The sequence below is a fragment of the Flagellimonas pacifica genome (assembly GCF_900215465.1).
Classification (GTDB): Bacteria; Bacteroidota; Bacteroidia; order Flavobacteriales; family Flavobacteriaceae; genus Flagellimonas; species Flagellimonas pacifica.
The window spans coordinates 115,344-171,792 of the sequence record NZ_OBEH01000006.1; the positions used below are offsets into that span (position 1 = coordinate 115,344).

General features: G+C 38.5%; 66 protein-coding genes (2 of these 66 only partly in view). 51 read left to right on the forward strand and 15 right to left on the reverse strand.

Going from position 1 to position 56,449, the window contains the following annotated elements; translation table 11 throughout:
- Positions 1–273, reverse strand: the start of a protein-coding gene (locus tag CRO15_RS16740; protein ID WP_207763935.1) for a gliding motility-associated C-terminal domain-containing protein. It extends 2,544 nt beyond the left edge of the window; the window shows 273 of its 2,817 coding nt (coding positions 1–273); the start codon lies at positions 271–273; its stop codon lies beyond the left edge, outside the window.
- A gap of 375 nt (positions 274–648) precedes the next feature.
- Between CRO15_RS16740 and CRO15_RS16745 the strand changes: the two genes are divergently transcribed.
- The gene (locus CRO15_RS16745) at positions 649–2,004 is read left to right on the forward strand and encodes a UDP-N-acetylmuramate--L-alanine ligase (RefSeq protein WP_097047008.1); all 1,356 of its coding nucleotides are present in this window, start codon (positions 649–651) and stop codon (positions 2,002–2,004) included.
- Between the two features lie 135 nt (positions 2,005–2,139).
- Here CRO15_RS16745 and CRO15_RS16750 read toward each other — a convergent pair whose 3' ends face one another.
- A complete protein-coding gene (locus tag CRO15_RS16750; RefSeq protein WP_097047009.1) occupies positions 2,140–2,589 on the reverse strand; it encodes a DUF1569 domain-containing protein in 450 nt (149 codons plus the stop codon).
- A gap of 56 nt (positions 2,590–2,645) precedes the next feature.
- On the opposite strand from CRO15_RS16750, the gene radC reads away from it, so the two are divergent.
- From radC to CRO15_RS16780, 6 genes are all read left to right on the forward strand, one after another.
- Positions 2,646–3,344, forward strand: coding sequence for a RadC family protein (gene radC / locus CRO15_RS16755; protein ID WP_097047010.1), 699 nt, complete (start codon positions 2,646–2,648; stop codon positions 3,342–3,344).
- A gap of 13 nt (positions 3,345–3,357) precedes the next feature.
- On the forward strand, positions 3,358–4,653 hold the full coding sequence (locus CRO15_RS16760) for a polysaccharide deacetylase family protein (protein ID WP_097047011.1): 1,296 nt from the start codon (positions 3,358–3,360) through the stop codon (positions 4,651–4,653).
- Positions 4,646–5,335 carry a YjjG family noncanonical pyrimidine nucleotidase gene (locus CRO15_RS16765; RefSeq protein WP_097047012.1) on the forward strand — a complete coding sequence of 230 codons (690 nt, stop codon included), beginning with the start codon at positions 4,646–4,648 and terminating at the stop codon, positions 5,333–5,335. The genes CRO15_RS16760 and CRO15_RS16765 overlap by 8 nt, the downstream gene beginning before the upstream one ends.
- Positions 5,336–5,393: 58 nt before the next feature.
- Entirely contained in the window at positions 5,394–5,945 is a 552-nt protein-coding gene (locus CRO15_RS16770; protein ID WP_097047013.1) for a hypothetical protein, read from the forward strand.
- Complete coding sequence (locus CRO15_RS16775) at positions 5,942–7,396, forward strand: DUF5723 family protein (protein ID WP_097047014.1); 1,455 nt, start codon at positions 5,942–5,944, stop codon at positions 7,394–7,396. The genes CRO15_RS16770 and CRO15_RS16775 overlap by 4 nt, the downstream gene beginning before the upstream one ends.
- A gap of 66 nt (positions 7,397–7,462) precedes the next feature.
- A complete protein-coding gene (locus CRO15_RS16780; protein ID WP_133067269.1) occupies positions 7,463–8,257 on the forward strand; it encodes a hypothetical protein in 795 nt (264 codons plus the stop codon).
- On the opposite strand, the gene CRO15_RS16785 is transcribed toward CRO15_RS16780, so the two are convergent.
- Entirely contained in the window at positions 8,254–9,531 is a 1,278-nt protein-coding gene (locus CRO15_RS16785) for a replication-associated recombination protein A (protein ID WP_097047016.1), read from the reverse strand. The two genes, CRO15_RS16780 and CRO15_RS16785, sit on opposite strands and share 4 nt — an antisense overlap.
- 135 nt (positions 9,532–9,666) lie before the next feature.
- Here CRO15_RS16785 and CRO15_RS16790 point away from each other — a divergent pair, with 135 nt between their 5' ends.
- Positions 9,667–10,398 (forward strand): rhomboid family intramembrane serine protease, encoded by a 732-nt coding sequence (locus CRO15_RS16790; RefSeq protein WP_097047017.1) that lies wholly within the window; start codon positions 9,667–9,669, stop codon positions 10,396–10,398.
- Between the two features lie 3 nt (positions 10,399–10,401).
- On the opposite strand, the gene rlmB is transcribed toward CRO15_RS16790, so the two are convergent.
- From rlmB to CRO15_RS16820, 6 genes are all read right to left on the reverse strand, one after another.
- Positions 10,402–11,139: a 23S rRNA (guanosine(2251)-2'-O)-methyltransferase RlmB gene (rlmB, locus tag CRO15_RS16795; protein ID WP_097047018.1), complete on the reverse strand. Its 738-nt coding sequence runs from the start codon at positions 11,137–11,139 to the stop codon at positions 10,402–10,404.
- 63 nt (positions 11,140–11,202) lie between these two features.
- On the reverse strand, positions 11,203–11,949 hold the full coding sequence (locus CRO15_RS16800) for a hypothetical protein (protein WP_097047019.1): 747 nt from the start codon (positions 11,947–11,949) through the stop codon (positions 11,203–11,205).
- Between the two features lie 59 nt (positions 11,950–12,008).
- Positions 12,009–13,295 carry an aryl-sulfate sulfotransferase gene (locus tag CRO15_RS16805; protein ID WP_097047020.1) on the reverse strand — a complete coding sequence of 429 codons (1,287 nt, stop codon included), beginning with the start codon at positions 13,293–13,295 and terminating at the stop codon, positions 12,009–12,011.
- 146 nt (positions 13,296–13,441) lie between these two features.
- Positions 13,442–14,311, reverse strand: a complete 870-nt coding sequence (locus CRO15_RS16810; protein ID WP_133067270.1) for a hypothetical protein — start codon at positions 14,309–14,311, stop codon at positions 13,442–13,444.
- Positions 14,312–14,321: 10 nt separating this feature from the next.
- Positions 14,322–15,998: a SusD/RagB family nutrient-binding outer membrane lipoprotein gene (locus tag CRO15_RS16815; protein ID WP_097047022.1), complete on the reverse strand. Its 1,677-nt coding sequence runs from the start codon at positions 15,996–15,998 to the stop codon at positions 14,322–14,324.
- Between the two features lie 11 nt (positions 15,999–16,009).
- The gene (locus CRO15_RS16820; protein WP_097047023.1) at positions 16,010–19,240 is read right to left on the reverse strand and encodes a SusC/RagA family TonB-linked outer membrane protein; all 3,231 of its coding nucleotides are present in this window, start codon (positions 19,238–19,240) and stop codon (positions 16,010–16,012) included.
- A gap of 775 nt (positions 19,241–20,015) precedes the next feature.
- Here CRO15_RS16820 and rpsL point away from each other — a divergent pair.
- The 36 genes from rpsL (at position 20,016) to CRO15_RS17000 (ending at position 42,819) form a co-directional block, all read left to right on the forward strand.
- Positions 20,016–20,390, forward strand: coding sequence for a 30S ribosomal protein S12 (gene rpsL, locus CRO15_RS16825; protein ID WP_031445118.1), 375 nt, complete (start codon positions 20,016–20,018; stop codon positions 20,388–20,390).
- Between the two features lie 6 nt (positions 20,391–20,396).
- Positions 20,397–20,873 carry a 30S ribosomal protein S7 gene (gene rpsG, locus CRO15_RS16830; RefSeq protein WP_097047024.1) on the forward strand — a complete coding sequence of 159 codons (477 nt, stop codon included), beginning with the start codon at positions 20,397–20,399 and terminating at the stop codon, positions 20,871–20,873.
- An 8-nt stretch (positions 20,874–20,881) separates the two neighbouring features.
- Entirely contained in the window at positions 20,882–23,008 is a 2,127-nt protein-coding gene (gene fusA / locus CRO15_RS16835) for an elongation factor G (protein WP_097047025.1), read from the forward strand.
- Between the two features lie 12 nt (positions 23,009–23,020).
- Positions 23,021–23,326, forward strand: a complete 306-nt coding sequence (gene rpsJ, locus CRO15_RS16840) for a 30S ribosomal protein S10 (RefSeq protein ID WP_007094989.1) — start codon at positions 23,021–23,023, stop codon at positions 23,324–23,326.
- 162 nt (positions 23,327–23,488) lie between these two features.
- The gene (gene rplC / locus CRO15_RS16845) at positions 23,489–24,106 is read left to right on the forward strand and encodes a 50S ribosomal protein L3 (protein ID WP_097047026.1); all 618 of its coding nucleotides are present in this window, start codon (positions 23,489–23,491) and stop codon (positions 24,104–24,106) included.
- Entirely contained in the window at positions 24,106–24,735 is a 630-nt protein-coding gene (gene rplD, locus CRO15_RS16850; protein ID WP_097047027.1) for a 50S ribosomal protein L4, read from the forward strand. Before rplC ends, rplD begins: the two co-directional genes overlap by 1 nt.
- 7 nt (positions 24,736–24,742) lie before the next feature.
- The gene (rplW, locus tag CRO15_RS16855) at positions 24,743–25,033 is read left to right on the forward strand and encodes a 50S ribosomal protein L23 (RefSeq protein ID WP_097047028.1); all 291 of its coding nucleotides are present in this window, start codon (positions 24,743–24,745) and stop codon (positions 25,031–25,033) included.
- A 9-nt stretch (positions 25,034–25,042) separates the two neighbouring features.
- A complete protein-coding gene (gene rplB / locus CRO15_RS16860; protein WP_097047029.1) occupies positions 25,043–25,867 on the forward strand; it encodes a 50S ribosomal protein L2 in 825 nt (274 codons plus the stop codon).
- Positions 25,868–25,879: 12 nt separating this feature from the next.
- A complete protein-coding gene (gene rpsS, locus CRO15_RS16865; protein ID WP_097047030.1) occupies positions 25,880–26,158 on the forward strand; it encodes a 30S ribosomal protein S19 in 279 nt (92 codons plus the stop codon).
- Positions 26,159–26,165: 7 nt separating this feature from the next.
- Positions 26,166–26,573 (forward strand): 50S ribosomal protein L22, encoded by a 408-nt coding sequence (rplV, locus tag CRO15_RS16870; protein WP_097047031.1) that lies wholly within the window; start codon positions 26,166–26,168, stop codon positions 26,571–26,573.
- Between the two features lie 8 nt (positions 26,574–26,581).
- A complete protein-coding gene (gene rpsC / locus CRO15_RS16875; RefSeq protein WP_073181012.1) occupies positions 26,582–27,298 on the forward strand; it encodes a 30S ribosomal protein S3 in 717 nt (238 codons plus the stop codon).
- A gap of 20 nt (positions 27,299–27,318) precedes the next feature.
- On the forward strand, positions 27,319–27,738 hold the full coding sequence (gene rplP / locus CRO15_RS16880; RefSeq protein ID WP_097047032.1) for a 50S ribosomal protein L16: 420 nt from the start codon (positions 27,319–27,321) through the stop codon (positions 27,736–27,738).
- 18 nt (positions 27,739–27,756) lie between these two features.
- Positions 27,757–27,948 (forward strand): 50S ribosomal protein L29, encoded by a 192-nt coding sequence (gene rpmC / locus CRO15_RS16885; protein WP_097047033.1) that lies wholly within the window; start codon positions 27,757–27,759, stop codon positions 27,946–27,948.
- A gap of 13 nt (positions 27,949–27,961) precedes the next feature.
- On the forward strand, positions 27,962–28,222 hold the full coding sequence (gene rpsQ, locus CRO15_RS16890; protein ID WP_073181006.1) for a 30S ribosomal protein S17: 261 nt from the start codon (positions 27,962–27,964) through the stop codon (positions 28,220–28,222).
- A 2-nt stretch (positions 28,223–28,224) separates the two neighbouring features.
- Complete coding sequence (gene rplN, locus CRO15_RS16895; RefSeq protein ID WP_055397059.1) at positions 28,225–28,593, forward strand: 50S ribosomal protein L14; 369 nt, start codon at positions 28,225–28,227, stop codon at positions 28,591–28,593.
- A 14-nt stretch (positions 28,594–28,607) separates the two neighbouring features.
- Positions 28,608–28,922 (forward strand): 50S ribosomal protein L24, encoded by a 315-nt coding sequence (rplX, locus tag CRO15_RS16900; RefSeq protein ID WP_243397008.1) that lies wholly within the window; start codon positions 28,608–28,610, stop codon positions 28,920–28,922.
- Between the two features lie 2 nt (positions 28,923–28,924).
- A complete protein-coding gene (gene rplE, locus CRO15_RS16905) occupies positions 28,925–29,476 on the forward strand; it encodes a 50S ribosomal protein L5 (protein ID WP_097047035.1) in 552 nt (183 codons plus the stop codon).
- A 2-nt stretch (positions 29,477–29,478) separates the two neighbouring features.
- Positions 29,479–29,748: a 30S ribosomal protein S14 gene (rpsN, locus tag CRO15_RS16910; protein ID WP_055397065.1), complete on the forward strand. Its 270-nt coding sequence runs from the start codon at positions 29,479–29,481 to the stop codon at positions 29,746–29,748.
- A gap of 17 nt (positions 29,749–29,765) precedes the next feature.
- A complete protein-coding gene (rpsH, locus tag CRO15_RS16915; protein ID WP_097047036.1) occupies positions 29,766–30,164 on the forward strand; it encodes a 30S ribosomal protein S8 in 399 nt (132 codons plus the stop codon).
- Between the two features lie 18 nt (positions 30,165–30,182).
- Positions 30,183–30,725 (forward strand): 50S ribosomal protein L6, encoded by a 543-nt coding sequence (gene rplF, locus CRO15_RS16920; RefSeq protein ID WP_097047037.1) that lies wholly within the window; start codon positions 30,183–30,185, stop codon positions 30,723–30,725.
- Between the two features lie 11 nt (positions 30,726–30,736).
- On the forward strand, positions 30,737–31,090 hold the full coding sequence (gene rplR / locus CRO15_RS16925) for a 50S ribosomal protein L18 (protein ID WP_097047038.1): 354 nt from the start codon (positions 30,737–30,739) through the stop codon (positions 31,088–31,090).
- A gap of 7 nt (positions 31,091–31,097) precedes the next feature.
- Positions 31,098–31,622 (forward strand): 30S ribosomal protein S5, encoded by a 525-nt coding sequence (rpsE, locus tag CRO15_RS16930; protein ID WP_097047039.1) that lies wholly within the window; start codon positions 31,098–31,100, stop codon positions 31,620–31,622.
- 13 nt (positions 31,623–31,635) lie between these two features.
- Positions 31,636–31,815 (forward strand): 50S ribosomal protein L30, encoded by a 180-nt coding sequence (gene rpmD / locus CRO15_RS16935; RefSeq protein WP_055397075.1) that lies wholly within the window; start codon positions 31,636–31,638, stop codon positions 31,813–31,815.
- A 13-nt stretch (positions 31,816–31,828) separates the two neighbouring features.
- Positions 31,829–32,281: a 50S ribosomal protein L15 gene (gene rplO, locus CRO15_RS16940; RefSeq protein WP_097047040.1), complete on the forward strand. Its 453-nt coding sequence runs from the start codon at positions 31,829–31,831 to the stop codon at positions 32,279–32,281.
- Positions 32,282–32,293: 12 nt separating this feature from the next.
- Positions 32,294–33,637, forward strand: coding sequence for a preprotein translocase subunit SecY (gene secY / locus CRO15_RS16945; RefSeq protein WP_097047041.1), 1,344 nt, complete (start codon positions 32,294–32,296; stop codon positions 33,635–33,637).
- Between the two features lie 3 nt (positions 33,638–33,640).
- Entirely contained in the window at positions 33,641–33,856 is a 216-nt protein-coding gene (gene infA / locus CRO15_RS16950; protein WP_014031991.1) for a translation initiation factor IF-1, read from the forward strand.
- Between the two features lie 4 nt (positions 33,857–33,860).
- Positions 33,861–33,977 (forward strand): type B 50S ribosomal protein L36, encoded by a 117-nt coding sequence (ykgO, locus tag CRO15_RS16955; RefSeq protein ID WP_073370549.1) that lies wholly within the window; start codon positions 33,861–33,863, stop codon positions 33,975–33,977.
- 2 nt (positions 33,978–33,979) lie between these two features.
- Positions 33,980–34,354 (forward strand): 30S ribosomal protein S13, encoded by a 375-nt coding sequence (gene rpsM / locus CRO15_RS16960; RefSeq protein WP_097047042.1) that lies wholly within the window; start codon positions 33,980–33,982, stop codon positions 34,352–34,354.
- A 103-nt stretch (positions 34,355–34,457) separates the two neighbouring features.
- Complete coding sequence (rpsK, locus tag CRO15_RS16965) at positions 34,458–34,850, forward strand: 30S ribosomal protein S11 (protein WP_097047043.1); 393 nt, start codon at positions 34,458–34,460, stop codon at positions 34,848–34,850.
- 101 nt (positions 34,851–34,951) lie between these two features.
- Entirely contained in the window at positions 34,952–35,557 is a 606-nt protein-coding gene (rpsD, locus tag CRO15_RS16970; protein WP_097047044.1) for a 30S ribosomal protein S4, read from the forward strand.
- Positions 35,558–35,576: 19 nt separating this feature from the next.
- Positions 35,577–36,569: a DNA-directed RNA polymerase subunit alpha gene (locus CRO15_RS16975; protein ID WP_097047045.1), complete on the forward strand. Its 993-nt coding sequence runs from the start codon at positions 35,577–35,579 to the stop codon at positions 36,567–36,569.
- 61 nt (positions 36,570–36,630) lie between these two features.
- Positions 36,631–37,137: a 50S ribosomal protein L17 gene (gene rplQ / locus CRO15_RS16980; protein WP_097047046.1), complete on the forward strand. Its 507-nt coding sequence runs from the start codon at positions 36,631–36,633 to the stop codon at positions 37,135–37,137.
- A 95-nt stretch (positions 37,138–37,232) separates the two neighbouring features.
- Positions 37,233–38,345 (forward strand): glutamine-hydrolyzing carbamoyl-phosphate synthase small subunit, encoded by a 1,113-nt coding sequence (carA, locus tag CRO15_RS16985; RefSeq protein ID WP_097047047.1) that lies wholly within the window; start codon positions 37,233–37,235, stop codon positions 38,343–38,345.
- Between the two features lie 116 nt (positions 38,346–38,461).
- Positions 38,462–39,754, forward strand: a complete 1,293-nt coding sequence (eno, locus tag CRO15_RS16990; RefSeq protein ID WP_097047048.1) for a phosphopyruvate hydratase — start codon at positions 38,462–38,464, stop codon at positions 39,752–39,754.
- Between the two features lie 113 nt (positions 39,755–39,867).
- Positions 39,868–41,406 carry a glycogen synthase gene (locus CRO15_RS16995; RefSeq protein ID WP_097047158.1) on the forward strand — a complete coding sequence of 513 codons (1,539 nt, stop codon included), beginning with the start codon at positions 39,868–39,870 and terminating at the stop codon, positions 41,404–41,406.
- 129 nt (positions 41,407–41,535) lie between these two features.
- A complete protein-coding gene (locus CRO15_RS17000; protein WP_097047049.1) occupies positions 41,536–42,819 on the forward strand; it encodes a citrate synthase in 1,284 nt (427 codons plus the stop codon).
- Between the two features lie 58 nt (positions 42,820–42,877).
- Here CRO15_RS17000 and CRO15_RS17005 read toward each other — a convergent pair whose 3' ends face one another.
- Positions 42,878–43,342: a hypothetical protein gene (locus CRO15_RS17005; RefSeq protein ID WP_133067272.1), complete on the reverse strand. Its 465-nt coding sequence runs from the start codon at positions 43,340–43,342 to the stop codon at positions 42,878–42,880.
- Between the two features lie 280 nt (positions 43,343–43,622).
- Between CRO15_RS17005 and CRO15_RS17010 the strand changes: the two genes are divergently transcribed.
- The 4 genes from CRO15_RS17010 (at position 43,623) to CRO15_RS17025 (ending at position 48,642) form a co-directional block, all read left to right on the forward strand.
- Entirely contained in the window at positions 43,623–44,537 is a 915-nt protein-coding gene (locus CRO15_RS17010) for a dimethylarginine dimethylaminohydrolase family protein (RefSeq protein ID WP_097047051.1), read from the forward strand.
- 10 nt (positions 44,538–44,547) lie between these two features.
- On the forward strand, positions 44,548–45,477 hold the full coding sequence (ctlX, locus tag CRO15_RS17015) for a citrulline utilization hydrolase CtlX (protein ID WP_097047052.1): 930 nt from the start codon (positions 44,548–44,550) through the stop codon (positions 45,475–45,477).
- A 59-nt stretch (positions 45,478–45,536) separates the two neighbouring features.
- Positions 45,537–46,670 carry a glycoside hydrolase family protein gene (locus CRO15_RS17020; RefSeq protein ID WP_133067273.1) on the forward strand — a complete coding sequence of 378 codons (1,134 nt, stop codon included), beginning with the start codon at positions 45,537–45,539 and terminating at the stop codon, positions 46,668–46,670.
- A gap of 745 nt (positions 46,671–47,415) precedes the next feature.
- Positions 47,416–48,642, forward strand: coding sequence for an AAA family ATPase (locus CRO15_RS17025; RefSeq protein ID WP_097047054.1), 1,227 nt, complete (start codon positions 47,416–47,418; stop codon positions 48,640–48,642).
- A 2-nt stretch (positions 48,643–48,644) separates the two neighbouring features.
- Here CRO15_RS17025 and CRO15_RS17030 read toward each other — a convergent pair whose 3' ends face one another.
- Positions 48,645–48,830 carry a hypothetical protein gene (locus tag CRO15_RS17030; protein ID WP_097047055.1) on the reverse strand — a complete coding sequence of 62 codons (186 nt, stop codon included), beginning with the start codon at positions 48,828–48,830 and terminating at the stop codon, positions 48,645–48,647.
- On the opposite strand from CRO15_RS17030, the gene CRO15_RS17035 reads away from it, so the two are divergent.
- Complete coding sequence (locus CRO15_RS17035) at positions 48,822–49,133, forward strand: helix-turn-helix domain-containing protein (RefSeq protein WP_243397009.1); 312 nt, start codon at positions 48,822–48,824, stop codon at positions 49,131–49,133. The two genes, CRO15_RS17030 and CRO15_RS17035, sit on opposite strands and share 9 nt — an antisense overlap.
- Positions 49,134–49,228: 95 nt before the next feature.
- Here the strand turns inward: CRO15_RS17035 and CRO15_RS17040 are convergent, their stop codons facing one another.
- The 3 genes from CRO15_RS17040 to CRO15_RS17050 form a co-directional block, all read right to left on the reverse strand.
- On the reverse strand, positions 49,229–50,716 hold the full coding sequence (locus CRO15_RS17040) for a peptidase associated/transthyretin-like domain-containing protein (protein WP_097047056.1): 1,488 nt from the start codon (positions 50,714–50,716) through the stop codon (positions 49,229–49,231).
- A 111-nt stretch (positions 50,717–50,827) separates the two neighbouring features.
- Positions 50,828–52,252 carry an SDR family oxidoreductase gene (locus CRO15_RS17045; RefSeq protein ID WP_097047057.1) on the reverse strand — a complete coding sequence of 475 codons (1,425 nt, stop codon included), beginning with the start codon at positions 52,250–52,252 and terminating at the stop codon, positions 50,828–50,830.
- Positions 52,249–52,674, reverse strand: coding sequence for a hypothetical protein (locus CRO15_RS17050; protein WP_097047058.1), 426 nt, complete (start codon positions 52,672–52,674; stop codon positions 52,249–52,251). The genes CRO15_RS17045 and CRO15_RS17050 overlap by 4 nt, the downstream gene beginning before the upstream one ends.
- 105 nt (positions 52,675–52,779) lie before the next feature.
- Between CRO15_RS17050 and argS the strand changes: the two genes are divergently transcribed.
- Positions 52,780–54,558, forward strand: a complete 1,779-nt coding sequence (gene argS, locus CRO15_RS17055; RefSeq protein WP_097047059.1) for an arginine--tRNA ligase — start codon at positions 52,780–52,782, stop codon at positions 54,556–54,558.
- Positions 54,558–55,406, forward strand: coding sequence for a zinc-dependent peptidase (locus CRO15_RS17060; protein ID WP_097047060.1), 849 nt, complete (start codon positions 54,558–54,560; stop codon positions 55,404–55,406). The genes argS and CRO15_RS17060 overlap by 1 nt, the downstream gene beginning before the upstream one ends.
- Here the strand turns inward: CRO15_RS17060 and CRO15_RS17065 are convergent.
- On the reverse strand, positions 55,390–56,449 hold the final stretch of the coding sequence (locus tag CRO15_RS17065) for a TonB-dependent receptor (RefSeq protein WP_097047061.1). 1,508 nt of this gene lie beyond the right edge of the window; only the last 1,060 of its 2,568 coding nucleotides appear in the window; its start codon lies beyond the right edge, outside the window; its stop codon occupies positions 55,390–55,392. The two genes, CRO15_RS17060 and CRO15_RS17065, sit on opposite strands and share 17 nt — an antisense overlap.

Consider the following 56,449-nt stretch of genomic DNA (forward strand, 5'->3'; position numbering starts at 1 on the left):
AGTTGCAGACTCGTTACAATCATTGTTTGTATACGTAAACTGGTGTTCCCCAAAATAATTTATTTTCCAGAGATCAACTATTCCAGAATTTGTGTCAAGAGCATCTAAATTGGCAGAGTTTGTTGTTGACCATGTACCACCAGGGTCTGGTGTTCCATTCAGATTGGCAAATAAATTATAAGTTCTGTTTAAAATATTATCATATTTATCACAAATTGTGATATTGTTGTCCTCTCCCGCACATTGTGAAAACACAGGTTCCATACAAGCCATAAAAAAAAGACTGGCAATACAATAAACTTTAAAGTTTATTGTATTGCGCCCTAAAAGGAAAAGGACATACTGTAACATATTTTTTGCATATGTTATGTCTATTCGTCATTAGGGGTAATTGAAGAAAAGACAATTGATAAATAAATCTAAAAACACTTACTACGGGGTTGTAATAAGATGATATATCGAGGTTGAAGGCTGCAAATCTAATGATTATTTTTTACAAACAAATAATAGGTTCTGGGCTATGTATTTGTAATTATAGCTAAAAAAGAATACTAGTGTCTAATGGTAGAAATGCTGTCTACATATGGGGAAATTCTATGCTAGAAGTTTGTGGTCTATGGTTATCTTTATCCCAAAGTTATTTTTTTGATGAAAATCCATTTTATAGCCATAGGTGGAAGTGCGATGCACAACTTGGCTTTGGCCTTAGAACATAAAGGATATGCCATTACGGGAAGTGATGATGTTATTTTTGAACCCTCCAAGGGTAGATTGGAAACCAAAGGTCTACTTCCCGTGGAATTTGGCTGGTTTCCTGAAAAAATTCATACCGATTTGGATGCTGTGATCTTGGGTATGCATGCAAAACCTGATAATCCTGAATTGCTCAGAGCACAGGAACTAGGATTGAAAATCTATTCCTACCCGGAGTTTTTGTACGAGCAGTCCAAATACAAAACAAGAGTGGTTATTGGAGGTAGCCATGGGAAAACGACTATTACCTCTATGATTCTTCATGTTTTGGCATATCATGACATTGCCGTAGATTATATGGTCGGTGCTCAGTTGGAAGGTTTTGACCGAATGGTACATCTCACAGAAGAAAATGATTTTATTGTTTTGGAAGGAGATGAATATCTTTCATCACCAATTGATAGGAGGCCTAAATTTCATCTATACCAGCCTAATATTGCTCTTATGAGCGGTATAGCATGGGACCACATCAATGTTTTTCCCACGTTTGAAAATTATGTGGAACAGTTCCAGGTTTTTGTAGATGGAATTGTTCGCGGAGGTTCCATTACTTATAATGAGGAGGATATAGAAGTGAAAAAAGTTGTGGAAGCTTCGGAGAATGCCATCCGTAAGTTTCCATATTCTACCCCTGACCATCGTGTTGAAAATGGTATTACCTTGTTGGATACACCAGAAGGAGAAATGCCTATTGAAGTTTTTGGTAAGCACAATTTGAACAATTTGGCTGGGGCTAAATGGATTTGCCAAAATATGGGCGTCGACGAAGCTGATTTTTATGAAGCAATTGCTACTTTTAAAGGTGCTTCAAAACGATTGGAAAAGATTGCGGAAGGAACAAACAAAGTTGCGTTTAAAGATTTTGCCCATTCACCAAGTAAGGTGAAAGCAACTGCCGAAGCTGTTAAAGAGCAGTATCCCGATAGGAAATTGATAGCTTGCCTAGAATTGCATACCTATAGTAGCCTAAATGCAGAATTCCTAAAGGAATATGATGGAGCGCTGAATGCAGCAGACGAAGCGGTGGTGTTCTATTCTCCAGATGCGGTTAAGATCAAACAATTGGATGAGGTGACGGAAAAACAGATTGCGGAAGCATTGAAAAGAGAGGATGCTCAAATTTTTACTGAACCAACAGCTTTTCAAGAATACCTTTTTGCAAAGGATTTTGATAATTCCGCACTATTATTAATGAGCTCTGGGAATTATGGAGGGTTAGATTTTGATAGCGTGAAGGAGTTATTCCATTAAAATGTTCTAGAAAGGGTGGTCGGATGGTTTTTTAGATTGAGCGTAGCCGAAATCTAATTGTTGAATTTCTTTTTGTTGTACTTTCAAAAGTGTTTGTACAGAATCTGTATGATGTTGCTGTTCATTTAATCTAGATCAAACCCCAAATTGCCTCAAATGATGGTCTAAATGTTTGTACTGCATTTGCCCCCATTGTTCATGGGTAAAAACTCCAAAGGCTGGATGAGGCTCCCAAGTTTTTCTATTTTTTTCTTGGTGAAAATCATTAATGAGATCGACTAAAGTTTCTTTTTCTGGCTCAAAATTCTTCCTATCCAAAACTTTAAAAGGTTTTGCGGTGGGCATATTTGGCTTCCATGGTTTATTATCGTACATACCTTTCTTAAAACTTTTGAACAACAGTTTCATGATAAGGCTTGGTTTTTTCATTTCATACCTGCCTAAAGCCAGACTTAAGGGGAATTGACAGTGGTGGAGCATTTGGCCTACTTCCATCTTGCCCCATAAACCTTTGGAAGATTCATTTAAACCTTCAATACGGGTCAAAACTTCGTAATGTGTTTCAGTTTCAAAAAGTGATTTCATTCAATGAATAAATTGGAAATGAAATTTACATAATTTTATTCTCCTATATTTAGGCCATGCAAGAAAAAGTGGTTTCCTTTTCTATAAAGAATTGGGCAGATGACGATAAACCAAGAGAAAAATTGGTGCAGAAAGGACGTTCTGTGCTTTCTGACGCAGAGTTGGTAGCTATTTTAATTGGGTCAGGTAATAGGAAAGAAAGTGCGGTGGAACTATCCAAGCGTATTCTTGCATCTGTCAATCATAACTTAAATGAACTTGGCAAACTATCCATTGCCCAATTAATGCAGTTTAAAGGTATTGGAGAAGCTAAAGCAGTATCAATTGCTGCTGCCCTTGAGGTAGGCAGACGAAGAAGAGGGGAAGATGTGGGAAAAATATCTAAAATATCCAGCAGTAAAGATGGGTTTGAACTGCTGTATCCGCTTATGGGCGAATTGGAACATGAAGAGTTTTGGATAGTTTACCTGAACAATTCCAACAAAGTGATCCATAAATCACAACTGAGCAAAGGAGGCATAACGGGTACTCTGGTAGATGTAAGGTTGGTCATGAAACAAGCTCTGGAGCTTGGGGCGGTAGGAATTATTTTGGCCCACAATCATCCATCTGGCGCTATGAAGCCCAGTGCTGCCGATAAACATATTACTAGAAAATTACAAAAAGCAGGAGAAGCTTTGGATATTAAAGTACTGGATCATTTAATATTGACCCAGCACAATTATATGAGTTTTGCCGACAAGGGAATACTTTAGCTAAAACCAAGAAATGTTACTGATATTTACCCATAAGATTACAAATAGGCTGACCTATACGGCTAGGCAGCTTTTTGAAAAGATTTTGGGTATTGAAATTTCTTTTACGACCAAGGTTGAGGATTTTATTAGGCATACAGGCCCAAAAATGACTTATTCTAAGCAACCATTGCAAAATGAATTTTTTATCAGGAGCAACGACCTTTTGTTTGAACAGGGCATCAATGATCTTGATATTAAGGTCTTGGACTGGGATGGTGTTCCTTGTTTTTTTTCGTGTGGTGAAAAAAGCTCAATACCCTATGATATTTTTTCTGCTAGCTTTTTTCTTTTGAGCAGGTATGAAGAATATCTTCCGCATGTAAAAGATAGTGTGGGCAGATTTCCTGCCAAAGAAAGCATAGCTTACCAAAACAATTTTTTGGATCTTCCTGTTGTAGATCTATGGGCATATAAGTTGTTATTGGCATTAAAGGAGCGTTTCCCGGACATACAAGATGTCAAAAAAAACTATTCCTTCACATCTATAGTAAATGTTACCACTTCACACTGTTATGCTTTGCGTGGATTTGCACGAAGTTTGGGAGGTTTCTTTTTGGAGTTGGGAAATTTCAAGTTTAAGAGTATGGTGAAGCGAATCTCTGTACTGCTAGGAATTAAAAAGGACCCTTATGATAATTTTTACCAATTGATAGAAATTCATAAAAAATTTCCGATAAAGAGCATGTTTTTCTTTCAGTTCGCCAAGTACTCTGCGCATGACAAGAACGTTTCTCCAAACAATAATAAGTTTGGATATCTCATAAAATCCGTTGCTGATTATAGTATAGTTTCTCTGAGCACTTCCTTTTTGTCTTCAACAAATAAAGCGGTTTTAAAAGAAGAAAAGAAATTGTTGGGCAACTTGATCAATAGGCCAATAAACAATTCTAGGCTTCGATATAACCGGGTTAATGTTCCTAGTACCTACCGTAATCTTATTGAAACAGAATTCACCGATGATTTTTCAATGGGATACACCCATGAAATTGGGTTTAGAGCTGGCACTTGTACACCATTTCATTTTTATGATATAAATATGGAGGTGAGGCAACCCCTAAAGGTCCATCCTTTTGCAGTTCATGATTATGCCTTGTTGGACTATAAAAATAGGAATGAAGTTTTTGAGGTCATGGATAGAGTCTATAGACAGGTGAAACAGGTAAATGGTACTTTGATTACAGTTTTTTCTAATGAATTGTTGGGAAGTGACCATAAAGTTAACTGGATGGAACTATACCAATCATTTTTAAAGCGGTACTATGTTTAACGGGCAGATTTCAGATATTTTCTTTGATTTGGACCATACACTCTGGGATTTTGATAGAAACTCTGAACTCACTTTTGATAAAATATTAAAGGACAATCAGATAAATGTTGTTCTCAAAGATTTTTTGGAAGTCTATATGCCTATAAATCTAGAGTTCTGGAAACTATATAGGGAAAATAAGATTGATAAGGCCGAACTTCGTTTTCAAAGATTGAGACGTACCTTTGATGCTATTGGGACAACAGTTTCGGATAAATTAATAAATGTTTTGGCAGATGAGTATATTGAGCATTTATCATCTTTTACCCATCTAATGGATCATACCGTTGAGGTTTTGGAATACCTCGCCCCAAAATATAAACTACATATCATTACCAATGGATTTCAAGAGATCCAAGAGAAAAAACTTAAAGGTTCAAATATTCATGGATATTTTGACCAGATAATTGATTCTGAAATAGCAGGAGTAAAAAAACCACACCCCTATATTTTTGAACTGGCATTGAATAAAGCCAATGTGGCTCCACAAAACTCATTGATGATTGGTGATAGCCTTGAAGCAGATATTATTGGTGCTAAATCGGCAGGGCTTCATACACTTCACTTTAATGCCCATAAAGAATCACCACATGAATTTTGTACGATCATAGACAGTCTTATTGAAATAAAAAGCATTTTATAGAGTTATAATAGGGTAAAGCCAGCCTCATTTGTTGTAATACAAAATGCTTTGTGAACCTATGAAAAAATTGCTTTTTAACCTCCTATCGCAGGCTTTGGTTTTTATAATGCTTTGGTCCTGTTCTGAAAAACAGGATTTTAGCCAGTTTGATGATTTAAGTGTCACACCTACCATTGCTTCCAGTATTCTCTATCTAGAATCAGATGAAGCGTTCATTAATACATTGAGCGCATTTGGATTATTTTATTCAAAGACCATAGCTTTTGAAGCTTTCAGTGAACAATATGTTGCTAAACGAGTGTTAGAAGGAAAAATTATCTATGAGTTTGAGAATACTACTAGTAAAAGATTGAATATCACTGTTGAGTTTATGGACGAAGGTGGAAATGTGCTGGATACGGAATCTTTCGACATTGAACCGGGAACTACAAATGCCCAAATTACAGAAACAACTTATGGTCCTGGAGGTAAAAGCCTCGATATTTTAACAAACACCAACAGTTTAAGGATCATAGGAAACAATTTGAGTGATGCAACTAGTGTTTCTTCTGCATCAGAACCCAAGGTAATAATGCGCTCGGCCGCTGAATTTTTATTTCGATTAAAATGAGGATAGGTCAATTATTTTTGTTTGCCACGTTTTTTGGGGTTGCTTCACTATGGTCCCAAAACAAACAATTGCTATATGATTTTAATGAAATTCCACAATCACTATCTGTAAACCCAGGAGTTAAGACCTTGCAGAAATGGCATGCAGGAGTACCATTGATTTCAGGATTGGCTTTTCAGGCAGGAACAAGTGGAGTCACTGTGAATGACCTTTTTGCCGATGATGGAATTGACTTTACTACAAAAGTCAGAGAGCGCTTGTTGGATGCAATGAGCAGAAAGGATGATTTTAGTACTACTAGTCAGATAGAAGGGTTTAATGTGGGTTTTAGGGGCAGGAACAGACCTGATGACTATTACTCCTTTGGAATGTATGGAGAAACGGATATCATTACCTATTGGCCAAAAGATTTAGCTATTTTGGCATTTGAAGGGAATGGTGGAGATAATATTGGAAGAAGTTTCAATTTAGGTGACCTTAGTGTTAGGGGAGAAATGGTCAATGTGTTCCATTTTGGAATAAATAGGAAAGTAAGCAATACACTTACGGTAGGGGCCAGGGCAAAAATATACTCTAGCATTTTTCAGTTTGAATCTACAGGGAATTCTGGATCTTTTAGTACAACCCAAGGTCAGGACAACATCTATACCAACACAATTGTGGCAGATATGGAGCTTAGGACTTCAGGAGTTGAGGGTATTGCGGATATTTTGGAAGAAGATACAGGTACAACACAAAAGGATATAACCAGCTTATTTACTAAAAGAGTACTGCTGGGGGGTAATTTAGGATTGGGTCTTGATGCTGGATTTACCTATCAGTTGAATCCACAGACAACTATAACAGGAAGCATATTGGATGTTGGTTTTATCTATAACTCTAAAGATGTGAAAAATTATACATTGAAGGGGAGTGTCACAAATGAGGGTTTGACCATAATCTTACCGGAAGATATTAATGATTTGGGAAATGACCTATGGCAAGATTTGATAGATGAAATTGAGGAATCCCTACCATATGAAGAGAACGAATCCGGTTATATCTCATTCCGCCCGGTAAAGGCATATGGCTCTATCCGATATGATTTTGGACAGGGCGGATCTTCTAATGAAGACTGTGCTTGCCCAATTAATATAGATGGAGGGCAAAACAGTGATTTTTATAGGAATAGTGTGGGAGGCCAACTTTTCTTTATGAAAAGACCAAGGGGTATACAAGCCGCTTTGACTGGTTTTTATCAAAAAAGATTGGGAAGGGCAATGTCCTTAAAAACAACATATACTATAGATAAATATTCGCTTACAAATATTGGTTTAGGGCTTAATTTCCAAGCTGGCCCTGTCAACTTCTATATCTTGGGAGATAATCTTTTGGGATATAAAAATATTGCGGACAGTCATTATGCTTCTTTACAGTTTGGATTTAATATCATATCTTGGAACGATAATTGATTATCTATCCACATGAGACTTAAATTGATATTTTCTTTGATATTTACCATTGGTTTGAGCTATACTATGAGTAGTCAACTTAATGATTATAAGTATATTATAGTTCCAAAGAAGTTTGATGCATTTAAAACTGAAAACAGACACCAGACCAGTACAATGGTAAAACACCTTTTTAACCAGAATGGTTTTACTGCTGTCTATGAAGATGCTTTGCCAGATGATTTAATTAACAATAGGTGTTTAGGACTTTTGGTTAACCTTGAGGATACTTCTTCGCTTTTTAGTACAAAAACGGCTTTGATATTGAAGGATTGTCAGTCAATTGAGATTTTTAGGACCACAGAAGGTAAAAGTAAAATAAAAGAATATAAGGGCGCATATAGAGAAGCCATTAATGAAGCTTTTGTTTCTATTAAAGGATTAGATTATAAATATGTCCCTAAAAAAGAAGAGGTTAAAGAAGTAGGGCAAGAACAGCCAATAACAGTCAGCTTTAAAGATGATGTAAAATCATTGGATCAAGAAAAATCTGAAAAAATTGTGGTACAAGAGGCCACTACTGAAAATCAAACCTTCAAAAGTGTAAAACCAGTACCCTCATCCATACAAAGAGCAGAAAATGTAGGGAAAGAATCCGTTGTTTCCCGTTTGTTGTATGCTCAACCTATTGAAAATGGATACCAATTGGTAGATAGTACCCCTAAAGTTGTACTGAAAATAGTGGAAACCTCGGTAGAAAACATCTTCCTTGTGGATTTTAAAGGAAAAAATGGAGTTGTTTTCAAAAAAGAGGATAAATGGTTTTTGGAATACACCGAAAATGGCGAGAAAAAGTTAGAAGAGCTTAATATTAAGTTCTAAAACTTATATTTATCCTTCCATCTATTTTTAAGAAATTCCCCCATAGCCTTTTCCCTAGGGTTGTTACCAGGTTTGTAAAAAGTTGTTCCGGAAAGTTCTTCAGGTAAAAATTCAAAATCTACAAAGTTGTTTTCATGGTCATGGGCATAATTGTAGCCTTTGCCATATCCTAGATCTTTCATCAGTTTAGTTGGGGCATTTCTGATTGGAATTGGTACGGACAAATCTCCAGTTTCCTTTACTTTTTGTTGCGCATTTTTGATGGCCACATAACTAGCGTTACTTTTAGGAGAACTAGCCAAATAGGTAGCACACTGACTTAGAATTATACGAGCTTCGGGATATCCTATGGTATTTACCGCCTGAAAAGAGGTGTTGGCCATAACTAAAGCCGTTGGATTGGCGTTACCAATATCTTCAGAGGCCAAAATGACCATTCTCCGTGCTATGAATTTTACATCTTCGCCACCTTCGATCATACGAGCTAACCAGTATACCGCAGCGTTGGGATCACTTCCTCTTATAGATTTGATAAAAGCAGAAATAATATCATAATGCTGCTCTCCTGTCTTATCATAAAGCACTGTGTTCTTCTGAACTTTACTTAGGACCAAATCATTGGTTATTGTGACCTCTTCAAGATTTTCTGAGTTAATGATGAGTTCAAAAATATTAAGGAGTTTTCTGCCATCACCTCCAGAAAGTCGTAATAGCGCCTCAGTTTCCTTTAAGATTATTTTTTTTGACTTTAAGAAATCATCAGTAAGTATTGCCCTATTTAAAAGGTTTTCCAAATCGCCTTTGTTGAAGGGATTCAATACATATACTTGGCATCTTGATAAAAGTGCCGGAATAACCTCAAAACTGGGGTTTTCGGTAGTGGCACCAATTAGGGTAACCCACCCTTTTTCTACTGCTCCTAACAAAGAATCTTGCTGCGATTTACTAAAACGGTGTATTTCATCAATAAATAGAATTGGGTTTTTGGCTGTAAAAAGACCACCACTTTGTTTGGCTTTTTCAATTACCTCTCTTACATCTTTAACACCGCTGCTTATAGCACTAAGGGTATAAAACGGTCTTTGACTTTCATTGGCAATAATATTCGCCAAAGTGGTCTTGCCTGTTCCTGGTGGCCCCCATAAGATCAAAGATGGAATAATCCCCTTTTTTATTTGATGGGTCAAGGAGCCTTGCTCACCAACTAAATGGTTCTGGCTTATATAATCTTCAAGAGTTTTAGGACGAATCCGTTCCGCTAGAGGCTCATTCATGAAGATAAAAATAAGATAATTTTAAAGGATGTAAGTTTCAATTTGATAGACTTAATTTTTGTAAGCAAAGCTGGATAAACATGACAATTTGTGTAAATTCATCCTACTGGCTGGATAATTGCCATATAAATTAACATGACAGAAAACGATCATTTTAAGTTTTCCTATGGAATGTTGCTTGTTCCATTGCTGGCGGTACTTTCTATTTGGACGGTTTTTTGGATTGAAGTTCAATTTGGAGTTAATTTTAATGATTATGGTATTTACCCCAGAAGACTCTCTGGGATAAGAGGTGTTCTATTTAGTCCATTTATTCATGGATCTGTGGAGCATTTGTACAATAACACTATTCCATTAGCTGTTTTAACGGGCTTTCTCTTTTATTTCTACAGGCAGGTAGCTTGGAGAACATTGTTTCTTGGGCTCATTGTTTCGGGATTATTGACATGGGTGATAGGTAGGCCATCATACCATATCGGTGCCAGTGGAATAATTTACGTTTTGGCCAGCTTCATTTTCTTTAAAGGAGTTTTTGCCAAGCATTTTAGGTTGATAGCCCTTTCTTTGATCGTTGTTTTTATTTATGGCAGTATGATATGGTATATCTTCCCCATAGAGGAGGGGATATCTTGGGAAGGACATCTTTCTGGTTTCTTGACGGGATTTTTGTTGGCATTGATGATAAAGGTTAGAGTGCCCAATGAAAAAAAATATGAATGGGAGAAGGAAGATTACGATGAAGAAGAAGATGCTTTTTTAAAACATTTTGATGAGGACGGAAATTTTATTGAAAACAATCATCTGGTTGAAGAAGGAGATAAAAACATCAAAATCACATATCACTATAAAAAAGAAGAAGATAAATAGTGTTTAACCTATCCGCTGACGCACCACTTCGTAAAGAAATACTCCACAAGCTACGGAGACATTTAAAGAGCCTATTTCTCCCAATAACGGAAGTTTTGCTTTATAATCTACTAGATTGAGGATGGAAGGGGAAATACCCTTGTCTTCGGCTCCCATGACAATAGCACAGGGTTGGTTGAAATTTATGCCATAGATTGCTGTTTGAGACTTTTCCGTAGCTGCAATAATTTTAATGTCCGATGACTGTAGGTAAAAAATAGCATCTTTCAAATGATCAACTTTTGCAATGGGAATCTTAAACGCTGCACCGGCCGAAGTTTTTACCGTATCATCTGTAATGGGTGCTGCACCACTCTTTGGAACAATAATTCCATCTACGCCACAACACTCTGCGGTCCTAATGATTGCTCCAAAATTTCGGACATCGGAAACTTGATCCAAAAGTAGAAAAAAGGGCGCTTTGTCTTTTTCAAGTACCTGCTCTACTAAACTTTCAAAACTATGAAACGGCACTGGGGAAATATTGGCTACCGCTCCTTGATGGTTGTTTTTGGTCAACCTGTTCAACTTTTCAATTGGTACGTACGAACAACTTAAACCATTTTTTCTAATGGCTGTTTCCAACTCTTTGAAAAGTTCGCCGCCCAATCCTTTCTGAAGGAATATTTTATTTATGGGCTGTTCGGCGTTAATTGCTTCAAGCACAGCACGAATTCCATAGATTTGAGTATTACTTTGCATTATGGCCTATAAAATAAAAGCCACTTGAATATTTCAAATGGCTTTTAGTATGGTTTTTGGTAATTAATTATTATTGAGTTCCACAAAGATTTTGTGTAAATCCGCTTCCTTTTTTACACTAAGCTTGTTTTCTTTTAAGAATGCTTTTATTTTACTTCTAACTGGGCTATCAAGTAATTTTAAAAACGTTCTGTTGTTTGTGGTTATCTCGTCAATTCTATTTACTCCATCTTTCTGAAAATAATACTCGGTAAATTTTGTAAACCTACTAGGTACGGCTTTGACGAATGAGTTTGTAGAAACTCTTCCAGGAGAAAATATAATATGTGTTCTTTTGTAAAGATCATATTTATTGCCATCAGATAATTGTGTAAGATAACCATTGAGCGTTTTCTTCTCCGATGTAACAAAAGTTTTGAAACTCATTCTGCGGTTATTCACCATGATGGCAATTTTCTTGTCTTTGTTTAAGGATGAGACATTTTGTGTGGCTATAGTGGGACTTTCCTTAATTTCAATCTCTTCATTATAGGCGTTATATCTATAAAAAATATTCTTCATGAACTCATCACCATAATATAGTTTTGACGGCTGAAAAGAATCGCTTATGTATGCAGAACCTGTTATATTATCAAAACTAGGTCTTGCCGCATTAGGGCGTGTTGAGCTTAAACTACTAGCAAGTATTAATCCTGAAGCTTGAGTGTTACTTCCGCTGTTTAATCCCGCAATATTGCCAGAAGAGGCATCAGATTGGGCATAGCCTAAATAGGTGGCGAAACAAAAAAATAAAAAAACGGTTTTTTTCATGTTTATAATGTTACTGTGAATTGTTGTTAATGGCTTAAATGTTGCCAATGTTTTTTAACTTAAAGATTTAAATTTTTTAATGCTCCTGAAGTTTTGTCATAATGGTAAGCTCTCCAATAAAACCCTGGATTGCTATACTTCCAAACAACATCTCCTTCTGGTGTAACTTCCCAAATTCCGAAATCCCCTTCAGTAATCATGGTATTTCCGTTGGGTAATCTTACAGCACCGGATACTTTTGGGGAATATAGTTCTGGATCTGTAAAGCTCCAAACCACTTTGGGTTCATTATCTTGATTTGTTTGTAAACTATAATTTTCTGGTAACTGCAACTCATATACCGTGGATTGATTCAGGTCACCACCATTTGAGAACACTAGTATTTTCCCTAAATCGTTCCCTTTTAAAAGGTTTGGATAGTGATTATTATAGAAAAGTCGTTCTCCGCTAGGATTGTCATAAGCAGAAGGGTTGCCAAATCGATAGATTAAATCACCTCCTTTACCATAATTGCCACCGGTGCTTGACGATGCCTGGGCAGATGTGGTACTATGATCAATCACCCATATTTCACTGTAAAAATTAATACTAAGGAATATTACATCTTTTACAGGATCATAAGCTATTCCGTTACCATGCATAATGTCCCCAGCTTCATTGGAAACATAGTTGATATTTATTTTTTGGGGATTATCTGAGATAATACCGTAATTTTCTTTAGTGTCATCTACATTCTGGATAAGATGATCCCATGCATGCCATTCCCAAACAATTTCATTATTTGAGGGATTGATTTCGATTATGGCATCAGGAAAAACATCGATGTCCAGTTTGTAGCCCAGATTTTGAGCTTCCTCTGCTGTTTTACGCTCCCATACTTGGGCTAATATATTTCCATTGGGAAGCATTTCAGCGTCATGGTGTAAAATGTAATCATCGGAAGAGTACTCGAAATTCCAGTTTACAGTGCCATTGTGATCAAGGATTTGTAGGATACCCCCGAAACCACCAATTTCAATTTTTGGGTCTTCAGATTCAAGGTTGGCAAGAATTTGACCATCGTCCATAAGGAAAACATCGTTGCCAATTCTTTTGTCATTTAAAGGAAAGTCATGGACCAATTCCGCATTTTTATCCATTAAGATGGCTTTGTTGGTTTGCGCATTGTTCACTAAGATATACGCATCTTGCACTTTGCTTCTATGAAAATATTCAACCTTGCCCAAGGAACCATCAAAAGTTTCATACTTAGGTTCATCTTTAATCTCATCATCTGCGTCGTTGGAACAAGAAAGGGAAAGAAGCAATATTGCAAAACTACAATATGTAAGTATTTTCAATTTCATAAGTAATAGCAATTTATTACAAAACCTTTTATTATTGGTCAAATTAAGGTTAACAATGTTTGTGAATATAGACTAAAAAACCGCCCAATTTGATTAATTGGACGGTTTTTATTTTAAAATCATTTCATGTTAGAATGGAACCATTCTTACAGTGCACAGAAATCATCCACAGTTTTAATAGGTCCTGCGGTTGGTTCAGATGTTTGATCAACCTGTACTTTACCTTCCGGATCTGTAATTGTGTAGGTAACCTCACTATCCCAAGCACCAGATTTATAAGTAAAAGTAAGTAATTCTCCAACAGGAGCATTTACTGTAAATTGACCACTAGATCCTCCCGTAAGAGTGAAATCTGTAACCACTCCACCAGCACTTACGCTAATTGCAGCACCATTCCAACCATCTCCATAAGAATCGTTTAAATCAAGAACCCAATCTCCAGCCAAATTTGCAGGTGGAGGACAAGCAACTGCTGCAGAATATCTAAATGGTGATCTAAAAGCGGAACTTGTTTGGATTTTGGTACCAACATTGGTAGAGGTGAAAGTTTGCCCATCTGTTGTTTTAAGGGCAAGTCTCATTAAGAATACATCACCTCCATACAACTGAGCTTGAGTAACTCCTATAGCACTCATTGCATCGGCAATGTTCACGGTAACAGTTGTAACTAAGTTGCCATCTTCAGTTGTAAATGCACTTGCAGGGATATTTGTTATAAGAGCTTCATCAAACTCCAATAAAACTCCGGCAACTGGAGTTGCATCTACAAAATCCATGAATACGTCTACAGATTCTAAAGTGTCGTCATTTACAAAATCATCAAACTCAACTTTTGCCGACATGTTTACGGTTTCTGGAGACCCTGAGTTTACGGGAGGCGCTTCAGATGATAAAGTTCTAAGAATTGCCCCGCCTGTTACTTGGCTTATATTAAGTCTGTCCTTGTCTTCATCTTCACAGGAAAAAGATGTAAAGATGAGAGCAGACGCTGCTAATAAAGAAAATATTTTTTTCATAGTTGTATTTTTAATAAATGAAACCTGTATCAGGATTGGTATCCCAGAATACTTTTTGGAAAACATCTGGTTTTTGAGTTGCATTCGAGTTTTGGTTCACATAAGCATCAGGATACCAGAAAGAACGCATGAAGTTGTCAGATGGTTGTCTTACCAATTGTTGTAAATCATCTGGCTTACCTGTTCTTCTGTAGGTATTGTATGCTTCAACTCCGTTACCCCAAAGAGCCAACCAATACTCTTTAATTATGATGTTCAGCTTTTGATCGTTATTTGCCGCAGCATAATTAGCCAAAACTTCAGCGACATATGCGTCAACATCTGCTTCACTAGGCACAAAATCCGTGTCCACCAAATCGGTTCTGAAGGCCATAACGGTACCTATACTTTCTCTAATTCCACTTTCTAAATATGTAGCTGGATCACCATTAACTCCAATAGTCAATGCGGCTTCGGCTAGCATAAAATCCACAAAACTGGACATCATGATAGGATCTATACCAGAACCTTTGGTTCCAATATTCCTGTCTGGGATTGCTTCGAAGTCATCATTATCAAATTTTCCTCCAACAGGGTAAAGTCCCCATGTAGCTCTAGCCCCTGTATCTGGTGGAATACCAAAGTCATAACCATGATCTCTACCCCAATAACCAGGGTTGTCTACCAAGTTACAGAAAATACTGGCGAAGCCTATATGAGGAGGTGGAAGCGCTCCAAAACAAGATTGCTCAACAGTGTTTTGAGCATTGCTGTTACGCTGTCTGTATATGTAGTATCTTACCCTTGGGTCTGGCGCAGTTTTTTGGTTCAACAACATATCCATATAAGTGTTGGACATGTAATCGGTAACACCTGTACCTTCAACAAAGTTTCTTGTAAAGAAAGGATGTCTACTGTCTGGATTGTTATCTGTGGTACCATATTGAAACTTGAAATCTCCACTAGGTCCTTGGATGTAGTTACCACTAGCTAAAATGGCGTTGATACCTGCAGTTGACTCACTTTCCGTAACTAGTCTGGATTGTAAGTATAACTTCAACTTTAAGGTATTGGCTAAGTTGATCCACTTAGCCTTATCACCTCCATAGAAGAAATCATTTGCAGGTTTTGAGAACTCCTCTTTATTGAAATTCGCGATAGCGTTATCCAATACACCGTGCAATGCCTGATAAGTTTCAAGACCTGGATCGGCTTTTGGGTTGAAAGTGACTCCGTCCGCACTTTCACTATATGGAACATCGCCAAAAAAGTCAACCATGGCAGCAATTGCATACGCTTCTGCAACTTGTGCAATGCCCAGGTGCATGTATAACTCCTGCTCTATTGCCAATGGCTCTAAACTTCTGGCATCTGCCAATATCTCAGCATAAGCTGTGGACCATGCAAAGTCATGGGCTCCAGGAGAATAGGCATTGTCATACAATGGGCCGAACATATGCAGGATACGGGTGACTTCCATACCCCTTTCAGATAAACTGGTACCATTAGAGTCTAATTCATCTCCGCCAAATAAATTTCTAAGACTTATTTGAATTGCGTTGACATAAAAATCCGGAGATGCTGTTGCTGAGTTCAATGCATTGGGATCATCGACCAGCTCGAGTTCCGTTGTTTCGCAGCTACCAACACCTAATAGTAGGATTAAAGCAGCGAAATATATATTTATTTTATTACTTAATCTTTTCATTATATTTTTTTTTAGAATGTTGCTTTAATGCTAAATCCATAGCGTTTAGAACTTGGACCAGAGAAGTATTCCAAGCCAATGTTGTTACCAACACCATTAGATAGGGTATTAGTATCAAAATTGACTCCTTTAGGGAAATTAACTGCTTTGTACCAAAGGTTTGATCCGGTTATTTTGAATGAAAGGCTTGAGAATGGAGTTTTTTCCAACATCTTACTAGATACAGAATATCCTAATCTTACTTCACGCAGTCTAATTGTTGTACCATCCCATACTTCCAATTCATCTTGACCTAGCCAGTTAGAGAATGCGATATCCGTAGCACCAATTTGGGTGGTGTTGGGACTTCCATCTTCATTCACACCTGGTAATACATATGTTCCTAAGCGATCAAATGGGAAATCGATGATACCTCTACTTAATAGGGTTACGGCTGTTTTGGAGAAAATATCTCCACCATGTCTGTATCCAAGAGAGGCACCTAAGGTAAATCCTTTGAAAGAAAAGTCATTATCTAAAGAAGCAGTCCAATCTGGATTTGGATCACCGATAGGAACATCTTCGGTGTTGTTAACATAATTACCTGTGCTGGCGGTAACCACTCTATTGCCTGCATCATCTCTTTGAATTTTATCACCAATCAAGACGCCAAATGGTTGTCCAACAATAGCGGCATTTTTAGCATCTGCAACAAAAAAGTTACCAATGATAATCTGATCAATGCCCTCTGGTAATCTTGTTACTAAAGATTCGTCAGCATAGAAATTAACGTTGGCATTCCAGTTGAAACCGTTGTCTATACTTTTTATCAAATGCATATCCAAATCAGCTTCGATACCTTTTATCTCCATGTCACCACCATTAATTGTGGTTAGGGTATAACCAGTGGAAGGATCCAAATCTTTATCAGTTATCAAATCCTTGGTCTCTTTTTTGAATATACTGGTGTTAAGCCCAATTCTATTGTTCAGAAATCTAGCATCGATACCAAACTCTATCTCTGAAACCGTTTCTGGCTTTAAAGAAGGGTTTCCTAAAAAGTCATCTGTGGTGTTACTAGAGACTACATTTCCTGCTGCATCAACAAAAGATCTTCCTGTTAGCGAAAGCGTATTTCTTGTACTGTATACATCTGGGAAACCAGCTGATGATCCATATCCTACTCTTATTTTTAAGTAGTTTAGTCCATTGCCATCAGATCTTAACCCTTCAATTGCATTTGTAGGAACAAAAGATAAACTAGCAGAAGGGTACAAAATTCTATTGTTGTCCTTTTCCAACGTAGATGTCCAATCATTTCTAACAGAACCATTAAGGTAAAGGAAATCTTTGTATCCTAATGATGCATCCGCATAAAGACCAAAAGTATTGTTCTGTGTTTGTCTTTGGAAATTAATGGCATTGAATGAGTTTGATGAAGAAGCGTTGGTAAAGTTCCAGTGCTTCAATATTCCATACGCAATCTGGTTAGTACTTTCCAATCCATCTCTTTCAAACAATACTGAATTGGCATTGAAACCACCTACTAATTTCAAATTGAAACTTTCGCTCAAATCCTTATCATAGTTAATACTAAGGTTATGGTCAGTAATCTGATTTCTAATTTTTTGAGTTCTGTACAAACCAAGTGCATTACCATCAATACCTCCTTTATTTTGACCATAGAACGTATTCTCGTTATAAATATCTAAACCATAACGGTAAGATACGTTAAGGTTTTCTGAAAGTTCATAGGTCATAGCAACGTTACCAAAGAACCTGTCAACTTTCTGACCGGTTTTGGAGTTGTCTACTGTCCATAGTGGATTTTGGATACTGTTTGTCTCACGATAGTAAAGTGAACCTCCATCAGCTCTTTGATAAGGAATCCCCATTAAATCAACACTTCTTGGAGTGTACATTAAATCACCGAACAAAGAAGCACCATCACCTTCAACACCACTACCTCTAGATGCAGCAATTGGAGGGCTTTTCAAATCTGTAACACTATAATTTAAACTAGCGTTAACCATAAGTTTTCCTAGTCTGGTTGAACCACCAACACCAAGGTTGTTTTTGAATAATGTGTTACCGGGAACAAAACTTTTGTCCTCAGTTCTGGAATAGGTTGCATTGTAACTAGTAGTTCCATTGCCACCATTAATCCCTATGGATTGGCTTGTGTATACCCCAGTTCTAAAAAATGCAGGTACACTTTGGTAAGCCTTATATTCATATTGGCTAGCGGCAAGATCTTCGAAGCCTGTAATGTATGCATCCACTGTATTAGTTGCAAAGGGGTGGTTCAAGAATACTCTTCCGCCTCTAATCTCATTTAAGTAACCAGTCCAGATGTTAGGATTAGTGTCTCCAAACCTTGGCCCCCAGTTACTAAAGTACCAACCAAATTCTTGGTCAAAACCTCCACCATAATCATTTTGATAATCTGGCAAATGAGGATTGCTAAAGAAAGTTGAACTACTTACACTAACTGTTGTTTTACCTTCAAAGTCACCTCCTTGAGCATTCTTGGTAGTAATCAAGATTACACCGTTTCTACCTCTGTTACCATAAAGAGCCGTAGCACTAAGACCTTTCAGTACATTGATGTCTGCAATGTTGTTAGGATCTAAATCTAAAAATCTACTAGATTCAGTTGAGTTGTCAAAAAAGGCTTCGTTGTTGTTGGTATCACTACCAAAAGGAATTCCATCAACCACAAAAAGAGGCTGGTTGGAACCTGTAATAGAAGTATATCCCCTAATGATGATATTGGTGGAAGATCCTGACAATCCATTTGAAGCCGTGATGTTCACACCAGCAGCTTTTCCTTGGAGCAATCTACCAATATCACTTGATGGTTGTTCAGCAACTTCATCACCATCCACCTTAGCGATGGAATAACCTAGTGATTGAGCTTCTTTTTTAACACCAAGAGCAGTTACCACAACTTCTTCAAGAGCTTGGGCATCCTCTTCCATCTGAACATTGATTACGTTCTCTGCACCAACAACCCTTCTTGCATCTTTTTGACCTATATAGGTAAAAAGTAGTGCTTGACCTTGACTTGCGCTGATAGCGTAATTTCCATCAAAATCTGTTTGAGTACCATTTGCGGTACCTTCAACGACAATATTGACCCCAGGTAACGGAAACCCATTAGCATCCGTAACATTACCTGTAATCGTCTTGTCTTGCGCAAAGGAAATTTGCACAACAAACGCCAATAACAGCGTTAACAATCCATTAAGTTTTGTTCTCATTTTAAAATTATTTGAATTAGCTAGGCGCTAAAATCATAATTTCATGTTAATAATCCAAACTAATTTTACTAAAATTTTAAGATGATGTTAGCAAACGTAGAGGTCTTGAAAACGAATTCCTCAATTGTGGGTGGTCTAATTTGAGATATTGGCAATAGTTGCGAAGGTATTTTCTAGAGGGATAAAATGTGTTATATATCGTTGAAATGACAATTAGGGATGTTGTATTTGTAAATAAAACTTCTTTTTTGAGATAAAAAACACACAATTCATTTTTGAAACATGAGAAAATTTGATTGAGCTGAAGTTTGAAGGGTTTACGGTATGTCAGAACATTCTTATAGGGTTAAGGTGGTTTTCGGATACTATGTTTCCCTTATCAATTTTATTCTAATGTCTTATAGAAATGTTAAAGCTTTGGCGTGGTTGGTTGTTGGTTTTGAGCGGAAGTGATTATGCTTGAGTTTAGTGATTGTGAAATGAAAAATGGAAAGTTGGATGATGATAGTCAATTCAATTTGGTTTTTGTAAAAAAAAATCTTTAGCTATTGTTTTATTGCATTTAGTGTCTATCTATATATTAAGGTATAAATCGCAAAGTGCTGCTTCGATATGTGCTTTTGCAAGGAGGATATTCTAGCCTTGTATATGTGGGTGATTTTTGGATTTTTAAAATCCATTCTAAATTTAATCTTTCAGGATTTGAATTATTCCGAAATATCACTACATTTGCAGCCCTCAAAAAGAGGGTTATTTTTATTTAATAGAAATTTTAATGCCAACAATTTCACAATTAGTACGAAAAGGAAGAGTCACCATTACCAAGAAGAGTAAATCGGCTGCTTTGGATTCGTGTCCTCAAAGACGAGGGGTGTGTACGCGTGTTTATACAACTACGCCAAAAAAACCAAACTCTGCAATGCGTAAAGTTGCAAGGGTTAGGCTTACAAATGGTAAAGAGGTAAACGCATATATCCCTGGTGAAGGTCACAACCTCCAAGAGCACTCGATAGTATTGGTTAGGGGTGGAAGAGTAAAGGATTTGCCAGGAGTTAGATATCACATCGTCCGTGGCGCATTAGATACTGCAGGTGTTGCAGGTAGAACACAGCGTAGATCAAAATACGGTGCAAAACGTCCTAAAAAATAAGAAGAGATGAGAAAAAGACAGGCGAAGAAAAGACCATTATTGCCGGATCCACGGTTTAATGACCAATTGGTTACGCGTTTTGTGAACATGATGATGTGGGATGGTAAGAAGTCAGTTGCTTTCAAGGTTTTTTACGATGCAATTGATATTGTTGAGGAAAAAAATACTGACGAGGAAAAAACTGCCTTGGAATTGTGGAAAGATGCACTTTCAAATGTTATGCCACATGTTGAGGTAAGAAGTAGAAGGGTAGGTGGTGCTACATTTCAGATTCCAATGCAAATCCGACCAGATAGAAAGATTTCAACTGCAATGAAATGGTTGATCAGTTATGCAAGAAAGCGTAATGAAAAATCAATGGCGCAAAAATTGGCTGCAGAAGTATTGGCTGCTGCAAAAGAAGAAGGCGCTGCGGTTAAGAAAAGAGTGGATACCCACAAAATGGCGGAAGCAAATAAAGCATTCTCACACTTTAGATTCTAGTTGGTAAAATGGCAAGAGATTTAAAATATACAAGGAATATTGGTATTGCAGCTCATATTGATGCTGGAAAGACCACTACTACAGAGCGTATTCTTTTTTACACTGGTGTAAGTCATAAAATTGGTGAGGTGCATGATGGTGCGGCTACTATGGACTGGATGGAGCAAGAGCAAGAGCGTGGTATTACCATTACTTCTGCTGCTACAACATGTACATGGCAATTCCCTACTGAGAATGGACAGCCAACCTCAGATGCAAAAGGATACCACTTTAATATAATTGATACTCCCGGACACGTTGACTTTACCGTTGAGGTAAACCGTTCATTACGTGTTTTGGATGGATTGGTCTTCTTGTTCAGTGCGGTTGACGGTGTTGAGCCTCAATCGGAAACGAACTGGAGATTGGCTGATAACTATAAAGTACCTCGAATTGGTTTCGTGAACAAAATGGATCGTCAAGGGTCTAACTTCTTGATGGTATGTAACCAAGTGAAAACAATGCTTGGTTCCAATGCGGTTCCTATTGTTCTGCCTATTGGTGATGAAGCTGACTTTAAAGGTATTGTTGATCTTGCTAAGAACAGGGCGATTGTATGGCATGATGAGAACTTTGGTTCTACATTTGACGTTATCGATATACCGGAAGATATGAAAGCTGAAGTTAAGGAGTATAGAGCTGCCTTGATAGAAGCTGTTGCGGAATATGATGAAGAGTTGATGGAAAAATTCTTCGAAGATGAAGATTCCATTACTGAAGAAGAAGTTCATGCTGCTCTTAGGGCCGCTGTTATGGATAGAGCTATAATTCCTATGGTTTGTGGTTCGTCGTTCAAAAACAAAGGAGTTCAATTCTTATTGGATGCTGTTTGTCGTTACTTGCCTTCTCCTGTAGATAAGGATGATATTGTAGGTACCGATCCAAATACTGGAAATGAGATTACAAGAAAACCGGATCCTAAAGAGCCGTTTTCTGCTTTGGCGTTTAAGATCGCTACTGATCCTTTTGTTGGTCGTTTAGCATTCTTTAGGGCATATTCAGGTCGTTTGGATGCAGGTTCTTATATTTTGAACAATCGTTCAGGTAAAAAAGAACGTATCTCGCGTATATACCAAATGCACTCTAACAAACAAAACGCTATTGAGTATATTGAAGCTGGCGATATTGGAGCTGCGGTTGGATTTAAGGATATCAAGACTGGTGATACCATGTCTGCGGAGAAACATCCTATCGTACTGGAAAGTATGGATTTCCCTGACCCTGTAATTGGTATTGCTGTTGAGCCTAAAACTAAAGCTGATGTTGATAAGTTGGGCATGTCCTTGGCTAAATTGGCTGAGGAAGATCCTACATTCCAAGTAAAAACGGACGAAGCTTCAGGTCAGACCATTATTTCTGGTATGGGTGAACTTCACTTGGATATTATTGTTGACCGCTTGCGTCGCGAATTTAAGGTTGAAGTAAACCAAGGTCAACCTCAGGTTGAATACAAAGAAGCGATTACACAATCTGCTGATCATAGAGAAGTCTACAAAAAGCAATCAGGTGGTCGTGGTAAGTTTGCGGATATCGTCTTTACAATGGAGCCTGCAGGTGAAGAAGTAGTTGGATTGGAATTTGTGAATACTATTAAAGGGGGTAATATTCCTAAAGAATATATTCCATCTGTAGAAAAAGGATTCAAAGAGGCTATGAAGAATGGTCCTTTGGCTGGATTTGAGATGGATAGCATGAAAGTTACTTTAAAGGATGGTTCTTTCCACCCTGTGGATTCTGATTCACTTTCCTTTGAATTGGCTGCAAAAATGGGGTACAAAGCTGCCGCTAAATCTGCTCGGTCAGTATTGATGGAACCTATCATGAAGATTGAGGTGTTGACACCTGAAGAAAATATGGGTGATATTGTTGGTGACCTTAACAGACGTAGAGGGACTATTAGTGATATGAGTGATAGAGCTGGTTCCAAAGTGGTTAAAGGAGAAGTGCCTTTATCAGAAATGTTTGGATATGTTACTTCATTAAGAACATTATCGTCAGGTAGGGCTACTTCAACCATGGAATTTTCGCACTATGCAGAAACTCCTACCAATATTGCAGAAGAAGTTATTAAATCAGTAAAAGGAGTAACCGCTTAATTATTCAGCAAGATGAGTCAAAAAATTAGAATAAAACTTAAATCTTACGATCACAATTTGGTGGATAAGTCTGCTGAAAAGATTGTTAAGACAGTTAAGACAACGGGTGCTGTGGTTACTGGGCCAATTCCATTACCAACGCACAAAAAGATATTTACGGTTTTGCGTTCACCACATGTGAACAAGAAGTCAAGAGAGCAATTCCAATTGAGTTCTTATAAGAGATTATTGGATATTTACAGTTCTTCTTCAAAAACTATTGATGCTTTAATGAAATTAGAGCTTCCAAGTGGTGTAGAAGTCGAAATAAAAGTGTAAGTTTGCACGCCTTTTGAGAAAAAGGTTAACATGTCCTGAGCTGCGTGCGAAGGAAAAACGGGAATAAGAAAAAATATCTGGGTCACAGAATCTTTTCTTTGACCCAATTTTTTTGCCAAGCAATTGGCGCTTGAAAAAGTAAACAATTAATAATTAATAATTATGTCTGGGTTAATAGGTAGAAAAATCGGTATGACCAGCATCTTTGACGAGAATGGAAAGAATATTCCATGTACCGTTCTTGAAGCTGGACCATGCGTGGTTACCCAAGTCAGAACCGAAGAGGTGGACGGGTACAGTGCCCTTCAACTTGGTTTCGATGACAAGGCAGAAAAACGTGCAAACAAGGCTGAAATTGGCCATGTTAAAAAAGCAGGTGCTTCTCCAAAGAAAAAAGTCGTTGAGTTCCGGGATTTTGAAGGTGAATTCAAATTAGGTGACACCGTAGGTGCCGACCTATTTGTTGAAGGTGAATTTGTTGATGTAATAGGTACATCAAAAGGAAAAGGATTTCAGGGAGTTGTTAAGCGACATGGTTTTGGTGGAGTTGGACAAGCAACCCACGGTCAGCACAACAGATTAAGAGCTCCTGGTTCTATTGGTGCAGCATCTTACCCTGCCCGCGTTTTCAAAGGAATGAAAATGGCTGGTAGAATGGGTGGTGAAAGAGTAACAGTTCAAAACTTGAGAGTATTGAAAGTGGTTCCAGAGAAAAACCTTATTGTAGTTAAAGGTTGCGTTCCAGGTCACAAAAATGCTTACGTAACAATTGAGAAGTAATGAAGGTTGCAGTTTTAGATATCAAAGGAAAAGATACAGGAAGAAAGGTTGACCTTTCTAAAGATGTATTCGGAATAGAGCCCAATGAGCATGCTATCTATTTGGATGTAAAGCAATATTTAGCGCACCAAAGACAAGGTACTCACAAGGCCAAAGAAAGAGCTGAGATTGCTGGTAGTACCAGAAAGATCAAAAAACAAAAAGGTACGGGTACTGCAAGGGCAGGTAGTATTAAATCACCTATTTTTAAAGGTGGTGGTAGAATTTTTGGTCCAAGACCAAAGGACTACACTCAAAAGTTGAACAAGAATGTGAAGCGTTTGGCTCGTAAATCAGCCTTGACATTAAAGTCAAAAGATAAAGCAATTACAGTTGTTGAGGACTTCAATTTTAAAGCTCCAAAGACTAAAGATTTTGTTGCTTTTTTGGCCTCTCTTGGAATAGAAAACAAAAAGTCTCTTATCGTGTTGGGCGATTCAAATAATAATGTATATTTGTCGTCGCGCAATTTGGAGCGTTCTGAAGTTGTAACTAACTCAGAATTAAGTACTTATAAAATAATTAACGCTAATAATGTAGTGATTGTTGAAAGTGCTTTGGAGGGAATAGAATCGAACCTAAAGAAATAAGAAAATCATGAGTGTGTTGATAAAACCAATCATTACGGAAAAAATGACCGCTGATAGCGAGCTTTTCAATCGTTATGGTTTCTACGTTGACCCATCGGCCAATAAGCTTCAGATCAAAGAGGCGGTTGAGGCTACTTATGGTGTTTCTGTGGAAAAGGTAAGAACCATGAACTATGGTCCAAATCGTAAGAGTCGTTATACAAAAACAGGAATCCAACACGGAAAAACAAATGCTTTGAAGAAAGCAATTGTTGATGTAGTGGAAGGTGATATTATTGATTTTTACAGTAATCTATAAAGACGAGAAATGTCAGTTAGAAAATTAAAACCGATAACCCCTGGACAGCGTTTTAGAGTAGTAAACGGATTTGACGCGATTACTACTGATAAGCCGGAGAAAAGCTTGCTTGCTCCGTTAAAAAAGTCAGGTGGTAGGAACAGTCAAGGGAAAATGACCATTCGCCATAGAGGTGGAGGTCATAAAAGAAGGTATCGTGTTGTCGATTTCAAAAGAGATAAACAAGGAGTTGATGCTAAAATTGTTTCAATTCAGTACGATCCCAACAGAACTGCATTTATCGCTTTGGTTGAATATAAGGATGGCGAAAAGAGATATGTGGTTGCACAAAATGGTATGCAGGTGGGTCAGAAGATTTCTTCTGGTTCAAAAGCTGCCCCTGAAATTGGAAATGCACTTCCTTTAAGTGAAATTCCATTGGGTACCATTATTTCTTGCATTGAGCTAAGACCTGGTCAAGGTGCTGTAATGGCACGTAGTGCCGGTACATTTGCCCAGTTGATGGCAAAGGATGGAAAATTTGTTACCATAAAGTTACCTTCTGGTGAAACGCGTATGATACTGGCCAACTGTTTGGCTACTATTGGAGCTGTTTCCAACTCTGATCACCAATTGTTGGTATCTGGTAAAGCAGGTAGAAGCAGATGGTTGGGTAGAAGACCAAGAACTAGGCCAGTAGCTATGAACCCTGTCGATCATCCAATGGGTGGTGGTGAAGGAAGGGCTTCTGGAGGTCATCCAAGATCTAAGAACGGTATTCCTGCTAAAGGATTTAGAACACGTTCCAAGACAAAAGACACCAATAGATATATCATAGAACGTAGAAAGAAATAAAAGAAAAAGTAAATGGCACGTTCATTAAAAAAAGGACCTTACGTTCATCATAGTCTGGAAAAGAAAGTCCAGAACAATATAGATTCAGGTAAGAAAACGGTTATCAAAACATGGTCTAGGGCCTCAATGATAACGCCGGATTTCGTAGGACAAACCATAGCGGTGCACAACGGGAGACAATTTGTTCCTGTTTATGTAACAGAAAACATGGTGGGTCATAAACTTGGAGAATTTTCACCAACAAGATCTTTTAGAGGTCATGCTGGAGCTAAAAACAAAGGTAAAAAGTAAGTAAGCTATGGGAGTTCGTAAAAGACAAATGGCCGAAAGGTTAAAGGAAGAGAAAAAGCAGCTTGCTATTGCCAAGTTGAACAACTGCCCTACATCACCAAGGAAAATGCGTTTGGTTGCTGACTTGGTAAGAGGAAAGCAGGTTGAGATGGCTCTTGCAATTTTGAGATTCAACCCAAAAGAGGCCTCAAGAAAGTTGGAGAAACTATTACTTTCTGCAATTGCCAACTGGGAAGCTAAAAATGAGGAAGCTAACATTGAGGATGCTGATCTCGTTATCAAAGAAATCCGTGTTGATGGTGGAACAATGTTGAAAAGACTACGTCCGGCGCCACAAGGAAGAGCACATAGAATTAGAAAACGTTCAAATCATGTTACCATGATCTTGGAAGCTAATAACAACGTTCAAAGCTAGAGTATAATATGGGACAAAAGACCAATCCGATAGGAAATCGCTTAGGAATAATCAGAGGATGGGAATCTAACTGGTACGGCGGTAACGATTACGGCGATAAGCTGGCTGAGGATGATAAAATAAGAAAGTATATCCATGCGCGTTTGGCAAAAGCCAGTGTGTCTAGGGTAATTATTGAAAGAACCTTAAAATTGATCACTATTACCATTACTACGGCTAGACCTGGTATTATTATTGGTAAAGGTGGGCAAGAGGTTGATAAGCTTAAGGAAGAGCTTAAGAAAATCACCAACAAAGAGGTTCAGATCAATATTCATGAAATAAAGAGACCTGAATTGGATGCCAATTTGGTTGCAGCTAGTGTTGCAAGACAGATTGAAAGTAGAATTTCATACAGACGTGCCATTAAAATGGCTATTGCAGCTGCAATACGTATGAATGCAGAGGGTATCAAAATTCAGATTTCTGGACGTTTGAACGGAGCTGAAATGGCACGTTCGGAATCTTACAAGGAAGGAAGAATTCCTTTGTCAACTTTCCGTGCAGATGTTGATTATGCCTTGCATGAAGCACATACAACTTACGGAAGATTGGGTATCAAAGTTTGGATCATGAAGGGAGAAGTTTACGGTAAAAGAGAGCTTTCCCCACTAGTAGGATTGTCCAAAGGTCAAGGTAAAGGCGACAAACGTGATGGTAAGAAACCACAACGTCGTAGAAAGTAATAAGATAAAGTAAAGGTAAAATGTTACAGCCAAAAAGAACAAAATTTCGTAAAGCCCAGAAGGGGCGTATGAAAGGGAACTCAGGAAGAGGGCACCAACTATCTAATGGAATGTTTGGTATCAAATCTTTGGATTCCCACTTCATTACCTCCCGTCAAATAGAGGCTGCGCGTATTGCTGCGACAAGGTATATGAAAAGGCAAGGTCAGTTGTGGATTAAGATATTCCCGGACAAGCCTATCACAAAGAAACCTCTTGAAGTACGTATGGGTAAAGGTAAGGGTGCTCCTGAATATTGGGTGGCCGTTGTTAAGCCAGGAAGGATTATGTTCGAAGTTGCAGGAGTTCCTATGGACATTGCAAAGGAAGCATTGAGACTTGCAGCGCAAAAATTGCCAGTGAAAACCAAGTTTATCGTGGCTAGAGATTATTCCGCTTAATTTTTAATTGAAAAGAAGATGAAACAATCAGAAATAAAAGAACTTTCAATTGAAGAGCTAAAGGAAAAGCTGACCGATTTTAAAAAGCAACATGCTGATTTAAAAATTGCACATTCGGTTACACCTTTGGAAAATCCTTTACAGATTAGAAAGACAAGAAGGACGGTAGCGAGACTTGCAACAGAATTAACTAAAAGGGAAGTACAATAATTGGTTTTGCCTTATGGAAGATAAAAGAAATTTAAGAAAAGAAAGAATAGGCGTTGTTACCAGCAGCAAAATGGAGAAGTCCATTGTAGTTTCTGAGGTAAAGCGAGTAAAACACCCTATGTACGGTAAGTTCGTTTTGAAGACCAAGAAATATGTTGCCCATGATGAAAAGAATGATTGCAACGAAGGTGATACCGTTAAAATAATGGAAACCCGACCATTGAGCAAGACTAAATGTTGGAGGTTGGTTGAAATCCTTGAAAGAGCTAAATAATTATGTTACAGCAAGAATCTAGATTAAAGGTTGCGGACAATACAGGTGCAAAAGAAGTTTTGACCATCCGCGTACTTGGAGGAACAAAGAGAAGATATGCTTCATTGGGAGATAAGATTGTGGTTACCGTTAAAGAAGCTGCACCCAATGGAACGGTAAAAAAAGGTTCTGTTTCAACAGCTGTTGTAGTTAGAACAAAGAAGGAAGTAAGAAGACCAGATGGTTCTTACATTCGTTTTGACGACAATGCCTGTGTTTTGCTGAATCCAACAGGTGAAATGAGAGGAACTAGGGTTTTTGGACCAGTTGCCAGAGAACTTAGGGACAAGCAGTTCATGAAGATTGTTTCATTAGCTCCAGAGGTGCTTTAAAAGAAATATCAGAAATGATGAAGTTGAAAATTAAAACAGGGGATACGGTTAAGGTCATTGCGGGAGACCACAAAGGCACTGAAGGAAAAGTACTTCAGGTGGATCGTGAAAAGAACAAGGCTGTTGTGGAAGGTGTGAACACTGTTTCCAAACATGAGAAGCCAAGTGCAAAGAATCCTCAAGGTGGAATAGTGAAAAAAGAAGCTCCCATCCACATCTCCAACCTATCGTTGATCGATCCAAAATCTGGGGAGACCACACGAGTTGGTTATGAGGAGAGAGAAGGAAAGAAAGTTAGATTTGCAAAAAAATCCAATGAAGTAATTTAGTTATGAGTTACATTCCAAGATTAAAGACAGAATATAGGGAGCGTGTTGTAAAAGCACTATCCGACGAATTTGGTTACAAAAATGTAATGCAGGTTCCTAAATTGGAAAAGATTGTAGTGAGCCGTGGTGTTGGTGCAGCTGTTTCTGACAAGAAGCTTATTGACCATGCAGTGGATGAACTTACAAATATTACTGGTCAAAAGGCAGTTGCCACAATTTCTAAAAAGGACGTTGCTACTTTCAAATTGAGAAAGGGTATGCCAATTGGCGCTAAAGTAACCCTCCGAGGAGAAAGAATGTATGAGTTTTTGGATAGATTGATTACGTCTGCATTGCCAAGGGTTCGAGACTTTCAGGGTATAAGGGCCACTGGATTTGATGGAAGAGGTAACTATAGCTTAGGGGTTACAGAGCAAATCATTTTTCCTGAAATCAATATCGATAAGATCAACAGAATTAATGGAATGGATATCACATTTGTTACTTCTGCAGAAACAGATAAAGAAGCAAAATCATTGTTAACCGAATTGGGGTTACCCTTTAAAAAGAACTAAGTATGGCTAAGGAATCAATGAAAGCCCGTGAGGTAAAAAGGGCTAAAACGGTTGCAAAGTATGCAGAAAAAAGAAAGGCTTTAAAAGAAGCTGGTGATTATGAAGCTTTGCAGAAGCTTCCCAAAAATGCATCTCCGGTTCGTATGCGCAATCGTTGCAAACTAACTGGAAGACCAAGAGGATATATGAGAACATTTGGTATATCTAGGGTTACTTTTAGGGAAATGGCCAACCAGGGCTTGATTCCAGGAGTTAAAAAGGCAAGTTGGTAAACAGATAAAGAAAAGAAATGCTTACAGATCCAATTTCAGATTATTTGACCAGAATTAGAAATGCCAGTAGTGCAGGTCATAGGGTAGTGGATATTCCCGCTTCCAATCTAAAAAGACAGATTACCAAAATATTATTCGATCAAGGATATATTTTGAGCTACAAGTTCGAGGATGACAAAGTTCAAGGAAACATCAAAATTGCCTTGAAGTATGATAAGTTTACCAAAGAGCCGGTTATTAAAAAATTGCAAAGGGTAAGTAAGCCTGGATTACGTAAATATACAGGTTCGGGTGAATTGCCAAGGGTACTTAACGGTTTGGGCGTTGCTATTATTTCAACATCCCACGGAGTTATGACCAGCAAACAAGCTAAGCAAGAAAACGTAGGTGGCGAAGTATTGTGCTACGTTTATTAATAGTAAAGAGAAGAAAAAATGTCTAGAATAGGTAACAATCCAATTACAATTCCAGAAGGTGTCACTGTAGAGGTGAACGAGAATGTAGTTACCATAAAAGGTAAATTGGGAGAACTTTCCCAAGAATTTTCAGGGGTTGCCATAAAGGTTGAAGATGGAGCTGTGCATGTTGCAAGACCATCGGATTCCAAAGAGCACAAAGCAAAGCACGGACTATACCGTTCCCTTGTTGATAATATGGTTGCAGGTGTATCAAAAGGATGGACCAAGGAATTGGAATTGGTAGGGGTAGGATATAGAGCAAGTAACCAAGGACAAAAATTGGATTTGGCTTTAGGTTTCTCCCACAATATTGTATTGAATATTGCTCCAGAAGTAAAGATTGAGACCATTTCCGAAAAAGGAAAGAATCCAATCGTAAAATTAACATCTCACGACAAGCAATTGGTAGGTCAAGTAGCTGCCAAGATAAGAGGTTTCCGTAAGCCAGAACCTTACAAAGGAAAAGGAGTCAAGTTTGTTGGTGAGCAATTAAGAAGAAAAGCAGGTAAATCAGCTTAATAATTAAGACTATGGGATTATCTAAGACTGAAAGAAGATTACGAATCAGAAGAAGAATACGAAAAGTATCTTCTGGTACTGAAGCAAGACCAAGGTTGTCTGTATTCAGAAGTAATAAAGAAATATACGCTCAATTGATTGATGACAACAAAGGAGTTACTTTGGCTGCTGCATCATCAAGAGACAAAGATGTGGAGGCAAAAGGCACTAAAAGCGAAGTTGCTACCCTAGTTGGTAAGGCTATTGCTGAAAAGGCAAAAAAGCTTGGTGTTGAAGCTGTAGCTTTCGATAGAGGAGGAAACCTTTACCACGGAAGAGTAAAATCATTGGCTGAAGGAGCAAGGGAAGCAGGACTTAAATTCTAATATAACTATGTACCAGAAATACAAAAACGTAGAAACAGTAAAACCAGGTGGACTGGAGTTGAAAGATCGTTTGGTAGGAGTCCAAAGGGTTACTAAAGTTACTAAAGGTGGTAGAGCATTCGGTTTTTCAGCAATAGTTGTTGTTGGAGATGAGAATGGTGTTGTTGGACATGGTTTGGGAAAATCCAAAGAAGTTGCCACTGCTATTGCAAAGGCCATTGAGGATGCCAAAAAGAATTTGGTAAGAATTCCTTTGAACAAGGGAACACTTCCACATGAACAAAAAGGAAAGTACGGTGGTGCACGTGTTTACATTCAACCAGCATCCCATGGTACAGGAGTTATTGCAGGTGGTGCCGTAAGAGCGGTATTGGAAGCCGTTGGGGTTCATGATGTATTGTCAAAATCACAAGGATCTTCCAACCCACATAATGTTGTTAAAGCTACTTTTGATGCCCTTTTACAATTAAGAGGAGCCCATACAGTTGCTAAGCAAAGAGGTATTTCTTTAGAAAAAGTCTTTAAAGGATAAATACGAGGATATTATGTCAAAGATTAAGGTTAAACAAGTAAAGAGCGCTATTAAAAGGACTCAAAACCAGAAAAGGACTTTGGAGGCCCTTGGACTGCGCAAGATTGGGCACGTTGTTGAGCACGATGCAACGCCTAATATCCTTGGAATGATAAATAAGGTTAAACACTTGGTTTCCACAGAGGAAGCTTAAAATATAACGGTACATGGATTTACATAATCTTAAACCAGCAGAAGGCGCTGTTAACAGAGATGGAAAACGTTTAGGACGAGGAGAAGGTTCTGGAAAAGGCGGGACTGCTGCAAGAGGACATAAAGGTGCCAAATCTAGATCAGGATACTCTAAAAAGATTGGTTTTGAAGGTGGTCAAATGCCTTTACAACGTCGTGTTCCTAAATTTGGTTTTAAGAACATCAACAGAAAAGAATATCAAGGAATCAATTTGGGTAAGTTGCAAGAGTTGGTTGACAATGGTATAGTGAAGAAAGAAGTTACTTTGGATACCCTTGTAGAAAACAGATTGGCTCACAAGAACGATTTGGTGAAGATTTTGGGTGATGGCGAATTAAAAGCTGCACTAAAAATATCTGTACATAAATTTTCTGCTTCTGCTAAAGCAGCAATTGAGGCCGCAGGAGGAGAGGCAATAAGTTTATAAGTAAAATAAGGCATGAAGAAATTTATTGAGACCATATCAAATATTTGGAAGATTGAAGAACTAAGGCAACGTATTATAATTACCTTAGGTTTACTATTGGTGTATCGTTTTGGTGCGCAGATTGTTCTTCCAGGTATTGATACTTCCCAATTGGCACAATTGACCTCTAGTACCGAGAATGGTATTTTGGGTATTCTTAATGCTTTTACAGGCGGGGCATTTGCAAATGCATCCGTTTTTGCTTTGGGGATCATGCCCTACATCTCAGCATCGATTGTGGTGCAGTTGATGGGGATTGCAATTCCTTATTTACAAAAATTACAGAAAGAAGGAGAAAGTGGTAGAAAGACCATTAACCAGATTACACGTTGGTTGACCATTGCTATTTGTATTGTTCAAGCACCGGCATATTTATTTGGTTTGGGGGCACTTGGTGTTCCAGATAGTGCCTTTATATTGGGCAAAGGATTGGATTTCATCATTCCGGCAGTAATCATCTTGGTTACAGGTTGTGTATTTGCCATGTGGTTGGGAGAGAAGATTACCGATAAAGGTATCGGAAACGGTATTTCGTTATTGATTATGATTGGTATCATAGCTACTATGCCACAATCATTCGTTCAAGAATTTATTTCAAGAACTACCAACAATACAGGGGGTATAATGTTTATCCTTATTGAGGTGATTATTTGGTTCCTGGTTATCTTGGCCAGTGTACTATTAGTAATGGCGGTACGTCAGATTCCAGTACAATATGCAAGAAGAACAGCTTCTGGAGGTTATGAAAAGAACGTGATGGGGTCTAGGCAGTACATTCCATTAAAGTTGAATGCTTCTGGGGTAATGCCTATTATCTTTGCACAAGCAATCATGTTTGCACCTAGCTTGATAGGAAAAACCTTTAACAATACAGCGGCAGGTCAATGGATGGAAGTTCAGTTCGCCGATATCTTCGGGTTGGCGTACAACATATTGTTTGCAGTATTGATTATCATATTCACTTATTTCTACACGGCGATTACCGTTCCTACGAACAAAATGGCCGATGATTTGAAAAGAAGTGGCGGTTTTATACCAGGAATTAGACCTGGTAAAGAAACTGGGGATTATTTGGATAAGATAATGTCACTGATCACATTGCCCGGTTCTGTTTTCTTGGCACTATTGGCGGTATTGCCAGCAGTGGTTGTTAAGTTGATGGATGTACAGGCTGGTTGGGCATTGTTTTATGGAGGTACATCACTATTGATAATGGTGGGTGTTGCCATTGACACGGTACAACAAGTAAATTCTTATTTGTTGAATAGACATTACGATGGTTTGATGAAAACCGGTAAAAATAGAAAAGTAGCATAATTTATGGCAAAGCAGCCAGCAATAGAACAAGACGGAACTATAATTGAAGCATTGTCCAACGCAATGTTTAGAGTTGAATTAGAGAACGGTCATGTTGTTACAGCTCATATCTCTGGAAAAATGCGTATGCACTATATAAAGTTACTTCCAGGGGACAAGGTAAAGCTTGAAATGAGCCCATATGATTTAACAAAAGCAAGAATTACTTACAGATACTAATACGATGAAAGTTAGAGCATCAGTTAAGAAAAGAAGCGCCGAATGCAAGATAGTTCGCAGAAAAGGCAGATTATACGTAATCAACAAAAAGAATCCTAGATTTAAACAAAGACAAGGGTAATTATGGCAAGAATTGCAGGTGTAGATATACCTAAACAAAAGCGAGGAGTTATTTCACTTACCTACATTTACGGAATTGGTAAAAGTAGAGCTCAAGAGATTTTGGCAAAAGCCCAAGTAAGTGAGGATACTAAAGTTTCAGATTGGAATGATGATGAAATAGGAAAAATCAGGGAAGCTGTTTCCTCTTTCACCATTGAAGGTGAACTTCGCTCAGAAACGCAGTTGAACATCAAACGATTGATGGATATTGGTTGTTACCGCGGAATTCGTCACAGATCTGGATTACCACTAAGAGGTCAGCGTACCAAGAACAACTCTAGGACAAGAAAAGGAAAAAGAAAAACGGTTGCTAACAAGAAGAAAGCAACTAAATAATAATCAGGTAGTCATTAGTATTTAGACGTTAGAAGAATCTGTTTGAAATGTAAAAGTCTAGGATTCCAATAACTAAGAACTAACAACTAGAAACTAAAAAAATATGGCAAAGGCAAGTACTAAAACAACGAAGAAGCGTAAAGTAGTTGTAGAATCTACGGGAGAAGCACACGTTACTGCGTCATTCAACAATATCATTATTTCTTTGACCAACAAAAAAGGAGATGTAATCTCTTGGTCTTCTGCTGGAAAACTTGGTTTTAGGGGTTCTAAAAAGAACACTCCCTACGCTGCCCAGGTTGCTGCTGAGGATTGTGCAAAAGTAGCACACGAAGCTGGTCTTAGAAAAGTAAAGGTTTATGTAAAAGGACCTGGAAATGGTAGAGAGTCTGCAATTCGTTCTATCCACAATGCTGGAATAGAAGTTACAGAAATTGTAGATGTTACTCCACTACCGCACAACGGTTGTAGACCTCCTAAAAGAAGAAGAGTTTAATTAATAATCATAACGGGCCCAAAAGGGTCTTCACGAAAGTGCACTATCGATTATCGAAGGATAAGCCTTAATTCATAATCGCACTTTCAAAACTAAAGAAGATGGCAAGATACACAGGACCAAAATCAAAAATCGCTAGAAAATTTGGAGAAGCGATTTTCGGAGACGATAAAGCCTTCGAAAAGAAAAGTTACCCTCCAGGACAACACGGAAACAACAGACGCCGTGGTAAAAAGTCTGAATATGCAATCCAGTTGATGGAGAAGCAAAAAGCCAAGTATACCTACGGTATTTTGGAAAAGCAATTTAGAAACCTTTTTGCCAAGGCAAACCGTAGCAAAGGAGTAACCGGTGAGGTATTGCTTCAATTGTGCGAATCCCGTTTGGACAATGTGGTATATAGAATGGGACTTTCTCCTTCAAGGAGCGGTGCAAGACAGTTGGTTTCACACAGACATATCACTGTAAATGGTGAAATCGTGAACATTCCCTCTTTCTCTCTAAAACCTGGAGATGTGGTTGCTATTAGAGAAAAATCTAAATCCGTTCAAGCCATAAATGATTCATTGGCTAACAATAGCAGTGTTTACGAATGGATTACATGGAATACCGAAAAGAAAGAAGGTACATACGTTACCATTCCTGAAAGAATGCAGATTCCAGAAAATATCAAGGAACAATTAATCGTCGAGTTATACTCTAAATAAAATCTAACATTAATCCAATATGGCATTACTTAATTTTCAGAAGCCCGATAAAGTTATAATGATAGATTCAACAGATTTCGAAGGGAAATTTGAATTTCGCCCTTTGGAACCTGGTTATGGATTAACGGTTGGAAATGCGTTGAGAAGAGTACTTCTTTCCTCTTTGGAAGGTTTTGCTATTACTTCTGTGCGTATTGATGGAGTTGAACATGAATTTTCTGTTATCCCTGGCGTTGTAGAAGACGTTACGGAAATGATATTGAACCTTAAGCAGGTTCGTTTCAAAAGACAGATAGATGACGTTGAGAGCGAAACTGTTTCTGTTTCCGTAAGTGGAAAAGAACAATTGACCGCTGGAGATTTCCAAAAATTCATTTCAGGATACCAAGTATTAAACCCAGATTTGGTTATCTGTAACATGGACCCTAAAGTAAGTATTAACCTTGAGGTTATTATTGAAAAAGGACGTGGCTATGTTCCTGCTGAGGAAAACAAAAAATCCAATGCGCCTTTGGGAAGCATTGCGGTCGATTCTGTTTATACTCCGGTAAAGAACGTAAAGTACAGTATAGAAAACTTTAGGGTAGAGCAAAAGACCGATTACGAAAAGTTGGTTTTTGAAATCATCACTGATGGTTCTATCCACCCAAAAGATGCATTGACAGAAGCCGCTAAGGTTTTGATTCATCACTTTATGTTGTTCTCTGACGAGCGTATTACATTGGAAGCCGATGAAATTGCTCAGACTGAAACCTATGATGAAGAATCATTGCACATGCGTCAGTTGTTGAAAACTAAATTGGTAGACATGGACTTGTCCGTAAGGGCATTGAACTGTCTTAAAGCTGCCGAGGTTGATACTTTGGGAGATTTGGTTTCCTTCAACAAAAATGATTTGATGAAGTTCAGAAACTTTGGTAAAAAATCGTTGACTGAATTGGAAGAGTTGGTAATCAACAAAGGACTTCAGTTTGGAATGGATCTATCTAAATATAAACTGGACAAAGATTAAATAATCATATTTTGCTCCCCGTAATTGTGCGGGTTTGGAAGCAAGATGATAAAACAATACAATGAGACACGGAAAGAAATTTAACCACTTAGGAAGAACAGCAGCCCACAGAAAGGCAATGTTGGCCAATATGGCCTGTTCCCTAATAGAGCATAAGAGAATCAACACCACTGTTGCAAAAGCAAAAGCTTTAAAGCAATTTGTAGAGCCGTTGATTACCAAGTCCAAAGCGGAAAACAACCAGACTACCGAAAAGGGTACGCACAACAGAAGGATTGTTTTCAGTAACCTTAGAAGCAAAGAAGCGGTAACCGAACTATTTAGTACCGTAGCGGAAAAGGTTGGCGATAGACCTGGAGGATATACAAGAATCATCAAGTTGGGTAACCGTCTTGGGGATAACGCTGACATGGCAATGATAGAGTTGGTTGACTTTAACGAACTTTACAATGCAGGTAAGAAACCAGCTAAGAAAACCACAAGAAGAAGTAGAAGAGGTGGAGCTAAAAAAGTGGAAGCTGCAGCTCCGGTTGCTGAAACAACTGTAAAGGACGATTCAGAAGAATAAAAGATGTTAATTACTATTGAATTATTAAAAAAAGGATAAGTGAAAACTTATCCTTTTTTTATGTTTTTTTGTCAAATTGAAATAAAAAAAGCGCAATGAAGTATCACTCAAAGAAAAAAGCACTGGTATTATTGGCAGACGGTACTATTTTTTATGGCAAGGCCATTGGGAATAAGGAAGGTACGGCTGTGGGCGAAGTGTGTTTTAATACTGGTATGACTGGTTATCAGGAAATTTTTACCGACCCATCCTATTTTGGGCAAATTATGGTAGCCACCAATGCCCATATTGGAAATTACGGCACCAATGTAGATGAAGTTGAATCCGATTCCATCAAAATTGCTGGACTTATTGTAAAAAACTTTAGCTACGAATATTCCCGCCCAAATGCAGATATGGGCCTATTGGAATTTTTGGACAAGAACAACCTTTTTGCCATTTCCGATGTAGATACAAGAGCCCTGGTAAGCTACATTCGCGACAACGGAGCTATGAATGCTCTGATCTCTACAAGGGTTGATGAAATTGATGCCTTGAAAGAGGAGTTGAAAAAAGTGCCCAGTATGGAAGGATTGGAGCTGGCATCAAAAGTTTCTGCCAAAGAACCCTATTATTATGGGGAGGAGAATGCTGAGTACAAGATTTCCGCTTTGGATATTGGTATCAAAAAGAATATCCTAAGAAACATGGCCAAAAGAGGAGCTTATATCAAAGTGTTCCCATACAATACCTCGTTTGAAGAAATGAAAAAATGGAACCCGGATGGCTACTTTATTTCAAATGGACCTGGAGATCCAGAACCGCTAACTGATGCCATTGCTACAGCAAAGGAAATGATCAAATCGGATAAGCCTTTGTTCGGGATATGTTTGGGGCACCAGGTTTTGGCTTTAGCCAATGGCGTATCTACTTATAAAATGCACAACGGGCATAGGGGAATCAACCACCCTATCTTGAATTTGGTAACGGGTAAAGGAGAAATAACCTCACAAAACCATGGTTTTGCTGTAAATAGGGAAGAAACGGAAGCAAACCCTGAACTGGAGATTACCCACACCCATTTGAATGACAATACCGTTGCAGGGATAAAAATGAAGGGCAAAGAAGTCTTTTCGGTACAATATCACCCAGAGGCAAGTCCCGGACCGCATGATGCTGAATATCTATTCGACCAGTTCTTTGAAGTGATTAAAACTAGCAGGAACTAAAACGTTATAGGTTATTTTTATGTTATTGATAATGTTTCATGATAATTTTCATGAAATTCGAATACGCTCCTTTCGTATCTTTGCCCAATTAATTTTTGAACCATAAATAGCAGCAGATGAGTATCATTATCAACATTCATGCAAGACAAATTTTAGACTCAAGAGGTAATCCAACAGTAGAAGTGGACGTAATTACCGAAAATGGGGTTTTAGGAAGGGCAGCAGTGCCTTCAGGTGCTTCCACAGGAGAGCATGAAGCTGTTGAATTAAGGGACGGTGGAGATTCTTTTATGGGAAAAGGAGTTGGCCAGGCCGTAAATAATGTAAACACCATCATTGCTGAAGAATTGGTTGGAACATCTGTATTTGAGCAAAATCAAATAGATGAGACCATGATTGCTTTGGATGGAACACCTAACAAATCTAAATTGGGTGCCAATGCTATCTTGGGTGTATCCCTTGCAGCAGCCAAAGCCGCAGCAAACGAATTGGGAATGCCTTTATATAGATATGTTGGAGGTGTAAGTGCAAATACATTGCCGGTACCCATGATGAACATCATTAATGGAGGATCTCACTCAGACGCGCCAATTGCATTTCAAGAATTTATGGTAATGCCCGTAAAGGCAAAAGATTTTAGTCACTCTATGCAAATGGGAACTGAAATCTTCCATAACCTTAAAAAAGTATTGCACGATAGAGGTTTGAGCACAGCTGTTGGTGATGAAGGTGGTTTTGCCCCAACTTTGGAAGGTGGTACCGAAGATGCTTTGGATACCATTGCAAAAGCAGTAGATAAGGCTGGGTATACTTTAGGCGACGATGTAATGATCGCGTTGGATTGTGCTTCCGCTGAGTTTTATGTTGATGGAAAGTATGACTACACCAAATTTGAAGGTGATAAAGGAGTGGTAAGAACTTCTGAGGAACAAGCACAATATTTGGCTGATCTTTGTGAAAAATACCCTATTATCTCCATTGAAGATGGAATGGATGAAAATGATTGGGACGGTTGGAAAATGTTAACTGATAAAGTTGGCGATAAAGTACAGTTGGTTGGTGATGATTTGTTCGTGACCAATGTAGAAAGATTGTCAAGGGGAATTGAAAATGGTATTGCCAATTCCATTTTGATCAAAGTAAACCAAATTGGAACATTGTCCGAAACCATTGCGGCGGTGAATATGGCAAAGAATGCTGGGTATACTTCTGTAATGTCCCACAGATCTGGAGAAACAGAGGATAACACTATTGCAGATTTAGCCGTTGCCTTGAATACAGGACAAATTAAAACAGGTTCAGCATCACGAAGTGATAGAATGGCAAAATACAATCAGTTACTTAGAATAGAAGAAGAATTGGGAAGTACAGCTTACTATCCACAAGAGAAAGCATTCAAAGTAAAGTAACCATAATGATTTTATAGCATTGAAAAAGCCTTTCCATATTGTGAAAGGCTTTTTTTTGTTTCAGAGATAAACTTTGGCTACCTTAATTGAGTAAACCAAACAAAACTTACCTAATGAACAATTTTCTTTTTGCTGCGGCAGAAAATGATGCTTTGGCCAATTGTAAGGCAGGGGGCATGGGCGATGTGGTCAGGGATGTTCCAAGACAGATTTCGGAAAAAGGGGATAAGGTCCATGTCATTGTTCCTTCCTATGGTAGACTTCATCAAGATGGACTGTTTAAAACAAACCTAAACTTTAGATTACGAGGTCTGTCGTACACTGCAGAACTTTATGAAGTAAAGCCCAAGAAAGAATTTCCCAATATTGTTCATTATGTTTTGCACCATCCTGAAATTGAAGCAGGGGATATTGCGCACATCTACCACAATGACCCAGAGGAACCTTTTTATACCGATGCCATTAAATACTTCATTTTTTGCACTGGTATTGCGGAGGCAATCAAAAAGGGAGCTTTTGGAAAGCTGGATATCATTCATTTACACGACTGGCACTCCAGTCTACTGCTGTTTTTGAGAGAATACCATCCCGATTATGCAAACTTGAAGGATATCCGAACTGTTTATAGTATCCATAATCTTGCTATTCAGGGAATAAGGCCATTTGACGATAATTATTCCTCCTTGAAGAATTGGTTCCCGGATGTCCCGATCGACTATATGGAGCTAATGGATTATCGCTACCAAGATTGTATCAATCTTATGGCTGTTGGGATTCGTTTTGCCGATGCAGTCCACACGGTTTCACCATCCTATAAAGAAGATGTATTGCTGCCCAGTTCTCCACCGGAATTTATAGGTGGTGAAGGATTGGAAAAAGACTTGTTGAAGGCAGATAAAGAAGAAAGGCTGTTCGGTATTTTAAATGGGTGCAATTACAAAAACATCAATGTAGAGGAAAAAGGATTTATTTACCGAAACACGGTTAAAGCACTTTTTAGATGGTTGCAGCAAGAATCCAAAAAGTATAAAGCCGATTTTTTAGCTCATACTGGAGAAAAAATTATGGAATTTGTTGATAATCGACCAAAATTCATTGTTTCAAGTGTTGCCAGGCTCACGGAGCAAAAATTCTACTTTTTTAGGCGATCACCAGAAGCCTTTGTGGAGATTTTGGAAAAGTTGAAAAAAGTAGATGGGATTTTTATGCTCTTGGGGACAGGTGCACCGGAGTACGAAGAGCTTTTTAGAAAACTGAGCTACGAACATAAAAACTTTGTTTTTACCAACGGCCAATCAGAAAACCTTATAGATTCCATTTATTTGGAATCTGACCTTTATTTTATGCCAAGCCTTTTTGAGCCTTGTGGAATCAGTCAAATGTTGTCCATGCGAAATGGCAACCCTTGTTTAGTACATCATACAGGTGGACTGAAAGATACCGTTGCCCATATGAAAACCGGATTTAGTTTTGATGGTGATACCTATGATGAAAAAATAAAAAGTATGTTGGATACTTTTGATTTGGCACTGGATGTTTATCAGAACGACAAGACCACATGGAGGAAAATTCAGTCTGCCGCCAAGAAAAAGCGATTCACTTGGAAAAAATCTGTAGATAATTACTATAAATATTTGTACAATTTGCAGTAAACTGCCCGATTAATTTTCGACCTACAAATTCTATAGTTAACAATACTATAAATGAGGCTTGGAAATTGTTAATGCCTAGGCTTTTTCGTAAATTTCCGTTTCAATTTTACTAATCTTTTAAAACATAAAATGTCTGATAAAGCGATACTTGAATATGGAGGTGAAAAATACGAGTTCCCAGTAATAAAAGGTACTGAGAATGAACTGGCTATAGATATTAAAACCTTAAGGGGTACAAGTGGTATAGTGACCATTGACCCAGGGTATAAAAATACTGGCTCGTGTGAGAGTGCTATTACTTTTTTAGACGGAGAGAAAGGGATTTTACGTTATAGGGGATATTCCATTGAAGATTTGGCAGAAAAGGCAGATTTCCTTGAAGTAGCTTACCTTCTAATTTTTGGCGAATTGCCAAACAAGGAACAGCTTGCCACTTTTCATAATGACATTAAAGAAGAATCACATGTAGATGAAGAAATGAAAAAGATTTTGGATGGTTTTCCAAAGTCTGCCCACCCAATGGGAGTTTTATCTTCGTTGACAAGTGCTTTGGTAGCGTTTAACCCAACTTCTGTTGATGTTTCATCAGAGGCGGCAATGTACCATTCCATTGTGCGGATTCTTGCCAAGTTTCCGGTATTGGTGGCGTGGGCACAACGTAAGAAAAAAGGACTTCCCTTGGATTATGGTGATGATACTCTGGGTTATGTGGAGAACATTCATAAAATGATGTTCAAAAAACCAAACCAAGAATATAAAAAAGATACCATTGCCATTGATGCCCTGGATAAATTATTGATCCTGCATGCCGATCATGAGCAAAACTGCTCAACTTCCACGGTGCGTATTGTGGGTTCATCACATGCGGGTCTTTTTGCATCGCTTTCAGCAGGTATTTCTGCATTATGGGGACCTTTGCACGGAGGAGCCAACCAGGCCGTTCTGGAAATGTTGGAAGCCATTCAAGAAGATGGGGGAGATACTAAAAAGTACATGGCCAAGGCCAAGGATAAAAATGATCCATTTAGATTAATGGGCTTTGGACACCGCGTTTATAAGAACTTTGACCCAAGGGCAAGAATCATCAAGAAATCTGCTGATGAAGTATTGGGTAATTTAGGTATAGAAGACCCTATTTTGGATATTGCCAAAGGATTGGAAAAAGAAGCATTGGAAGATGAGTACTTCGTAAAAAGAAAATTATATCCCAATGTAGATTTCTATTCAGGAATCATCTATCGCGCTTTAGGAATACCAACAGAAATGTTCACCGTAATGTTTGCTTTGGGCAGATTGCCCGGTTGGATTGCCCAATGGCGCGAAATGAGATTGCGTGGAGAACCTATAGGAAGGCCAAGACAAATATATATTGGTGAGAATCTTAGACCTTTTGTAAAGGTGGATAAAAGATAGACGATATTGTTTACAACTATAGTAAAAGGCGACCCTATAAAGGTCGCCTTTCCCATTACTAAAGTTTAGCAACTTTGTTTGAGGTTTGATTCAAAGACTTATCCCGTTCATAACATATTTGCATTATGCCTTTATGGTAATATGTTTTTATTTCTGATATGGATTCTTTATAGATAATCGTTTTACACCTCTCATACTCATTGTGTAAAAATTCATGGGCGTCAATGGCACTTAGGTTTTCAATTGTGGAATCTAGGGACAATTGGTATTTTTCCAAGCAGATGTTTATCTCTTTAAAAAGGGTGCCCTTAGGAAGAGAGTTAAAGTTGGCACCTATGCTATCCAGTTTGGAAAGCTCAGCTTCACTGATACAATCCGAATATTTTATAGGATGGTCGGAGACTTCTTTTTTTTCAAATTTGAACATCTTGGAGAAATCAACTTTTTCTGGGAAAGCATCCATAGACAATAAACCTACACTCACCATGACGATAAAGCAGAGAGGGAGAACAACTTTTTTCATCTTAAAGGTTTTTTCTTCTATTAAATGTAGTTATTATCAGCTTAAATTTTGCATTTTTGAAAGGTAAATCGATAAAATAATTTGATTTTAACTAGCTATTAGTCAATTAGTTAAAACTTGATTATTAATATTCATAACGTTTTGTGGAATGCCTTGGCACCATCATGTTTTTTTCTGTTTCAGTCAATGGAAAATCGACAACAAAGCACTAGTTTTGCCACAGAATTTTTGAGGATTCCCTTTTAAAGGGGCGTTTAATCCAAAAGTGAAGCATAGTTATATGATGCAATTACACGTTAAGAATGAAACAAATCAGCTAAAAGCTGTGATACTGGGAACTGCGGAAAGTTGTGGCCCAACTCCAAAACCAGAAGAAGCTTATGATCCCAAATCTTTGGAACATATTTTGGCTGGTACCTACCCGGTGGAAGAGGATATGATAAAGGAGATGGATGCTTTTGCAGAAGTATTCAAAAAATATAATGTAGAGGTTTTTAGACCATCCATTTTAGAGGACTGTAACCAGATTTTTTCAAGGGACATAGCCTTTGTGATTGAGGACAAATTGTTCCACTCCAATATTCTGCCCGATCGTGAAAGGGAGTTTGAGGCCATTCAACATGTTTTGGACAAAATTGACCCTAAGAGCATTGTCAGGCCTCCGGAAGAAGTACATATTGAAGGTGGGGATGTAATGCCCTGGAACGAGTATATATTTATCGGAACGTATACAGGACCGGATTATCCAGATTATATTACGGCAAGAACCAACAAAGAAGCTGTAGAGTTCATAAAAGAACAGTTTCCGGATAAAAAGGTAAAATCCTTTGAGCTACGAAAATCCAATACCAATGCCAAGGACAACGCCTTGCATTTGGATTGCTGTTTTCAGCCTGTTGGGAAGGGCAAGGCCATTTTGCACAAAAACGGCTTTTTGGTGGAAGATGAATACCAATGGTTGGTAGATTATTTTGGCAAGGAAAATATCTTTGAAATCACTAAAGATGAAATGTATCAGATGTTCAGCAACGTATTTTCTATTTCTCCAGAAGTGGTGGTTTCGGAAAAGAATTTTACCAGATTGAACAACTGGCTCAGGGAACAAGGATTCACCGTTGAAGAAATCCCATATGGCGAGATAGCCAAACAAGAAGGATTGCTGCGTTGTAGCACTATGCCATTGATAAGAGAATAATACATTTAGAATGCAGGTTACAAACACCATTTTAATGATCAGGCCGGTCAATTTCCGGATGAACGAACAAACAGCTGTAAACAACTATTTTCAAGAAGAAATAAATATTGGTAAAGACGGAATCAATGCCAAGGCTCAACAAGAGTTTGATGATTTTGTTTCCAAATTAAGAGACCACGGAGTAAACGTAGTTGTTGTGGAAGATATCAAGGAGCCAGATACCCCGGACTCTATTTTTCCGAACAACTGGATATCGTTTCATGCAGATGGAACCATTGCCGTGTACCCCATGTTTGCCGAAAATCGCAGAAATGAGCGTCGCGAGGATGTTTTTAAAATTCTGGAAGATGATGGTTTTCAAATTGACAATGTAGTGGATTACACTTCCGCAGAGGAGGAAGGTGTATTTTTGGAAGGTACGGGGAGCTTGTTGTTGGACCGGGTGAACAAAAAAGCCTATTGCGCCTTATCAGATAGGGCAGATGAGGAACTAGTTATTGAGTTCTGTGAAGATTTTGATTACCTGCCAGTTATTTTTACCGCCAACCAGACGGTGGAAGGGAAGCGTTTGCCCATTTACCATACCAATGTAATGATGGCCCTGGCAGAGACCTTTGCCATTATCTGTTTGGATACCATTGACGACAAAAAGGAGCGTAAAAATGTGGTAGGCCACTTAAAGGCGGATGGGAAAGAGGTCATTAACATTACTGAAGAGCAGATGTACCACTTTGCGGGTAACATGCTCCAAGTGGTTGGTGCGGATGGCCAGCGCTATATGGTCATGAGTTCGGCAGCTTACCACAGTTTGGACAGCTCCCGAAGGGAGGCCATTGAAAAACACTGCCCCATTATCCATAGTTCGTTGACTACCATTGAAACCTGTGGAGGTGGCAGCGCCCGTTGCATGATGGCCGAAGTGTTTTTGCCCAAAGCTTAAAAGCTGTAAATCAGGAAGTTTTTGACAATAATTCCAAGCCGGATTCCGTTTTGTTAATCATGGTTGGGATAAAGCATATTGCTACTGCGTTTCTTTTGATTTTAATGGTTTTTTCTTGTTCAAATGACAAGGAAGCCCAAGATGTTGAAGAACCGGATGGGCGGTCCTTTTTTATGGGATTTACTGCTTTTCCATACGATTCTAGCACCAATGCACTTACGGAGACCTACCAAAACGTTATAGCTGATGGCGATATTTTTTTAAGCCACCTTGATTTTGGAGTACCGTGGGACGAGGCAATGAACGATCTGCCGTTTCCGGAGGAAGTACAGAATACCATAAATATTGCCAAAAACTCAAAATCCTCTAGCACCAAGATTGTCCTTATCACAACACCAACGGACCAGAGCCGGAACAATTTGGCCAAATATTGGAACAACACGGGGAGCCATCAGCCCTTGCCCGCGTTTTGGGAAGGAAAAAGTTTTGATGACCCTGATGTGGTTTCCACGTTCATTAAATATTGCAAACGGTTGATAGATGAGGTGGACCCCGACTATTTTGGTTACGGAATTGAAACCAATGCCACGTTCAGAAAAGATGATCCAGCCTTTGCGCAATTTTTAACCTTGGTAGAAGCGGTCTATACGGCCTTAAAGGCCGATTATCCAAATTTGCCCATGTTCTTGAGCTTGCAGGACCAATCGTACGACAATACCAAAACGGAATTGCTCGAAATTTCTAAAATGCTCGTGGCGCATTCTGATTATATTGCCATGAGCACCTATCCATTTTTATATTATGAAAATTTAAAGCGCGATGCCAATCCGGATCTGTTTGCGGACAATTGGTTGGACGATTTTAGGAATTTGGATACCTCCAAACCCTTTGCTGTTTCCGAAACTGGATTTTCTGCTGATGACCTAGTCATAGAAAATTTGGGTGTCAACGCAAAAAGCACGGAAGATTGGCAAAAGGGCTACGTTGAAAAACTGATGAACCATTTAAATGCCCTAGATGCTGAATTTGCCCTATGGTTTGTATACAGGGACTATGACCTGTTGTACCAAAATACGCCATCGCCACCAGATATCTTAAAAGTGTGGCGAGATAATGGCCTGTTGGACGGCGAGGGAAACCAGCGTCCGGCATATGAATTATGGAAGCAATGGCTTCAACTGCCCAAGAATTAGATTTAGTGCTAAAAAGCTCCTTCCCTTGGTCAAGGGAAGGTGTCCGAAGGGCGGAAGGGATTGTTTTTAGGTCTACCCTTTCCGCTGTTACGCTGTAACACCACCTTTCCCTGTCACATCGAGCGCAGTCGAGATGTATTTCTGGACCTTGTTATCCTGAGCACCCGCCTTCCAAAGTCTCGTACGGAGGACAGGCAGTCGGAGTAAGGGAAAGGAACCCAGTTGGTTGGCGTATGTCTAAACAAGAGTAAATAAAAAACTCCTCCCCATGCAAGGGGAGGTGTCCACCTTTGGTGGACGGAGGGGGTAAAAATCCCTTCCGTCTTGATGCAAAGCATCAATCCACCTTCCCTTAAAAAGGGAAGGAGCCTTTACTTGTCCTTTTGGGCTGTCATCTTAAGAAATGTCACACTGAGCCTGTCGAAGGAGCAATGGAGAAGTCTTATACCAAGGACAGGCATCCAATACTTTAGTATTGCCCTTTCTACAATGTCATTTCGAAATGAAATGCAAAGCATTGATTGAGAAATCCCATGTTAGATTTCTCACATACGTTGGAAATTACAAAGGAACAAACCGATAAAGAATTTTACTGCTTTTGTTTGTAAGATTTTTGGTTTAAAAATGGTATTTTGGAAAAGTTTTATAAATATCCTCCCTTTTTATTAAATTAAAAGTAATCCCTTGTTCGGGGTAATTGAATTTTAAAATTTTGTTCATATCTAATTAGAGAAAATAATAACAAATGTCAAATAGATATAACCCTTTCAAGCCTAATTATCCAATTTATAGCGGTCTTTTTGCTGGTAGATTTAAGGAAATGGAGAGAATTGATGACGCCCTGTTTCAAACTGCCCATAATAACCCCACAAATCTGCTTTTTGTTGGAGAAAGAGGAATTGGTAAAACTTCTTTGTTGTTATTGACTAAATATTTTGCCAATGGTACTATTGTTTTGGATAAAAAGAAGCATAATTTTTTAACAATTCAATTAAACATAAATAGTAATACTACCATAGCAGATTTTATAATCAAATTCAAAAAGCAACTCCAAAGGGAGTTACACAAAATGAATAGCACTCAAAAAGTAATTGATAAGGCTTGGGGTTTTGTAAAAAGATTAGAGATTTCTGGATTTAAAATCAATGATACTCCAGAGACTTCTACCGAACAACTTATAGATGATTTCACCTACTCTTTCTCTGAAACTATAGAAGAACTTACCAATGGAGAAGAAGTCTCAAAAGATGGAATTGTTGTAATTATTGATGAAGCAGATACTGCTTGTAAAGAACTTGGATTGGGAGCGTTCCTAAAATCTTTAACAGAAACTTTAGTATCTGAAAACACCAATAGAGCACTTTTTGTACTTGCAGGGCTACCAACCGTCACTGATATCCTTAGAGAAAGCCATCAATCCTCTTTAAGACTGTTTGAAGAGCATCTTCTCAAACCGTTAAAGAAAAAAGATGTCAAATTCGTTATTGATAGGGCTATTGAAGAAGTGAATGAAAAAGAACAAATGGAAATTAAAATAGTAGATGGAGCAATTGAAAAGTTTCATGAAGTTTCAGAGGGCTACCCTCATTTTTTGCAGCAAATAGGTTTTTGCGTAATAGTAAATTTGAAATCTAATCAGATTACTCCGGGAATTGTTGAGGATTCTATGTATCAACAAGGAGGTGCTTTGGATTTAATAGGAAAAAGGTACTACATGGATTTATACTATAACAAAATCAAGGTGGATTCATATCGCCAAATTTTGTCTATTATGGCTAAAGAATGGGACCAGTGGATTTCCAAAACAGAGATCCGAAAAGATTTTAAAGGTTCAGGAACGGAGTTGAATAATGGAATTAAAGCATTGAGAGATAGAAATATTATCTTGACAAAACGAGGAGTGCGAGGGGTATATAGATTACAATGGTTAAGCTTTGCTTTCTGGATTAGGATACATAAATTGAGGGGGTGACATTAGTTTCTTAAGGCATTCACTATACCTCTTACTGCAGCAACAACTTCCCGCACTTCTTTAGGTTCAAACGTATCCTGTTCCAAATAAAAGAGCATTTCTACTCCAAAATCTAGTATTTGAGCCAACTTTTCAGGTGAGCCGTAGGTATCTTCAATCCAGTTTTTTAAAACCTCATCATGTTCCATAAAACCTCAAAACTTGTCATATATGACATTAACTACGGTAAATATAAACCTTTTCTTGACTTGTCAAATATGGCAAGTGTGGAAAAATCCGAAATCTTAAAAAAAATAGGTGAAAATGTAAAGCGAATCCGAGTGGAAAAGGGTTTGACTCAGGTAGATTTGGTAGGCAAAATTGAAGCCAGAATTGATACCACAAATATTTCGCGTATTGAGAAAGGCCGCACCAATGCCACCATTCATACCTTGTTCCGTATCAGCCAGGCATTGGAGGTTCCTTTGTCTGAAATCTGCACACTAGATTAATTCGGATTAGCACTTCGACAAGCTCAGTGTGACATTGCTTAGGGTGACGCTAGGCCTGAAAAATCTATCCTTCGACAAGCTCAGGATGACAATGGTCACTCCCCCTCAACCACAAACTCCCGTATGGCCTGGTTGGGCTCCATAATGGTATAGCCTTTCCAAAACTCGGGGTTATAGGCAGATAAATAGGTGGCCTTTACGGTTTCGTCCTCTTCCAAGGCCTCAAAAGCAGTTTTGGATACCTGATCAGCGTCAAACACCACCAGTTCGTACTTTTCCGTGTTATAATTGACCAGATCAAGGGCCAGGGAGAGTTCGTTCTGTTTTCTTCTGCCCTTTACATGTTTGTTTTTCTCAATCACCTTTAAGGGGCGGTCCACACCCATTTTGCGCCCAAAGGTGAAGTTCATGAACTTTAGCTGGTATTTATCGCCATCAAACTTGGAGAAAACGGTGTTGCCAAAATATTTAAGCTCCTGGTAGCTAAAGCCCAACAGTTTAATGCTCTTTATGGTCTTCACATTTTCATAGTCCATGCGCATAATGGCAAAATCCTCTATGTTCACAAAGAGCTTGCCCTTAAAATCGGCACCGCGTTTGGGGGCAAAGCCCACCACGTACACACCTTGGTTTTCCAACTCGGAATAGCCCAAAAGTTCATACTCGTAACGGTGCAGTTTTTTGGCCACATCCAATTTGGACTTTCCAAAGAACTGATCGGTGATCTCGCTCATAATATATTTGCGGTTGTTTAGAAAATGGCCCTTTTCAGGTTTCTTCAGTTCGTTCTCCAGTTCATCGGTCTCGTCTTCAGCTTCCAGAATGGAATCTACAGGTACTTTTTCACCAAAAATCCCCGATTTTATCTTTAGATAAGAGTCCGGTTTTACATTGGCCTTAAAAATGGCCTCCATTTTGTCGGACAGGGCTTCCATGGAGCCTTCATTGCTCTTGTCGTACAGTTCGGCCGCCTTTATGATCTCCAGTTTGTTTTCTTCCCCATTTTGGTAATAATCGCCCAAAGTTTCTGTGTAATAGGCCGAATTTTTGGGGAGAATGGAAATGATACTATCGATCAACCGCTTGTTCAGCTCTGCAATGGTAGATTTTTTAAACTCAATATCCATTTTTTGCATGGTATTAAAGCTGGATTGCCGCAAAAAGAAACGCTGTTTCACAGGTGCTTTGTTGTAGTTTGTGGGCATGCGGTCCTCTACCCGTTCCATGATCTCGTCCACATCCAGTTCCTTGTCAAACAAATAGACCCCACCAAGCTCAATGGCCTTTGGGGTGATTACAATAATACTGTCCTGTAATTGTGCTAGTGTGAACCCTGTTTTTTTATATCCCATGGAAGAGATATAAATGGAATCCTGATCGGCCACCGCTTGATCCAATACAAAACTAAAGCGGCCTTCCTCATTGGTGATTACGCCCTGGTGTTCGCCATATTGCACGGTAGCGTAGGGGATGCCCTTTTGGGTCTTTGCATCTACCAATTTGGAACTAATGGTCTGTGCAGTAAGGGTGCAGCTCAACAAAACAAGGGTGCATAAAGCAAATAATGACTTGTTTAAAGGCATAAGATTGTTTTTTGATTGTAGTTTCTTCTATATAGACAACACCAAACGTAAAAGGGTTGCATTAGGGTCGACGATTTTTACGGGAAATTGTAACAAGGATTATTCCAGAAACTAGATTTTGACCAAATTCTTGATCATTCCACCAAAAATAAAATGGTGGAAGGGAAGCACGCTATACCAGTACAAGCGACCGCGAAGTCCTTTGGGGCGGAATGTGGCCACTTGGTGCAAGGTGTTTTTATTATCTATATTAAATTCGAGCCATGCCTCACCGGGCATGCGCATTTCTGCAAAGAGCAACAATCGTTTTGCTTTTTTATCTGCCAAGAGCACTCTCCAAAAATCCAATGCATCCCCAGGGAATAGTTTATCCGGGTGGGTACGCCCACGTCTAAGCCCGGGCCCTCCGTTGAGCTTGTCCATAAAACCACGGATTTTCCAAAGCCAATTGCCATAATACCAACCCGTCTCACCACCAATTTTCCATAAGTTTTTTAAGGTATGCTCTACATCTTCCACGGCAACGGACCTTTTATCCACAAGTACTCCATATTTGGGTACCTGGATGTATTTTTCCAAATCTGCCCTAATCTGTCCACTGGCTATGCTGTCCTTCCAGCTACTTATTACAAGGTTTTGTTCAATTTTTTTAAAGGCCATGGCAATGGCTTCTTCATAGGTATGGGTGCGTACTCCCAAAAGTTGTTGCAGTTTATTGTCTTTGGCAACGACTTCCATTTTCATGCTATCAACAAGGTTTACGGCTAATTTATAAGAAGTTGAGGTTACAAAATAGAGCCAATAGGAAGATAGTTTCGGGGTCATTATTGGTACGGTTATGATCCAGTTTTTAAAACCCCTAATCTTTGCATATCGTTTTAGCATGTCTTTGTAGGTCAAAACATCAGGTCCGCCAATATCAAAAGAATCATTGTAGGTTTTCTTGTTCCCCAAAACCCCTGTCAAAAAACTAATGATGTCCCGGATGGCAATAGGCTGCGTTTTGGTCAGCACCCACTTGGGAGTGATCATAAAGGGTAATTTTTCGCATAGATCACGAACAATTTCAAAAGAGGAGCTTCCAGAACCAACTATTATTCCTGCTCTTAAAACAGTAAGGTTAAAAACTCCCTGGTACAGAATATCCTCTACGTTTTTTCTTGAACTAAGGTGTTTGGATAATTTTTCTTCATTGACAATGCCACTTAAATAAATCACTTGTTGTACCTGTGTGGCTGTCATACATGAATTGAAATTTTGTGCAGCTATTGCTTCCTTTTTATCAAAATCAGAAGTGGAGGAGGCCATGGAATGGATAAGATAATAGGCAGCATCGATGTCTTTTGGTAATACTGAAACGCTGTTTTCTTCCAAAAAATCTATTTCCACTATATCCACTTGAGCACGAATACTGGCATCTGCGGAGAACCTTTTTTTGTCACGGACTGCGCATACCACTTGGTGGCCCAATTTTAGCAAGTTAGGCAGTAAACGCATGCCAATATACCCGTTGGCCCCGGTAAGTAGGATTTTCATAGATCCTCTATTGAAGTTGGTTTATTATCCGCTTTATAATCCAGTAATTTTTTAAAAAACTTCTGTATGGCCTTGGTATCCGATTTAACCTTGATGAAGTAGTTGTCCCTATAAATGGAGTACACGGCAAAATCACCTTTGTAAAGATTGAGTTTGTAGAAAGGGATGACCAAACCATAGGTTTCTAACAATGACCTGAACCGTACAATTACACCTTGCGGACGCATTTCTATATTACAGGTGTTCAAATTATTGTCCAAGATGAGTAGATTTTGAATCTCAATGCTGGTCTCTGTGATAAAGAGTTTTGGAGAACCTATTCCGCCCAAAGCAAAACGTTCTTTTAGAGTAAAAGGCTTGCCAACCGCGGCATCTATTTTTTTAGTTATTGTTTTATCGTTGTAGGAGACATTTAAAAGCATCTTTAAAATTAACCAAAAGGAATGGGTTTGTTATGTGCAAAGCCCATTATTGTTAAGGGAGAAGGCCAAAAAATCCTTAGTTTTGCAGGCTGAAAAGCCAATTACATGAGTTTGCAAAAAGTTATTTCACAAAGTGTGATCAAAGCGGTAGGGGAGTTGTACCAAGTGGAGCTGCCAACCGTGGAATTTCAACCTACCCGAAAGGATTTTGAAGGGGATATTACAGTGGTTGTCTTTCCTATGTTACGCTTTGTAAAGGGAAATCCTGCGGAAATAGGAACCAAGATCGGGGAGTATTTACAGGAGAATGTGGATGAGGTATCCAAATTCAATGTGGTGAAAGGCTTTTTGAATATTGTTGTTGAGGATGGGTTTTATCTGGATTTTTTCAATTCTATTTATGGCGAAGCGGATTTTGGATATGTAAAAACAGCATCAGAAGATGCCGTAATGATGGAATATTCCTCGCCCAATACCAATAAACCTTTGCATTTAGGGCATATTAGAAACAATTTGTTAGGGTATTCCGTTTCTGAAATCCTGAAAGCAGCAGGAAAAAAGGTATACAAGACCCAGATCATTAATGATAGGGGAATCCATATCTGCAAAAGCATGTTGGCCTGGCAAAAATTTGGCGAAGGCGAGACTCCTGAATCCACTGGATTGAAGGGTGATCACCTAGTAGGTAAGTATTATGTGGCTTTTGATAAAGCCTATAAGGAAGAAATAGCCGATTTGGTTACAAGTGGAACCGAAAAGGAAAAAGCAGAAAAAGAAGCTCCAATTTTGTTGGAAGCACAAGAAATGCTGAGAAAATGGGAAAGTGGTGATGCTGAAACCGTTGCATTGTGGAAAAAAATGAACAGTTGGGTGTATGAGGGATTTGATGTAACCTATAAAAACCTAGGAGTTGATTTTGATGTGCTGTACTATGAAAGCAACACCTATCTTTTAGGTAGAGATGTAGTGAAAGATGGACTGGAACGTGGGGTTTTCTTTAAAAAGGAGGATGGAAGTGTTTGGATAGACCTTACCGATGAAGGTTTGGATGAGAAAATCGTCTTGCGTTCCGATGGTACTGCAGTTTATATGACCCAAGATATCGGTACCGCTATTCAGCGGGTAACCGACCACCCAGATATCAATGGAATGGTTTATACCGTGGGGAATGAGCAGGATTATCATTTTAAGGTACTTTTCTTGATTCTTAAGAAATTGGGCTATGACTGGGCTAAGCAATTGTACCATTTAAGTTATGGTATGGTAGATCTTCCCAGTGGTAAAATGAAGAGTAGGGAAGGTACGGTTGTGGATGCAGATGACTTGATTGGGAACATGGAAAATACTGCTGAATCCATTTCAGAAGAATTGGGCAAATTAGAAGGTTACTCTGAAGCTGAAAAGAAACAATTGTACCGCACCATTGGCTTGGGGGCCTTAAAATATTATATCTTAAAGGTGGATCCCAAAAAACGGATTTTGTTCAACCCGGAAGAATCGGTGGATTTTCAAGGGAACACGGGGCCATTTATCCAATATACCTACGCACGAATCCAATCTATCTTGCGAAAGGCGAAAGATGTTGGGTCGGGCACAGTCGAGATTTCATTGGATTTACATGAAAAAGAAAAGGAACTGCTAAAACAAATCCAACTTTTTCCGGAGACGGTTCAATTGGCGGCAGAAAACTATAGTCCTGCATTAATTGCCAATTACACTTATGATTTGGTGAAGGAATTCAACTCCTTTTACCAACAAGTGTCCATTTTGGGCGAATCTGACTCACAGAAAAAGGACTTTAGGGTACAACTTTCAAAAAAAGTGGGAGAGGTGATTCAGTCTGCATTTAGACTTTTAGGTATTGATGTTCCGGAACGTATGTAATGGATGGACTAGGACTGACCGAAGCTCAAAAACAAATTGCTGCGTTAATCCTAGCGTTTGGTTTGCTTTATGTGTTTGCCCGAGTTGGTTATCAATATTTTTTTGGCGAAAAGTTTACTTTGTACAATGTTTTTCATCCTGTTAAACGAATTACATCCAAGGAACGACAGTTTATTGCAGATTTTCTGTTACCCTATCATCAGTTCAATGCGGAACAGCGAAGAGCTTTCTTAGAACGTTTTGCCTGGTTTAAATCGAAAAAGAAATTTGTTTTTTATAACGGGATAACCAACGAAGAACAAATAAAGGCCTATGTTTCGGCATCTGCTGCCCTATTGACTATGGGCATGCAGGATTTTAAGTTTGAAGGATCTATTTCAAGAGTTATCATATATCCCAATAAGTACTACTCCCGTATTGCAAGAAATCATCATATTGGAGAGTATAATCCAAGATTGAAGATTTTGGTTTTCTCTTCAGAGGATTTAGAGAATGGTTATAGAATTCCCAATGATAATCTGAATTTAGGCATTCATGAGGTGGCGCATGCCCTTATGTTTGAGACTAAAAAGAAATCTACATGGGAGGCCAGACGTTTTAAGGTGGGTATTGCCAGGATCAAGAAGTTGTATGATGGTAAGGTTTTTCAAGATGTTTTGGAGAAATCCACCTATTTCAGGGAGTATGGAAAGACCAATTTCTATGAATTTTTTGCGGTTTGTATGGAGAATTTTATTGAAAGTCCCAGTGAGTTTTCAAAAGAGTTTCCAGAGTTGTACGATACGCTCAGAAGAGTATTGAATTTTGACCTTAACCAACCAAATTGGCGGCTTAAAAATGTAACCTAAAACTCACATTGGGGGTAATGCCCAATGAAATGCTTTCCACAGCTTCAATTTCATTGTCCTCTGTAACTCTATAATATTTGTTCAAACTGTTTTTTCGGTTGGTAATGTTAAGAACCGAAACGCCCGCATTGGCCTTCACAGCTCTACCAATATTGAATTTATAAATGGCCGAGGCATCTACCCTGATATAATCTGGTAATTGGCTGCTATTTGGACTCTTGTAGTTTATTTGAACCGGAAAAATGGAGGTGTCCAAAGCTAAATCGCCGTCTTGGGGCTCCGTAAATGGTTTTCCGGAACGAAAGTTGGCCCCAAGACCAACTTGTAGATTTTTATACGAATATGTGCCGGCAAAGGTTAGTGTGTGCCTGATGTCAAGATTGTTGGGGAAACTGTTGGGAACAATGGTTTCAAATGTATAATCGTTTTTATTGTAAGTGTAACTTAACCAAGTGCTGTAATTGTTCCCTTTTTTATTGATCAAGAATTCCATTCCTTTTACATCATAACTTCCAATTTCCCCGTTAAATTGATTCTGATTTTGGAATCCTTGGGTGCTTGTGCTTATACCATCTACTTTTTTATAGAATCCTTCCAGACCTAAATAGAAGTTGTTTTTTTCATAATTGATGCCAATGGAACCTTGTTTACTTTTTGTAATGGGCAGGGTATCATCATCTGCTAGGGTCCATCTACGTTTTTCTATGCCCAAAAAGTTTTGCTCTAAATCTATGATCTGGTTGGTGGTCTGACTTTTGAATTCTCCTAGAATCTCGCCCCTGATATAATTTGCCAATCTAAAACTTAGATTTAACCGTGGCTCTACGAGAAATTTGCTAAAGGTACCCAGGTTTTCAATATAGTTTATACGCACACCGGCCTTACCTATAAATTTATTGTCATCAGCTTGGTATTCAATTTCTGTATGTGGTGCATGGATTCTAATTACCCCTTTAATTTCACTATCCAAAAAAGGTTGGGATAGTACCGTTTTGTTTGCGATACCCGTTTCAATGTATTGATAGCCATTGTTCCAATTAAAT

Bases quoted from the DNA above. Each gene is read 5' to 3' on its own strand.
- CRO15_RS16975 (WP_097047045.1), top strand. From the start codon at position 35,577: ATGGCATTACTTAATTTTCAGAAGCCCGATAAAGTTATAATGATAGAT.
- CRO15_RS16800 (WP_097047019.1), bottom strand. From the start codon at position 11,949: ATGAAAAAAACCGTTTTTTTATTTTTTTGTTTCGCCACCTATTTAGGC.
- rplO (WP_097047040.1), top strand. From the start codon at position 31,829: ATGGATTTACATAATCTTAAACCAGCAGAAGGCGCTGTTAACAGAGAT.
- CRO15_RS17005 (WP_133067272.1), bottom strand. From the start codon at position 43,342: ATGAAAAAAGTTGTTCTCCCTCTCTGCTTTATCGTCATGGTGAGTGTA.
- rplQ (WP_097047046.1), top strand. From the start codon at position 36,631: ATGAGACACGGAAAGAAATTTAACCACTTAGGAAGAACAGCAGCCCAC.
- secY (WP_097047041.1), top strand. From the start codon at position 32,294: ATGAAGAAATTTATTGAGACCATATCAAATATTTGGAAGATTGAAGAA.
- CRO15_RS16775 (WP_097047014.1), top strand. From the start codon at position 5,942: ATGAGGATAGGTCAATTATTTTTGTTTGCCACGTTTTTTGGGGTTGCT.
- CRO15_RS16995 (WP_097047158.1), top strand. From the start codon at position 39,868: ATGAACAATTTTCTTTTTGCTGCGGCAGAAAATGATGCTTTGGCCAAT.
- CRO15_RS16745 (WP_097047008.1), top strand. From the start codon at position 649: ATGAAAATCCATTTTATAGCCATAGGTGGAAGTGCGATGCACAACTTG.
- rplX (WP_243397008.1), top strand. From the start codon at position 28,608: ATGATGAAGTTGAAAATTAAAACAGGGGATACGGTTAAGGTCATTGCG.
- fusA (WP_097047025.1), top strand. From the start codon at position 20,882: ATGGCAAGAGATTTAAAATATACAAGGAATATTGGTATTGCAGCTCAT.
- radC (WP_097047010.1), top strand. From the start codon at position 2,646: ATGCAAGAAAAAGTGGTTTCCTTTTCTATAAAGAATTGGGCAGATGAC.
- rpsD (WP_097047044.1), top strand. From the start codon at position 34,952: ATGGCAAGATACACAGGACCAAAATCAAAAATCGCTAGAAAATTTGGA.
- CRO15_RS17045 (WP_097047057.1), bottom strand. From the start codon at position 52,252: ATGAAAATCCTACTTACCGGGGCCAACGGGTATATTGGCATGCGTTTA.
- CRO15_RS16760 (WP_097047011.1), top strand. From the start codon at position 3,358: ATGTTACTGATATTTACCCATAAGATTACAAATAGGCTGACCTATACG.
- rpsN (WP_055397065.1), top strand. From the start codon at position 29,479: ATGGCTAAGGAATCAATGAAAGCCCGTGAGGTAAAAAGGGCTAAAACG.
- CRO15_RS17020 (WP_133067273.1), top strand. From the start codon at position 45,537: ATGGTTGGGATAAAGCATATTGCTACTGCGTTTCTTTTGATTTTAATG.
- rpsK (WP_097047043.1), top strand. From the start codon at position 34,458: ATGGCAAAGGCAAGTACTAAAACAACGAAGAAGCGTAAAGTAGTTGTA.
- rplR (WP_097047038.1), top strand. From the start codon at position 30,737: ATGGGATTATCTAAGACTGAAAGAAGATTACGAATCAGAAGAAGAATA.
- rpsQ (WP_073181006.1), top strand. From the start codon at position 27,962: ATGGAAGATAAAAGAAATTTAAGAAAAGAAAGAATAGGCGTTGTTACC.
- rpsH (WP_097047036.1), top strand. From the start codon at position 29,766: ATGCTTACAGATCCAATTTCAGATTATTTGACCAGAATTAGAAATGCC.
- CRO15_RS17000 (WP_097047049.1), top strand. From the start codon at position 41,536: ATGTCTGATAAAGCGATACTTGAATATGGAGGTGAAAAATACGAGTTC.
- rlmB (WP_097047018.1), bottom strand. From the start codon at position 11,139: ATGCAAAGTAATACTCAAATCTATGGAATTCGTGCTGTGCTTGAAGCA.
- rplB (WP_097047029.1), top strand. From the start codon at position 25,043: ATGTCAGTTAGAAAATTAAAACCGATAACCCCTGGACAGCGTTTTAGA.
- CRO15_RS16805 (WP_097047020.1), bottom strand. From the start codon at position 13,295: ATGAAATTGAAAATACTTACATATTGTAGTTTTGCAATATTGCTTCTT.
- infA (WP_014031991.1), top strand. From the start codon at position 33,641: ATGGCAAAGCAGCCAGCAATAGAACAAGACGGAACTATAATTGAAGCA.
- CRO15_RS16820 (WP_097047023.1), bottom strand. From the start codon at position 19,240: ATGAGAACAAAACTTAATGGATTGTTAACGCTGTTATTGGCGTTTGTT.
- CRO15_RS16750 (WP_097047009.1), bottom strand. From the start codon at position 2,589: ATGAAATCACTTTTTGAAACTGAAACACATTACGAAGTTTTGACCCGT.
- rpsL (WP_031445118.1), top strand. From the start codon at position 20,016: ATGCCAACAATTTCACAATTAGTACGAAAAGGAAGAGTCACCATTACC.
- CRO15_RS17025 (WP_097047054.1), top strand. From the start codon at position 47,416: ATGTCAAATAGATATAACCCTTTCAAGCCTAATTATCCAATTTATAGC.
- rplD (WP_097047027.1), top strand. From the start codon at position 24,106: ATGAAGGTTGCAGTTTTAGATATCAAAGGAAAAGATACAGGAAGAAAG.
- CRO15_RS17040 (WP_097047056.1), bottom strand. From the start codon at position 50,716: ATGCCTTTAAACAAGTCATTATTTGCTTTATGCACCCTTGTTTTGTTG.
- rplE (WP_097047035.1), top strand. From the start codon at position 28,925: ATGAGTTACATTCCAAGATTAAAGACAGAATATAGGGAGCGTGTTGTA.
- rpsC (WP_073181012.1), top strand. From the start codon at position 26,582: ATGGGACAAAAGACCAATCCGATAGGAAATCGCTTAGGAATAATCAGA.
- CRO15_RS17035 (WP_243397009.1), top strand. From the start codon at position 48,822: ATGTTCCATAAAACCTCAAAACTTGTCATATATGACATTAACTACGGT.
- CRO15_RS17010 (WP_097047051.1), top strand. From the start codon at position 43,623: ATGATGCAATTACACGTTAAGAATGAAACAAATCAGCTAAAAGCTGTG.
- CRO15_RS17050 (WP_097047058.1), bottom strand. From the start codon at position 52,674: ATGCTTTTAAATGTCTCCTACAACGATAAAACAATAACTAAAAAAATA.
- rplF (WP_097047037.1), top strand. From the start codon at position 30,183: ATGTCTAGAATAGGTAACAATCCAATTACAATTCCAGAAGGTGTCACT.
- CRO15_RS17060 (WP_097047060.1), top strand. From the start codon at position 54,558: ATGGATGGACTAGGACTGACCGAAGCTCAAAAACAAATTGCTGCGTTA.
- eno (WP_097047048.1), top strand. From the start codon at position 38,462: ATGAGTATCATTATCAACATTCATGCAAGACAAATTTTAGACTCAAGA.
- CRO15_RS16815 (WP_097047022.1), bottom strand. From the start codon at position 15,998: ATGAAAAGATTAAGTAATAAAATAAATATATATTTCGCTGCTTTAATC.
- ctlX (WP_097047052.1), top strand. From the start codon at position 44,548: ATGCAGGTTACAAACACCATTTTAATGATCAGGCCGGTCAATTTCCGG.
- rpsM (WP_097047042.1), top strand. From the start codon at position 33,980: ATGGCAAGAATTGCAGGTGTAGATATACCTAAACAAAAGCGAGGAGTT.
- rpsE (WP_097047039.1), top strand. From the start codon at position 31,098: ATGTACCAGAAATACAAAAACGTAGAAACAGTAAAACCAGGTGGACTG.
- rpsJ (WP_007094989.1), top strand. From the start codon at position 23,021: ATGAGTCAAAAAATTAGAATAAAACTTAAATCTTACGATCACAATTTG.
- CRO15_RS16765 (WP_097047012.1), top strand. From the start codon at position 4,646: ATGTTTAACGGGCAGATTTCAGATATTTTCTTTGATTTGGACCATACA.
- CRO15_RS16810 (WP_133067270.1), bottom strand. From the start codon at position 14,311: ATGAAAAAAATATTTTCTTTATTAGCAGCGTCTGCTCTCATCTTTACA.
- ykgO (WP_073370549.1), top strand. From the start codon at position 33,861: ATGAAAGTTAGAGCATCAGTTAAGAAAAGAAGCGCCGAATGCAAGATA.
- rplV (WP_097047031.1), top strand. From the start codon at position 26,166: ATGGGAGTTCGTAAAAGACAAATGGCCGAAAGGTTAAAGGAAGAGAAA.
- rplN (WP_055397059.1), top strand. From the start codon at position 28,225: ATGTTACAGCAAGAATCTAGATTAAAGGTTGCGGACAATACAGGTGCA.
- CRO15_RS16785 (WP_097047016.1), bottom strand. From the start codon at position 9,531: ATGAATGAGCCTCTAGCGGAACGGATTCGTCCTAAAACTCTTGAAGAT.
- argS (WP_097047059.1), top strand. From the start codon at position 52,780: ATGAGTTTGCAAAAAGTTATTTCACAAAGTGTGATCAAAGCGGTAGGG.
- CRO15_RS16780 (WP_133067269.1), top strand. From the start codon at position 7,463: ATGAGTAGTCAACTTAATGATTATAAGTATATTATAGTTCCAAAGAAG.
- rpsG (WP_097047024.1), top strand. From the start codon at position 20,397: ATGAGAAAAAGACAGGCGAAGAAAAGACCATTATTGCCGGATCCACGG.
- carA (WP_097047047.1), top strand. From the start codon at position 37,233: ATGAAGTATCACTCAAAGAAAAAAGCACTGGTATTATTGGCAGACGGT.
- rpsS (WP_097047030.1), top strand. From the start codon at position 25,880: ATGGCACGTTCATTAAAAAAAGGACCTTACGTTCATCATAGTCTGGAA.
- rplP (WP_097047032.1), top strand. From the start codon at position 27,319: ATGTTACAGCCAAAAAGAACAAAATTTCGTAAAGCCCAGAAGGGGCGT.
- CRO15_RS16770 (WP_097047013.1), top strand. From the start codon at position 5,394: ATGAAAAAATTGCTTTTTAACCTCCTATCGCAGGCTTTGGTTTTTATA.
- CRO15_RS16790 (WP_097047017.1), top strand. From the start codon at position 9,667: ATGACAGAAAACGATCATTTTAAGTTTTCCTATGGAATGTTGCTTGTT.
- rpmC (WP_097047033.1), top strand. From the start codon at position 27,757: ATGAAACAATCAGAAATAAAAGAACTTTCAATTGAAGAGCTAAAGGAA.
- rplW (WP_097047028.1), top strand. From the start codon at position 24,743: ATGAGTGTGTTGATAAAACCAATCATTACGGAAAAAATGACCGCTGAT.
- rpmD (WP_055397075.1), top strand. From the start codon at position 31,636: ATGTCAAAGATTAAGGTTAAACAAGTAAAGAGCGCTATTAAAAGGACT.
- rplC (WP_097047026.1), top strand. From the start codon at position 23,489: ATGTCTGGGTTAATAGGTAGAAAAATCGGTATGACCAGCATCTTTGAC.
- CRO15_RS17030 (WP_097047055.1), bottom strand. From the start codon at position 48,830: ATGGAACATGATGAGGTTTTAAAAAACTGGATTGAAGATACCTACGGC.